The following is a 52,006-nucleotide window of genomic DNA, read 5'->3' on the forward strand; positions in this document are numbered from 1 at the left end:
GGAAGAGGCGCTGAAGCTGGAGCGAACCTGGGAAAGCCGGGGCGTCGCGGCGATGAGGCCGGTGGCACTCGATCTCTTCAAACTGGGGCTGAAGATTTACGGCACCTGCCAGCCGCATTTCCTGGCGGAGTTTTTGCTGGATGCCCTCGATCCCGCGCGGTCGCCGGGGGCGCCGGCCGCCGACGCCGGGTTTCAGGCCGCGGCGGTCGAGGCGATGAAGGAGACGATGGCGGCGCAGCTGCAGCGTGGCATTACCCACCTCGACGGCGAGGTCGCCAAGCAGATGAAGCTGCTGGACGGGATCCGCGCGGCCGACCGCCGGCTGGCGGAGTTGCAGGGCGGCTCGTCCGCCGGCTTGAGGGTGCCGTGACGGCGGATCAGCCGATCGGCTTGATCTCGTAGTTGCTGGAGATGCCCTCGATGTCGTGGTGGAACCAGAAGGCGTCCGGCGCGCGCTCGCGGATGAGATCCAGCACCACGGGGAGTTCCTCGTGGGTGATGACGGTGCGGACCAGGCGGATGCTTTCGGAGGAGAAACCGCCGGTGGCTTCCTGGATGGTGTAAGTGCGGTGAGGTGCGGCGTCGACGATGGCGCGGCCGAGGGTGGCCGGGTCCTTGCCGAAGGTGGTGAGGACGACGAGTTTGAACTTGCGGAAGAAGTTGTTGAGGGTCTCCGCCGAGGTGAAGATGTAGATGGCGGTGTACATCAGCGTGTTGATGACCGGCTCGATGTCGCCGCTTTTGAGGAAGGCGAGGATCAGGCCGTATGTGGTCGAGACCGCGGCGGCGGCGATGGCGACGTTGCCGACGGGCTTGAGGTACTTCATCGCGAACCAGGCGCCGAGGATGTCCTCGTCGCCGGTCGAGCCGCGCAGGCGCAGGGAGAGCGCCTTGGCGAGGCCGGCGAGGATGCCACCGAAGAGGACCAGCAGGATGCGTTCGTTCTGCGGTTCCGGGTTGGCGAACTCGAGGGCGGGCAGGAAGGCGAGCCCGGCGACGACGGCCCCGACGGTGAGCATGGTGCGGACCGCGAAGGTGCGGCTGATCTTGAAGAAGGCGAAGGCCGCCAGCACCGCTTGCGCCGCGATGTAGATGACGAGGAACAGGCGGGGGTCGCCGAAGAAGTAGCCGGTGGCCGCGGCGATGCCCTCGAAGCCGGTGAGGATGACTTCGGCGGGGAAGACGAAGTATTTCAGCGCGCAGGCATAGAGCAGGCCGGCACCGCAGACGCCGAGGCAGTCGAGGATCGGGCGGAGGCGTCGGAGGAAGGGAAATCGGGGCACGGCGGGATCGGATGGGCGCCCCAACAGAGCAGCGAAAAAGCCCTGGTCAAGGGGCACCGCGGCGCCGGGTGAAGCGCCGCCAGCTCAGCGCGAAGCCGGTCCAGATCAGGACCAGGGTGGCGGCGCAGGCGAGGGCGGAAACCGTTTGTCCGATCCAGCCGAGCGCCTCGCCGGTGTGCAGCCAGCGGACCCAGGTCCGCAGCTGGCGGCCGGTGGATTGCTGGTCGAAACCGGTGGCGGCGGTGATCTCGCGGGTGGCGAGGTCGACGGTGAATTCGCGGCGCAGGTCCGGGCGGCCGCGGTGGCCGTCGGTGACGAAGAGCTTGAGCTCGTTCTTTTCGGGGAAGGAAAACTGGATCTGCTGCCAGGCCAGCCGCTGTCCGGCGACGCGGGCGACGGCGGCGTCGATGCCTGCGGGCAGGGACTCCGGTCCTGCGGCCGGGGCCTCGCGGCCGGGGCCTTTGCCTTGAGGGCCGCCCTTGCCCTTGGCCCCGCCGGGCGGGCCGCCGCGTTCGGGCGGCTTTTCGCCCACGGCTTGGAAGAGCAACTTGTTCGCCCACGGGTAGGCGATGACCAGACCCGTGGAGACAGTGAGCAGCAAGGGCAGGGCGAACCACAGGCCGAGGACGTTGTGCCAGTTCCAGTCGCGGGCCCGGCCGCGGAGGTCGCGGCGGAAAGTGGTGATGGCGAGCAGGCCGCGCTTCGTCCAGCGCTTGGGGATCCAGAGGAAGAGGCCGCTGAGCAGGATGAAAAAGAACACCAGGGCGGCGGCGGAGGTGACCGACTTGCCGGTGTCGCGGGCCTTGCCGCTCATCGCGAGCCAGCGGTGGAATTCGGTGACCCACTTGAAAAAAGAACGGGTCTTCACCGCTCCCTCGCCGAGGACGGTGCCGGTGTAGGGGTCGAGGTGGACGGCCTTTTCGCGGCCGAATTGAAAGACGACGGGCGCCGTCGGCCCGGACTCGATCTGCACGCCGGTCGGCCGTGCGCCGGGCTGCGCCTCGCGCAGTTTCGCGTGGAGTCCGGACAGGGTGAGGCGGGGGCCGTTGGCCTCGACCCGGTAGCCGTCGGCGGCTTCGGTGATCTGGCGCTCGAAGGACAGCAGCAGGCCGCTGGCCGCCATCAGCAGGATGACGAGCCCGGCGGCGAGCCCGGCGACCAGGTGGGACCAGAACAGGATTTTCCGGATCAGTTTCATCGGGAGAAAGGCGGGACGGGACACGCGGATGCGAACACGTGCCCCGTCCCTGACTCTAGCAGCCTGGAAATCTCAGAGCTCGGCCCACTGGCGGAGCAGGTTGTGGTAGACGCCGGTGAGCTGGACGGTGCTCTGGTCGGCGGCGGGATTGCCGGCGAGTTCGCCGCCGATGCGCTGGATCGCGAGATCGAGGTCGAACAGCAGGGTGCGCTGCTCGTCGCTGCGGATCATGCTTTGCAGCCAGAAGAACGAACTGACGCGGGCGCCGCGGGTGACCGGGGTGACGTGGTGCAGGCTGGTCGACGGGTAGAGCACCATGTGGCCGGCGGGCAGCTTGACGCTCTGTACGCCGTAGGTGTCCTCGATGCACAGCTCGCCGCCGTCGTACTCGTCCGGTTCGGCGAAGAACAGGGTCGCGGAAAGGTCGGTGCGGATCCGTTCCGGGCGGCCGGGGAACTGGCGGATGGCGTTGTCGACGTGGGTCCCGAAGGACTGGCCGCCGGCATAGCGGTTGAAGAGCGGCGGGAAGACGGTCTTCGGCAAGGCGGCGGACAGGAACAGCGAGTTGCGGCCGAGCGCCCCGAGGATCATGTCGCCGACCTTGCGGGCGGCGGGCGAGTCCTCGGGCAACTGCATGTTGTCCTTGGCCTTGGCGGACTGGTGGCCGGCGGTGACCTTGCCGTCGGTCCATTCGGCGGCATCGAGGATGGCGCGGGCTTCCTTGACCTGGTCGGCGGTCAGGACGTCGGGGATGCGGATCAACATGGCGGTCAGAAGGTGAAGCGGGTGCTGAGGACGGCGGAGCGGCCCTGGCCGGGGATCGAGTGACCGCCGCCGACGCTCTGGATGTAGTCCTCGTCGAAGAGGTTGTAGACGTTGAGCTGGAGGCTGACGTTCTCGCTGACCTGGTAGCCGACCATCGCGTCGAAGAGCCAGTAGGACGGGGCCTGGCGGGCGTTGGTGTTATTGCTGAAGCGGCTGTCGACGAAGTTGACCCCGAAGCCCGCATCGACGCCGGCAGGGAAGGTGAAGACGTTCCACAGGCTGAGCGAGTGCTCGGGGGTGTTGCTCAGTTCCTTGCCGACCTCGGCCGGGTTCTTCGACTCGAGCACCTCGCTGTCGAGGTACGAGTAGCCGCCGGTGATCCGCCACCAGTCGGTGACCGTGCCGGCCACGCCGAGCTCGATGCCTTGGACGCGCTGCTCGCCGGCGAGGACGATGGTGTCGGTCGGGTCGGCCGGATCCTGGGTGCGGGCGTTGGTCTTGTCGGTGCGGAAGACCGCGGCGGACAGGAGCAGGCGCTCGTCGAGGATCTCCCACTTGGTGCCGAGCTCGAAGGTCTCGCTTTCCTCCGGGTCGGTGTTGACGTTCGCGGACGAGGTCGCCGAGTTGCTGAGCGACAGCCCTTCGGCCGAGGGGTTGAAGGAGGTCCCGTAGCCGAAGTAGACGCTGCCGTTTTCGCAGGGTTTCCAGGTGATGGCGCCGCGGTAGCTGAACATCGAGTCGTCACGGCCGAGGGCGGTGATGGCGCCGCTGGTGGCCTTGTTCAGGTAGTCGACATCGAAGTAGTCCCAGCGCAGACCGCCGCTGAACTGCCACTGCTCGTGGAGGTCCACGGTGTCGAAGAGATAGGCCGACACGCTGGTCGCGTCGGTCTTGGTGCCGGAGCCATCGCGGGCGATGATCGCGTAGTAGGGATCGTAGGGGTTCGGCGCGTAGAGGTTGGTGTCCGGCGCGGTGGCGGGGTTGTAGTCGGTGCGGCCGAAGTTGTCCGAGGTTTCGCGGGCGATCTCAATGCCGGTGACCACCTTGTGCTCGAAGCTGCCGGTGTTGAAGTCGATGTTGAGGTCGGTCTGGTTGGCGAGGATCGTGTCGATCTGGTCGCGGGTCTTCCAGTCGGTGCGGCGGATCGTGGTGCCGTACTGGTTGCCGGGAGTGCCCGGGTCCTCGTCTACGAAGCGCGGCGCGGTCACGCTCATGTCGGTGGTGGTGTAGCCGAGCCGCGTCAGGTTGCGCAGCCGCAGCGACTCGCTGAAATCGTGCTCGATCTCGCCGGTGATCAGGTGGGTCTCGTTCTTCAGGTAATCGCGGGAGACCAGGCCGTAGAAGTTGTCGTAGCTGACCGGCGCGATGCGGTCGACGAAGCCGGGGATGGCGAGGTTCGGCGAGGCGACCCAGGGCAACCCGTAGTCGGGGATGCCGTCGGAGCCCATGTAGAAGTAGCTGAAGGTCGCCCGGGTGTCGCTGCCGAGGCCGAAGGTGATCGACGGCGCGATCCCCCACCGTTCCTCGGTGGCGATGTTGCGGCCGGGGACGTCGGCATGGTGGTACATCCCGTTGATGCGGAACGCGGCGCCGTCGATGGCCTCGATCGGCTGGTTCACGTCGAAGGTGGCGCGGTGGTAGTCGTCGGTGCCGCCGCCGAGCATGAGCTCGTAGGACTTGTCGAGGTGGGGCGTCTTGCTGACCAGGTTGACCGAGCCGCCGGTCGAACCGCGGCCGGCATTGGTCGAGGCGGGGCCCTTGGCGATCTCCACCTGTTCAAGGTTGAAGGGGTCGCGGGTGTAGCCGCCGAAGTCGCGGACGCCGTCGACGAAGAGGTCGGTGCGCGAGTTGAAGCCGCGGATCGACAGGTTGTCGCCCGCCGGGACGCCGCCTTCACCGGCCTGCAAGCTGATGCCCGGGGTGTTGCGCAGGACGTCGCGCAGGGTCGTGGCGTTCTGCTCGCGGATGACCTCCTTGGGGACCACCGAAAGGGTCTGCGGGATGTCGCGGAGCGGTTGCTCGAACTTCGGCGAGGCGAGGCGCTCCGGCTTGTAGAGGGTGTCTTCCTCGGCATCGACCACCACCTCGGCGAGGTCGTCGACCGGTGCCTCCTCGTCGGCCGGCGGCGTCGGGGCGGCCTGCGTGCCGATCTGGGAAAGGGTCAAGAGGGTGCCGGTGAGCGCGAGGCTTTCGCGGTGGCCGGCGAGGGAACGAAGGGAGACAGGGGCAGTCGCTTTCATGAGAGAAAAATCGGGAGCAGGCGCAGCAGCGAGATGCCGTGGCGGGTTCCGTGTTGCGAATGAGTCTCAACAGCGAGAAGTGAAAACGCCAAGAAAAATCTCGGGAAAAGGTCGTCACAAACCCGACGACCACGGGTCGGCGCGGCTTCAGCGGGTCGGGCAGGGTAGGCCAGGGGCCTAACGGGCAACCAGTTGCAGGTAGGCCTCGATTTCTTCCGCCGGATTGTGGGCGCGCATCAGCGATTCGCCGATCAGGACGGCATTGGCGCCCGCGTCGAGGGCGCGCTGGGCGTCTTCGACGGTCCGCAGCCCCGACTCCGAGACCAGCAGCACCTCGTCACCGACCTCGTCGGCGAGTTGTTCGGTGGTGGCGAGATCGATCTCGAAGGTCTTCAGGTTGCGGTTGTTGATCCCGATCAGGTCGGCACCGAGCTCGATCGCGCGCTCCATTTCGGGGAGGTTGTGGACTTCCACCAGGACATCGAGCTGGAAGGTCTTCGCTTCCTCGTAGAGCCGCTTGAGGTTGTCGTCGTCGAGCGCCGCAACGATCAGCAGGATGGCATCGGCGCCGGCGACGATCGCCTCGTGGATTTGCACCGGATGAATGGTGAAGTCCTTGCGCAGCAGCGGGGCGTCGGAGAACTCCGAGATCTTGCTCAGGTAGCTGAGGGAACCCTGGAAGTACTTTTCATCGGTCAGGATCGACAGGCAGGAGGCGCCGCCGTCGAGGTAGCGCTTGGCCTGGCGGATCGGGTCGAAGTTCGGGTCGATCAGGCCGACGGAAGGCGATGCCTTTTTCACCTCCGCGATCACGCCGAGCTGGTCCGGGCCGCGATCGAGAGCGGCGCGGAAGCCGCGGAACTCGTTCCGTTGGAGCGCGGCGGCACGCAGCATGCCGGCGCGGGGCATCAGGGCTTCAACTTCCTCGCGTTTGGTGGCGATGATCTGGGCAAGCTTGTCGGACATGGCGGGTGCGGGAGGAAAAACCAAGGATCGCCGGGCGGGAAGCGGAAATCGGTCCCTGCTCAGCGCCGCCGGTAGCGGACCTGCCACAGCACCAGGCCGTGGGCGGGGGCGTTCATGCCCGCGGTCCGGCGGTCGCCACCGGCGAGCATTGCCCCGATCCCGTCCGCCGGGAGCCGGCCTTCGCCGAGCTGGACCAAGGTGCCGGTGATCGCCCGGCACATCTTGTAGAGGAAGCCGCTGCCTTCGATGACCACGGTCAGCTCCGGGCCGCGGCGGCGGACCTCGCAGCGGGTGAGCGTGCGGACCGGGTCCTTGAGGACGCCCGGCCGCTTCGAGGTGAAGGCGCGGAAATCATGCGTCCCGACGAAGAGGGCGGCGGCCGCGCGCATCGCCGCGACGTTCAGCGGGCGCGGCACGTGCCAGGCTTGGCCGCGGCGCAGTGGGTCCATCACCGGGTGGTTCCACACCGTGTAGCGGTACTGCTTGGAGATGGCGTCGAAGCGGGCGTTGAAAGCGGCCCGCACCCGGACCGCCGCGAGGACCCGGATGTCGTCGGGCAGGAGGGCATTGATCGCCAGCGCGAGGTGGCGGGGCGGCATCTTGAACTCGTCCCGCGGGGCTTCGAAATGCGCGACCAGGCCGCGGGCGTGCACCCCGGCGTCGGTGCGGCTCGACGCGACCAGCGGCGAAGCCCCGGGGAACAGCCTCCCGAGCGCGGCTTGCACCTGGTCCTCGACCCCGCGGCCGCTGCGCTGGCCCTGCCAGCCATGATAGGCGGCGCCGTCGAAGGCGAGGGTCAGCTTGAACTTGAGCGTGCTCACGTGCCGCCCTTCAAAGCACGGCGGCGGAGCGACCGGCGATGAAATTCATCGGGTTCGCGAAGGAGGATGGGCGGAAAGGAATCGTGGGAAAGCCTTCCGGCCTTTGCCGCCCATCGCGGGAGATTTTCGCGGAAAGATGAAACCGGCGCCCGTGGATCGCGACTGAAGGGGTGGAAAGGATCAGACGACGATGAAAACCCGAATCATGCTCCACCTGAAATGCCCCTGGCGGAATTGGCACGAAACCCGGTTCCATCTCGCGGGGATCGTCCGTGAGTTCGTGCCGCGCGGCTTCCAGTCATACGTGCATTGACCGCCCGGCTCAGCCGCCCAGGACCATGGCCGCGATACGGTCTTCGGCACGGCGGTTGGCGAGCGCTCGGGCCAGTTCCTGGCATTTCTTTTTCAACCCGGCATCGCCGAGCGCGCGCAGGATGGCTGCTTCCAGGTCGCCGATCCTCCGCGCCGGAAGGGCCGCCCCGGCGGCGACGAGACGCGCGGCGTAGTCGAACTGATCGTAGTCCAGGGGATGGACGACCGCGGGGATCCCGTGCCGGAGGCAGTGGTGAAGCACGCCCGACCCCGCGTGGTGAACGACGAGGTCGTAGCGGTGGAGGTGGTCCAGATAGGAGATGAAGGGATACTCGTCGAAGTTCTCCTCCTTCCGGCTCCGCGGGGCGCTTTCCTTGCCGTGGGAGAAGTGGAAAACGAGGTCCGGGTGCCGCCGGGCGATGGCGCGGATCGCCGCGGCCATGGTCGCCTTGGCATGGGGCAGGTGGGTGCCAATGGTCACCAGCACGTGCGGCCGACCGTCATCCCGGAAGGCCGGAGCCTCGCCGGTGAACGGCGGGGTGTAGAGGATCGGGCCGGTCAGGTGGAACTGCGGCGGGTAGCGGCGCGGGAACTCGATCTCCGGGCAGCCGAGCGCCAGGACGCACTGCGGCGAGTAGCAGGCCTCGCTGCCGTCGGGCCGGTAGATGTCCGTGAAGCCCATCGCGCCGAACTCGCGCCGGAAGAGCCAGCGCATCAGCCGCTTGAACCGCCGGGTCGCGGTGCGCATCACGGCATGCCGGGCATGCTGGTGCCAGCGTGTGGCTGGAAACTGCCCGCCGAAGTAGGCCGGCGGCCCGTCGGGGGTTTCAAAGACGCAGGGCGAGGAAAGGGTGGTCCACCACGGGATGCCGAGCGGGGTCGCGGCGAGCCCCGCCACCGGGACGACGTAGTCGGCGATCACCAGGTCGGGCCGCTCCGCGGCAAAGAGAACGTCCAGCTCCCGCTTCATCCCGGTCATCAGCCCGACATTCGCTTTCAATTGCCGCCACAGCTTCAGCGGGTGGTTTTTCACCCCGATACCGGGCTCGGCGATCTCCCAGACCCGGGCTTCGTGGTCCGCCATGATGGCGATTCCCTTCAAACCCGCCGCCGCCGCTGCTTTCACGCCGCCGGGGGTGCTCACCACGAGGACCTCGGCATCCGGGGCGAGCCGGCGGCCGATGCCGAGCAGCGGATGCAGGTGACCGCTGAAGGGAGGTCCCACCAGAATGATTTTCTTCATGGCGAACCGGGGGGCTGGCCGAGGATCCGCCGGCAGTAGTCGTCGAACAGGTGCAGGGTTTCCGGAGCGCGGAGGTAACCCATGTGGGATGACACGATGCGATGGTCCGGCCGAGGGTGGAAGAACCTCGAGATGAAGTCGCCGCGGCCTTGCACGAGGCAATGCGACGCCGTGGCAGGCAGCTGCCGCGAAACCGGGCCGTAGGCGAAGACATGGATGCGGCCCAGGATGCCGGGCGGCAGGTCGAGGTTGTTCAGCAGTTCCAGGCCGCAACTGCCGGCGAGCAGGATGACCCGTTCGTGTTTCGAAAAGCGGCGGGCCACCTCCTCGCGATGGCGCTGGCGGAATGCCGGCCTTCGCGAGCCGAGGTAGTGGCGGATGTTGTTGAAGCTCGCGGTGGCGAGGGAGAACTTCCCCGGGAAGGGAAAGCTCGGATGGTAGGGGAAATTGTGCGGCAGCCACATGTCGGACGGCAGCCAGCTGCGGGATTGGAAGTCCCGCTGGTCGCGCGACAAGCCGGTGCAGCCGCGCACGCTGTGCCCGGTGATGAAGGCGGCGATGGCCGTGCTCATACGGCGGAGAAGTCGTTGCTGTCGCGCACCCGGTAGTGCCGGGTGCGCCAGCGGATGGTGCGGCTCAACATGCCGTGCAGCAGGTGCAGCGGCTGCAGCAGTTCGGAAGCGATCGATAGCAGCGGGCGGTGCAGCCCGGCGCCGAAGAAGCGGCTTTGCACGAGGACCAGCACGCTCATGCGGACGAGGATCACCGCGGCCATGACCGCGGCGGCTTGCCACGAGGCGATGATCGCGGCGAGGAACCACAACCCGGCGAAGAGCAGCGGGGGAAGGCCGTGGAGCGCAAAGATCAAGCCTTGCACCGCGAGCGACTGGCGCCTCATCAGCAGCAAGGTGAACACGTACCAGCGGTGCATGTATTCCAGGTAATGCGCCAGGTTCCTGACCCCGGTGCGGACCCGGACCGGCGCCTTCGACTGGTGGATCGATCCCCCGTTTTTCAGAATCAGGGTGGCCAGCGCGAGATCGTCAGTGAGCTCGCGGAGGATCGGCCGGAAATGGCCGATGTGGTCCAGGCGCTCGCGGCGGAGCACGTAGCCCATGCCGTTCAGGGTGAAGGCTGGCAACAGCCGCGAGGTGCCGAGATAGGTGAAGGCCGAGTTGTTGTTCACGAACTGGCCGAGCAGGTCGGAGGCGAGCGTCCCGGACGACTCGTAGCTCGGCAGCCCGGTCGCCACGCTGTGGACGGAAGCCGCCGTCACCAGCGCCGCGGCGCTTTCCGGGCCGAGGGTGGTGTCGTCGTCGAGGACGCAGAAATAGGGTTCCGTCACCAGCGCGGTGGCCCGCTCCAGTTTCCAAAGCTTGGGATTGATGCCGTCGGGACAGGGGGGGCAGCCTTCGACCTGCAGCACGGCGTCCGGGTGCTCGCGGCGGAGTTTTTCCGCGACCCGCCAGGCTTCCGGATCGTCGTCATCGATCAACCACAGGAAGCGCTGGCCGGCGAGGGCGCCGAGGTTGATGGCCAGCCGCGATTCCAGCAAGGGGTCGCCGCTGAGGATGGGCTGGACGATGGCAAGCGTTCCGGCGGGGAGTTCGGTGGCATCGCTGTCGGGCAACGTACGGGCGTAGGAGACAGCGAGCAGGGCGCGCAGCAGCAGGGAGCCGAGATAGACGGCGGCGACGGTGAGCAGGGCGGTCATCATGCCGGTTCCTCCTTTTGCCAGCGGATGAAGCGGTCGACGCCTTCTTCCAGGCTCACGCTGGGCGGGCCGAGGACGCGCAGGCATTTGGCGACGTCGAAGGTCTTGCTGTAGCCGAGCACCCCGATGCCGAAGCGGGTGATGGGTGGCTCGGTCGTGGACCGGAAACCCTTGTAGAACCACTCGATCAGGGTCGCGATGACCAGGGCGCGGTCGCGCGAGATCCGGCGTGTGGGCGGGGGGATGTCGAGGCGCCGGAAGATGTCGGCGATGAAGGCCTGAATCTCCACCGGTTGGTTGTTGGTGAGGTTGATCTCGCCGTCCACCGCCGGGTCGATCGCTGCCCGCAGCAGGTAGTCGCACAGCGACTCGATGCAGATCAGGTCGCCGGTCGCCGGTGGTCCGGGACGGGAGATGGCGGCCATCCGGCCTTCGCGGGCGGCACGCAGGATGCGCGGGAACAAGACGGTGTCGCCGGCGCCGAAGACCGCCCGCGGCCTGAGAATGCACCAGCTTCCAGGGAAGCCGCGCACGACCTCCTCGCCTTCGGATTTCGTCCGCGCGTAGTGATTCACGTAGCCGGGGCCGATCGGGCTGTCCTCGGTCATGCCCTCCTGGTCGCACTCGCGGTAGAAGACGGAGCTGGAGGAGATGTAGATGAGTTTCGGGACGCCGCGGGCGACGCAGAAATCGCGGACGTGGCGGGTCGCCGTCACGTTCTGGAGGCGGAACTCCGCGAGGGATCCCCATGGCGATGAACGCGCGGCGGCGTGGATGACGACGTCAGGCGTCCAGTCGAGTTCGAGCGGGCGGGTGAGGTCGGCGCGGACGTAGCCGGGCAGCTCCGTGGCACGGCGGCCGAGGCCGCGGATTTCGAGGTCGTCGCGATCCGCGAAGCGACGGCAGAACGATCCGCCGACAAAGCCCGATGCGCCGGTGACGAGGATGCGGGTTTTCATGCCGGTCGGGAGATGCAGCGGATGCGCTTGGGTTTTTCGGCCGGAGGTGGGTCGATCCATGGCGAGAAATGGATGTCGGGTTTTGCAAGGTCCAGGCTGTCGGCCATCCGCGAGAGGGCGACGGCCATGGCTGTCTCGGCGATGTCGCCGGCCGGGCGGATCCTGACTTCCCAGCGGCGTCCATGTTGCTCGATCCGGTAGCGATCCGGCGGCGGTTCCATGGTGTAGATCGCCTGCCGCAGGGTGTCGGGGAAGACCGGCGCCAGCACGCCCCGGGGGTCGGGCAGCCACAGCACTTCCTCGGCGCGGCCCTCGATGCTGCTCAGGCAGAGATTGGCACTGCCGCAGGGACAAGGGGTCGGCGACAGGCGGAGAAGGTCGTCGACCTGGTAGCGGACGAACCACTGGGCCGTCCGCGAGAAGTCGGTGATGATCGCATGTAAGCGGTCCCGCGAATCGTCCAGCCACACCGGCTCGACGTGCAGCGAGTCCTCGTGGAGATGGATCCGGCCCTCCTTGCAGGTGCTGCCCAGCAGCCCTTCGGCGGCCTGATAGACCTGCGCGACGGGTTGACGGAAGACGGCTTCGATGAGCTGCCGGTCACGCGGATCGAGCACCTCCGCGACCGAGATGACCTGGCGCGGCTGCAGGCCGGTGGCGTGCTCGCTTTCCCGTCGCGCGATGGCGGCAAGCACGGTGGCCGGTGCGACGAGGACTTCGGGATCCAGCTCGGCAAGCCGCCGCATCAAGCCGTCGAAGGGCAGGGTGAGGTCGAAGTAGCTGAAGTGAACCCGCCGGCTCGACAGGGTGGAGTAGAGGTTGCTGCCGGCGCGCAGGAAGAAGGCGATCCGCAAGGGCCGGGCGAAGGGATTGAGGACTTGGCGGAGGGAAGCCGGGGACAGCATCCGGCCGAGCACCTGGCCGGCCCAGCGACAGCGATCCGCCTGCGAGACCAGGAAAACGTGGCGCGATCCCGAGGTTCCCGACGACAGCCCGACGGTGATGCCGCCGGCGAGCTGCGGCCGGAAATCGCGCTCTTGCTCGGCCCGTAGCGCGATGGCGCTGGCTTCCTGCAGGGTGATGCCGGAAGGATTCAGCTGGTCGAACCGGGCGAGGAACTCGCGCTTGGTTATCACCGGCAGGGAACTCAGTTCCGGTGGCATGCCGCGGTAGTAGGGCGAGCGGGTCACCAGCTTTCCGAGGAAGCACCGGAGCCGCGCTTGTTGCCGGGCCAGCAGCCGGACCCGGTCGCGGGTGTCCCGGAACCAGCGCGTCGCGGCGAAGTGCCACAGGACCAGAAGTCGATCATTCACGGAGGACGTGGGTGGTGCCGCCGAGCTGGTCCCAGGTCTGGGCGCAGTGCGACGGGATGATCCTCGGCGCTGTCGCCGCCGCTTGCAGTTGCACCAGCCTCCCGAAGGTGTCGTCGTAGTCCGTGGAGTCGTCGAACAGGCGGTAGGCGATCCGTGACGGCCGGCGGTCCTGGTCGAGGCCTTCGATTTTCCAGCAGGCATCGCCGACCAGGAACACCTCGCCCAGATGGCCGGCATGAAAGGCAAGGCCGAGTTGCGACGCGGTGTGTCCCGGCAAGTCGAGACCGAGCAGGCTGGCATCGCCAAGGAGATCGCGTCCGCTTTCAAAGGGGCGCCACCCGGTCGGCAGGGGCACGGCGGGCTGGTCCTCGGCGTGGCAAACTCGCGAGTCGAAGTCCGCCGGCAGGAGGTCGCGGAGGTAGGCCCGCTGCAAGCGCCCGAGACGGCCCGCCTTCTCCCGCAGGGAACGCTCCTTGCGGGTGGCGATGAAACGCGAGCGGGGAAAGTCCCGCAGGCCGGCGATGTGGTCGGCGTGGAAGTGCGAGATGATCACGATCCCGATGTCGTCCGCGCGAATGCCGCGGGCCTCGAGCTGTGCCAGCAACTCTTCCTCCGGAGGCAGCGACACCGGCGTGATGATCCTGTAGAGGCATTCGGGGAAGCGCCGGGTCGCCTCGTTGAAATGCCGCGAGTAGCCGGTGTCGTAGAGGATCAACCCGTGGCGCGGATGCTCGATCAACCCGACCAGCGCCGGGAAGTCGATCGCCCGCCTGCCGCCGCCGCGCAGTGCGATGCACTCCGGGTGCTGGCAATGACCGACCTTCAGCAGGTCGAATTTGACGGGGGGAAGGAACGGAGCGGTCATCTCAGTAGGTGAACACGATGCCGCCGATCGAGACGCCGGCGCCGGAGCCTAACAGCAATGCGGTGCGGCCGCGGGCGAGGCCGTGGCGATGGATGGCGAAATGGAGGGCGGTGGGCAGTGAAGCCCCGACCTGGTTGCCGAAGGTGCCGAAGACATCGACCATCCGTTCCGCGCCGATGCCGAGCAGCTTCGGCAGGTGATCCAGCGCCTGCCGGCTGGCCTGGTGCGGGATCAGCAGGGCCAGGTCGTCGCGCACGACACCCGCTTCATCCAGAAGTCCCTCGACGAACCGCGGCAGCTCGCGGGCGACCAGCGCGAACAAGGGGCGGCCGCGCATTTCGAAAAGCGCTCGGGCGTGGCCGTCATCGCCACGCCGGTGGAAGCGCGAGCCGCCGGAGCGGATGCGGCAGAGATCCGCGCCTTCCGGCAAGGTGATGCTGCGCGAGGCGAGCAGGCGGGAGGACTCGTCCGCGGCGGCGGGTCGCAGGACGACCGCCGCCGCCCCGTCGCCGAACAGGCCGTTCTCCCGCAGGTTCCTGAAGTCGGTGGTGAAGCTCGCGATGTCGGCGGAAGCGATCATCACGTGGCGGTAGCGGCCGCTTGCAATCGCGCAGGACATCAGGTCCAGCGCCTGCAGGAAGGACAGGCAGCTGGCGCCGATGTCGAGGGAAGCGACGCGGTGCGACCTGTCCCCCAGCTCGGCGAGCACCATCGCGGCATTGTAAGGCAGCGCCTGGTCCATGGTCGCGGAGGCGCAGACGAGGCAGTCGATGTCCTCCCAAGACAGCCCCGCATCAACGAGGGCCTCCCGGATGGCGGCGGCGGCGAGCTGGGAAGCGGTTTCGCGGGTCGCGACGTGGCGTTGGAGGACGCCGGTGACGCGGCGGCTTTCGCCGGCGGGCAGGTCGAGGCGGCGGTCCAGTTCGCCGGCTGTCAGGATGAACTCCGGCACCGCGACTCCCGTGCCCGCGATCGCGACACGGCGGACGGGGGAGGGGGCGGGAGAGATCATCGGTGGCGGGGGAGTACGGTCGGACGCGAGGCTAAGTCGGCGGCGCGAGACAACTCAAAGTGCAAATTCCGATGTTGGGATCGGGCGAATCGATGTTCCGCTTCATCCTGCCGGCCGGCGGGATCATCGCGTCCCCTCACCGGGGTGCGCGGGGCATTGATTCAGCCGGGATGTCTCGGAGAGAAACGCAAGCCGGTGACCGGCCAGGCCGTCGAGGCCGGGCGGCAGGGCATCGGGGCCCTGGAAAAGGCGGTCGAGGGCGTCGACAATGCCGTGGTCGCCGCCGCCGTGGCCGGCATAGCCTTCGTCGGCCGGTTTGTGGATCTCGACGGGCTCGATGGTCCCGTGTTCATGGTCGCGCAGCCACAGCTCGGGCGCGCCGGCCTCGTGATAGGGCAAGCCGCCCTTGAGCGAGGCTTTGGTGCCGTAAATCTCGATCGCCCGGCCGTAGTCGAAGGCGGTCATGGTGTGGGTCACGGTGATGCCGTTCTCCAGTTCGCAGGCGATCACCTGATGGTCGACGACGTCGTTGTCGCAGCGGTAGACGCAGCGGCCCCAGGGCGAGGTGCGGAGGAAGCCGAGGACGGTGTCGTCGTCCGCCTCGTCCGCGCCGTCCATGACCATGCCGAGCCAGCGGCGCTTGTCGCCGAGGTAGCGGTGGGCGTCGTAGAGGCAATCCTCGGCCACCGGGCAGCCGTCGCTGCAACGCGCCGGGGCACCTTCCGGCGCGTTCTCCCCGCGGAACCAACTACGGTCGCCGTAGCTGGAGATGGATGCCGCCGCCGAACCGCCGAGCCAGCAGATCAGGTCGGCGTCGTGGGAGCACTTCGCCACGATCATCGGCGTCGATCCGCGCGAGCTGCGCCAGTGTCCGCGGACGAAGGAGTGGGCCTGGTGGAAGGGTTCGACGCCCTCGTGGCTGCGCATCGAGATCACCCGGCCGAGGCGGCCGCTGTCGAGGACCTGTTTCACGGTAGAGTAGAAGGGCGTGTAGCGCAGTACGAAGCACAGCGCGACCCGCCGGCCGAGCTCGCGGGCCCGGCGGTCGATGGCCTCGCAGCGCTCCAGCGACTCCGCGGCCGGCTTTTCCAGCAGGACGTCGTAGCCGGCCTCCAGCGCCTGCATCACGTGGTCGAAATGCTGCGAGTCCTGGGTGGCGATCACCAGCACGTCGGCCAGCTTGCCGGCGGCGAACAGGGTCTCCGCCGAATCGAAGACCGCCACCGAGTCCCCCAGCGCGGCCACGGCTTCCCGCCTCACCGCCACCGGATCCGCCGCCGCCACGATGCGATAACGATCGCCGAACGATGCGGCGATCTTCGCATAGGTCCGGCCACGGGAACCGCAGCCGAGGACAGCAAGAGACAGGGGCTCGGGCATGGCCGGAGGCGTAGGCGGAAGAACGCCCGGCGTCGAGGCCGAGCTTCACAGAAGGAAGGTTCCCGGCCTGATTCCCGGCATCTGGTGTCGTGGCGCTTGGGGTGTCGCCCGAGCTGGAGCTTGAACCACGGGGTGGACCGGGTTGGCTTGTCCTCATGGGCATGACGATCCAGTGGAAGGCCCAGCGGCTCGACGAAGGGGAGGAACCGGATCTCCGGATCGCGGAGTGCCTGGTCGAGATCGAGGGTAGGATCGAAATCGACGGCCAGCCCGCGGGAGAACTGGCTGGATTCTACCTGTGGTCGGACGTCCCCGACCAGGCCTTCTTCGACCTGTGGGACCTCGACGGCGCGACTTACGGGGTCTTCGAGGAGATCATCGATCACGGACGAGACCGTTTTCGGGAACCGCTTCCGCGCCTTCTGGAAAGTGCGTCCGGAATCCTCGGCATCCATTACGTCGCCATGTCACCCCCGTTCCGCCGTCGCGGGTTGGGCAGCAAGCCATCGGCGAAATCGTCCAAGCGTGGGCTGACCCGCGCGTCGGAGCCGTGCTGCTCAACGCCGACCCGCTGCAGCACCGCCCGCGCGGCTACGACGACTTCGACGACGAAGTGCGAGACTTGCCGTGGAACGCCACTGCCGAGGACATGGCACGCCTGATGGACCACTTCCGCGGCTGGGGCATGCAGCGGCTGCCGCGGACGAAGTTCATGGTATCGGCCCCGGCCACCTTGGCCGCAAGCGTTGCCAGCGCATGGCCTCCCTGCCCGGTCCTCGACTACTAGAGCACCAGTGATTGCTTCCGGGTCCGTTCCACTGGCAAAAATGGTGATTGAGGCGGACCGGTATCCTCAGTCCGTTCCGCCTGCATTTTCCTTCATCCCCAACTCGTCCCGGATCACCGCTTCCATCGCCGCGACTTCCGCATCGGTCAGCTTCTCGAACTCCTCCAGCTTCCGCTTCGTTTTCGACAAGGTTCCGCCGTTCTGCCGGCACAGCTTCACGAACAAATCCGCGATCCGGTCCGGCAGTTCAACGATGTCGCGCATTTTCGCGCGGATATCGTCGTAGCTGGCCAGATACTGGAGCTCTGCCGGCAACTCGGCTTCGATGGTTTCGCGGATAAAATCGATCGTGATCCGGGTCAGCTCCGTGCAGTCGATGTAGCGGTAGAAGTCCGCGGTGTCGTTCGTCACGGTCATCCGTTGCCGCTCGTCCAGCGTGTATTCGACAAGCTGCATCAAGGGCTTCGAGAAGCTCTCCAAGGCCTGATCATACTCCCGCGGCCGGTTCAGGATCACCGCCGACACCGGCAGGATGATGCCCTTCGGGCCGAAGCTGTTCCTTGCCAGCACATGGTGCAGCAAGAAGCGATGGATGCGGCCGTTGCCGTCGCTGAACGGGTGGAGGAAATCGAAGGCGAACGATACGACGGCGGCGGCAACTAGAGTAGGGACCGGGGAAGTTGACGCTGTAATGTTCCCGACAAAGTGAAGCTGCCCGGCCGTGATGCCGCGGGCCATCTGGAGGAATTGATCCATCAACTCGTCGAGATCCTCCGGTTTCGGAGCGGCGAAATGGATCCGCTCGTGCCCGGGTCCGAGTGTTTCCCCGACATAGACCTGTTCGTTGATCGAGCTTCGCCAGCCCTCGTTCGCATACCTCGGATCGACGATGGCTTTTTGTAGTTCCACGAGCGCGTCCTTCTCGAGGAAGCTCCGGTGCCATGCCTGCTCCAACAGGCTGATGAACTTCTCCGCCCGCTTCTGATCCGGGGTTTCCCGTTCGATGTCGTGGCTGCTCTTGCTTTCCTTGGCGTAGAGGTAGCGCACCGCCCGCTGGAAAATCTCCGGCGGATATTCGCCCGCGATCTCCGCGCAACGGTTCCGCAACGCCCTTTCGTTCCACTCGCCCGTCCCTTTCCAGCGCACCATCGGGGCGAACTCCAACGACCCCAGGAGGTTCACGTTGATCCGCTGCCGTTTGACCTTCTTCACGGACCCGGTCACGTAGATCTCCTTGTCGAGAAGGTCCACATAGCCACCCATCTCCAGGTCCGGTAAATCCAGCCTCGTCCGGGTGAATTCCTCGTAAAGCCACCAGATCACCCGGGCATAGCGGCCGGTCGGTTTGCTCCGGACGTGGGCGGCCACTTCCACCGCCTCCAACTGGGGGAGCACCTTGCGAAGCAGTTCCAAGTGAAGGCCCTCCCGCTTGAGCCCGAATTCGAGGTGGGCAAACACGTCCTCCCCGAGATCCCGCGTCGCGGGAAGGTACTCGATTTCCCGCCCATCCTTCTCCATCAGCCGCCTCACCCCTTTGGCGAGCGCCCGGCTCTCTCGCCAGTAGGGCAGGGTCACCACGGCGAACCTCTCGGCCAGCCAAGCATAGCCAATTCGATTACTTTCGGGCGCTTCCACGCCATTTTGATTACGATTCTCTCAAAACAATTACAAATCGGGATTTTTCTTAAATTTCGATTATGAAAATCAACATCCCTATCAAAGACCACTTCTCCGGAATCCCCTCTCAAAACCATTACGAAACTCCCAGAACTGTTACCAATTGCCGCCCTGGCGAAAAAACGATTACAGGCGCCTCAACGTGGATCTGCTTCAAAGCCGAGAACGCAAGTCGCATTTCCGAGGTCTGCTGGCTCCGACGCGCAAGGTTCCGAAGCAGTGCAGGATGCTTTCGAGAACTAACGGAGAACTGTTCAAGAGGCCTAAGATCTAGCTCTCTCAGCGGCCCCGGCCTTTTTTCCTATTGGCGACCTTTGCCTTAGTTTTTCTCGCTTCGGTCTGCAACCGGGGACGCAAGTCCAAGGCATGGACATGCAGCCGAAGAGAGCCTCCAAGCTTTTCCACGATTCGGTCCGCCTCCTCACGAAGCAATGCGACAAGTTCTGAGAAGCCGATGCTTGACCCGTTGTCGGGGTGCTTCCACCGCTTGTCCTTGGCCAAAGTCACCATGAGGCAGCCCGACCGGCTGGTGTCAGCGGCCATGTATTTCGTGACAAGCTGGGACTCGATTGTGTCGCGCAGGTCTGTTGCCGGGCGTTCATCTGCGAGCTTGAGCTCGATGACAGCCTCATGGGACGAGACTGTCGACCTCAGCCGAATGTCCGTTTCCTTCTCGTCAGCGGTGGCGGCTTCTTGATCGACCGTATAAAGGCCGTTGGAACGGTTCCCAAGTTCGCGGGCGATCTCCCGTCGCATGACCTTCTCCTCAGCGATTCCAGCCCAAGCCTCGCGCGGCGATACATCGCGCAGCAGCAGGTCATCGAGGTCGTCCAACCGGTCGAGCATGACCGAGAACATCGCTTCATTTGTGGAGGGTGGAGCCTCGCCGGACTTTTCGAGCGCGATAGCCTGAGCATCATTCAAAGTGACGGCGTCGAGCTCTTCCGCCCAGTGCTCCTCTGCCACCGCGAGGATACGGTCCTTAAAGTGCTCGCAAAGCGGATCGGCTGCCATTTCCAACTTGGCCGCCCAACCATCCTCGCCGTTGGCCCGGAGCAAAACGTTCACGATCGCATTCCGCGCGTGTTCGGCATGGTCGCGCGCGTCAGGGGTGTACGAGTCTTCGTGCCTGACATCGTCTTGAGGGCGAACATGACGATATGAGAGACGTAGCAGTCGAAGAAGAATCGAGGGAGTGAACTGCGGGTCCGCTAGATTGACGCCATCATGTCGATCGCCGAACACATCGCCAATCCAGGCCACCGCCTTACTTCGAGGTGCCGGAGCAACAATGCCGATTTTCGCTTCGAGCGCATTCACGCCAGCGCTGGCATCAAGGCGTATGAGTGCGTGCAGCCAAATATGGGCGCGAGGTGATGGAATCCTTTTGCCGAGCTGCTGTTTAGCGACAGTGCAAAGGTTTGCACGAATTGCGGAATTGCCGTGCTTCATGAGGATCCCGACAACCCGTCCGAGGCGCTGCGCCGCTCCATTCTCGTTATCCTTCTTACGGACCCGGCTGCCACTTGCATTGAGCCACGCAACTAATCGCGGCACAAAGACTGCCGCGACTGCTTCAGACGTGTTTCCAATGCTCTGCAACAGCATCGAATGCCATTGTGCAGGCGCGTTACTCTGAAGATCATGACTCAGCTCTTGGCCGAGCACTGAGTCCACGGCTGTCGGATGCTCCATCACGAGACCCTCTAGCCACTTTGGAAGCTCGTTGAGTTCAATCACAGCAAAGCGCGCTGCGAGCTTTGCTTCTTCGTCCGTCAGCTTGGTCGCCCATTGGGGATCTTCCGCTTCCGCATAGATGGCCGCAAGGCCGAGCTGCCAGCGTACCAGGTAGGTGTTCTTCTCATCGTCCGGCCTCTCGCTTACAAGGGTGGGGCGGTCGTTGCGCCACTGACCCATCAAGGTCAACCTCAACCGATCGGCGGTCACCTTTCCAAAATAGGCCTCTATGAAACGACGGTTCCAACCCGAGGCGCGACTCTCGTCACCGGCATTGCTCATCGCACGCCATAGGTTCCAAGCCGTGTTTCCGCTCCGCTCGGGAGAGAAAGCAATTTCTGGCCGCTCTGCTACCTCGCGCCAAAACGTTACCCAGCTTGCATGATTCTTGGCCTCCCGCCGTTCCTCTTGGTTCTTGCGCTTTTCGGCTTCCACCTCCCAGCGCATACGCTTCTTAGTTCGCAGCGAAGATTTCAAACGATCGTCGATTACGGCGATCAGCTCAGGCAGATCTCCAACAAGGACTTTCAGCCCGATGGTGTGACTGCGCCATTCTTCCCAACTGGGCGCTAGCCGCAACGCCGCCTGCAAGAGCATGGCGCGATCTGCTGCGGGGCGGTCGCTGTCAGCGAGCGCAGTCTTGATCCAGTTCCCATCGCGATCCGAATTGATCTCCACTGCGCCTTGAATGGTCGTCTCGGCGAAGCGATCCCGCGGGTCGTCAATGATACGGACCGATTGGATCAGAGCATCCTCAGCCCAAAATAGCTGCTCATTATGATCGGCTGGGAGGTCCTTGACCAAAGCTTTGAGCTGCGAAATCGCCTCTTCATTGCCGCTTTCTCGATGGGGCAGCCGGAGAGAAAGCGCGCTTGCCCGCAACCAGCCCGCAGTCGCGCGATTCTTGAGGCCGCTAACGCAGGTAGCTGCAAGAGCATTGGCCAAATGAGGACGATCTGAAACGATATGCGGCCATTCGCCCCTCCAGCGCAGCCCCGCAGACGCCAACTCATACAAGCCATCTCGCAGAAGTTCCAAAGTCGGAGCATCAAAATCGGCCTCAGCGATTAGCCGCGGCAGGTGCCACCCCAAGTCTCCAATGCTGCGCTTGCTTTCCTTAATGCGCGCCAAGAGTAGGCATAGGCTCGTTACCCTTAGATGCTCCGGAAAGAGCCGAAGTACGACACCACGTGAGAGATCGTCAGGCCAGTTACGCGCGTCGTTCGCAATCTCGGAGATGATCAGGTCGAGACGCGAGTCGCCGAGAGCAGCCAATGCATCGATGGCAAGAATCCGCTCGGTGCGGGAGGCTTCGGTGTCGATGGCAACCGCATTGGCAATGTCCGAACACTCCGCAATCCCGCCGGTATCGATGAGTTGGAGCAGCATCTTGCGAATTTCAGGATTCTCGACGCCCTGTCCCCAAAGGCGTTTGATCTCTTCTGCCAGCTCCGGCGAGGCAAAGCGATGGATCTGTATATGAGGCACGTCCAGACCCCGCCACCCACCTTGGCCGAATCGTTCGACATAAGCACGAAGAGCTTGGTTTCTTTGAGAGGGCGTCAACGTTTCGGGATCGCCCTCAACGAGAAGAACGGCAGGTTCATGGTCTCGCAGCGTTTCAAAGATCATTGCATCCGCGAGCGCCAGCCATCCGGCAATAGGCCGCTTTGAAGGGCGAACGATCGTCTTGCCTCTCGTTTGTGCAAAAATGAGCCGCCTGAGTGCACTCGCAGTCATGCCGCGATCCCGGAGAAATTTGATACGCTCCGCCGTGAGATACTCCGCAACCGAGCGATGGTGGAATCGCACTCGCCCGTAGGAGGCGATCCCAAATAGGGGTCGCTCAAGCAATGCCTTGCACTCGTTGGCGCTCCAGTCGGGAAGAACGACCGCGGGATCGAGGGCGACAATCTCGCCGCCGACATCGGACTCGGCACTGTGGCGGATCGTGAGACGACGGGTGAGCATCATCGCCAGAGCCAGACGACTTGCTCCCTCGATGGCTCTATCGACCGATAGCTCGGCGGCTTCAGCCCTTTCCTCGCGCGGCTTGAGTTTGACGTAAATGTTGGTGGCGACTTGCTCCTTGTGAGTGCGGATGCGCTTGAAATCACGCCAATCGGCGCAGAGTTCGATGAGGTCTTGTGGTCGCCGGGCGAACTCTTGGGCGTTTCGCCGACGCAAGTCTTCTACTAGAGCTTTCGGATCACCGACCCCTTGGTCACGAGCGAACTCCTCGATTTGCCGATCCGACAATGGCATGAGGGCCACGGTGCGCCAGTCGGCAGGTTCGTCCTCCTTCTCGTTCGCTGGCTTGTTGGCCCTGTTGCCCATCGCGACTCGAGCGAACGTGTCGCCGTTGGCTTCGATTTCCGGCAGAGGAGGAACGGGCAGTAAGCGACGCACAAGCTGTTCATCGAATGGAACAGGACGTGTCGTGATGACGATACGGATTCGCCCGAGCTGTCCGGCAACGCTCTTGCTCAAGCGGTTTAACGCGAGGTCGAACTTCCCACGGCTGAGTTTCAGCTCGTCGATTGAATCGAGGAAGAAGGTGGCGACATCCGATTGCGACGTAAGCCATGCGTCCAACCGAACCTCCTCGTCATGACTGAGCATCGTGCGCAGGTCGCTTGTTGCCAGAGTCGCCAGTTCGAGAAAGAAGGCAGGCTCTCCAAGGCCCCAAAGTCGTTGGCATTGAGTTCGGCACTCGTAAGTCTTGCCTGCTCCTGCTTCCGAGATGATGAGGACGCGCTTTGAGCTAAGCAGGTCTTGCCATCCTGAACCTCTCGACCATCCCAGTTCCGCCAAGAAGGCCTGTTGATCCGCATCCTCCAGCTTCCCTTCGGGGATATCTTGGAACGTTCTTTCAATTCCCATAGCTTTTCCGCGTTCTGGTTTTCTGGGGATCTTGATAGGTGCAATAAGCTTTCTTCGATTACCCCAGCGGAGCCAGCAGCGCGGACAGCGTGCTTTCATCCGGCGCGGCGGCTCTTGCGGCATCGCTGAGGAGGGAGTCGGCGAGCTGGCTTTTCTTCGCCTGGAGCTGGTGGATGCGCTCCTCGACAGTGCCTTGGCAGATGAGCTTGTGGACAAAGACCGGCTGGGTCTGGCCGATGCGGTAGGCGCGGTCGGTGGCCTGGGCCTCGGCGGCGGGGTTCCACCAGGGGTCGTAGTGGATGACGGTGTCGGCGGCGGTGAGGTTGAGGCCGGTGCCGCCGGCCTTGAGGGAGATGAGGAAGACGGGGAAGTTGCCGGTTTGGAATCTTTCGACCAGCTCGCCGCGGTTCTTCGAGGCGCCGGTGAGCATCAAGTATGGGACTTTTCGTAACTGGAGCAGCTGCTCGATGATTTCCAGCATCGAGGTGAACTGCGAGAAGATGAGGATGCGGCGGCCTTCCTCGATCAGGGTGTCGAGCAGGTCGGCAAGGTAGTCGAGCTTGGCGGAGCCGGCGGCCTGGGCCTCGAGCTTGGACTCGCCCTCGAACTTGAGCAGCTTCGGCTCGCAACAGATCTGGCGGAGCTTGAGAAGGGCCTCGAGGAAGACCATGCGCGAGCCCTCGAGGCCCTTGATGGCGATCGACTGGCGGACCCGCTTGTCCATGGTGGCGCGGACGGTTTCGTAGAGGTCCTTCTGGCCGGTGTTGAGCTCGACCGGGTGGACGAGGATGGTCTTGGGCGGCAGTTCCTTGGCAACCTCGGTCTTGTTGCGGCGCAGGATGAGCGGGGCGACGCGGGCCTTGAGGGCGAGGCGGCGGTCCTCGTCGCCGTCCTTCTCGATCGGGTTGCGGAAGCGGCGGTTGAACTCCTCCTGGCCGCCGAGGAAGCCGGGCATCAGGAACTTCATCAGGCTCCACAGCTCGCCGAGGTGGTTTTCGACCGGGGTGCCGGAGAGGCAGAGGCGGTGGCGGGCGTCGAGCTGGCAGACGGCCTGGGCGACCTTGGCGGCGGGGTTCTTGATGTACTGCGCCTCGTCGAGGACGACGAGGTGGAAGCGGTGCTCCTTGAGCTTGTCGATGTCGCGCTGGACCAGGGCGAAGGAGGTGAGGACGAGGTCGGCGTAGGGAACGGAGCGGAAGTATTTCCGGCGCTGCGGGCCGTCGAGCATCAGGATCCGCAGCGAGGGGGCGAACTTGTTGGCCTCGGCGCGCCAGTTCGGGACCACGCTGGTGGGGGCGATGACCAGGGTCGGCTTGCCCTCGGAGCGGCCGCTGTCCTTCTCCGCGAGGATGTGGGTGATGGTCTGGAGGGTTTTGCCGAGGCCCATGTCGTCGGCGAGGATGCCGTGCAGCTCGTGGCGGGCGAGGAACTGCATCCAGCGGAAGCCGGCCATCTGGTATTCGCGAAGCTCGGCCTGGATGCCGGCGGGCCGGGGGAGCTGTTCGATCCCGGAGAAGCTGGTGAGCTTGGTGGCGAGCTCGGCGAGGCGTTCGGGCGGCTGGATGCCGAGTTCCTCCGAGGTGGCGATGGCGGCGGCGTCGAGCGGGTGGAGCTTGAGCTTGCCGCCCTTGAAGCGCCGCGGGTCGATGAGGGCGGCGAATTGCTTGAGGATGCGGCGGATGCGGTCGGCTGGCAGGCGCAGCGCGCGGCCGTCGTCGAGGTGGTGGAGGAAATGACCGTCGGCGGGAAATTCCAGCGTCGTCTCCATCGCGCCGCGGTCGAGGAGTTCGGCGAGGATCGGCAACAGGTCGAGGCGGCTGCCGGCCACCTCGAAGCCGACGGAAAGGTGGAACCAGCCGCTGCCGTCGTCCTCGAGCAGGTAGGTGAATCCGTCGGGGTCGAGGTCGATCAGCTCGTGCCCGACCTTCTCGTCGAAGGTGACGGTCCAGCCGGCGGCTTCCAACAGCGGGCCGCCGGTGGCGCGCAGCCACGGCCAGAATTCGGCGACCGTACCGTGGCCGGGGTTGGGGAACCACAAGAATTGAGGATTGTGGATTGCCGATTGACGATTGGACTTTTGAAGGGCGAGCAGGAAGCGGTACTGGGCGTGGCTGCTGAGGCTGGCCAGGCCGGTTTGCTGGAGCAGCTGGATGGCATTCATCTCCGCGGCGACATCGCGGCGCAGGACGACCGGGCCGCTGGCCGTTTCGAGGCGGTATTCGCGCGGGCCGGCGGTGCCGCCGAGGGGGATGCGGCAATCGCCATAAACGGCGACGGGCCGGGCGACCACCCAGTCGCCGAGGTCGGGGATCTTGAGGGCCTGGAGGAGGAGGCGGACGACCTTGGACTCCGTCGGCTCGCGGACGATGTCGAGGTGGAAGGCCGGGGTGAGCTCGAGGTGGGGCGTGTCCTCGGGCAAGGCGGCGGGTGTCAGCACCGGGACCGCGGGGCTGCTGCTGCGGACGGGCTTGCCCTCGAGGAGGCGCGGCAGGTTGCGGGCCTTGGCGGCTTCCTCGAGCAGGGCCGCGGCATGCGGGCAGAAGGCGCGGGTCTCGCAACCGCAGCTGCTTTCGAAATCCCAGTCGCCGCCGCTGTGCCACAGGACCACCTCGCAGTGCTCGCCGGTGACCTCGGCGCGGAGGGTGAAGTTCTCCTCGTCGGCCCATTCGCCGTGGAGTTCGCGGACCTTCGGGCGCAGGCGGCGGCCGGCCTGCAGGCAATCGTCATCGAACCGCTCCTGCCAGAGCGATTCGGCGAAGAAGCCGCGGATGTCGGGTGCCGTGTCCAAAGGGGTGGGGAGGATGAACAAGCGACGGGCGGAGTCGAGGGCAAGTCGCCGCTGGCAAGGACCGGCCGCGGCTGCCATAAGGCGGGCGTGCCCGGGCTTGAGACCAGCTGGTTCGACGACGCGCCGAAGCGCCGCCGCTATCTGGCGGGGATTTCCGGCGGGGCGGACTCGGTGGCGCTGTTGGAGATGCTGAAGCTCCACGGCTTCAGGGACGTGATCGTTTGCCACCTGGACCATGGCCTGCGCGGCCGGGCGGCGGCCGCGGACGCGAAGTTCGTGGCGAAACTCGCGGCGGCGGCGGGCTACCAGTGCGAGTCGGGCAAGGTGGATCTCGGTCCGCGGATGGAGAGCGTCTCGATGGAAACCGCGGCGCGCGAGGCGCGGCACCGGTTCTTTGCGGCATGTTCCCGCAAGCACCGCTGCCCGCGGGTCTTGCTGGCGCATCATGCCGACGATCAGGCCGAGACGCTTTTGTGGAACCTGCTGCGGGGAAGCCGCGGCCTGGCCGGGATGCGGGCGAGCCAGACGATCGGGTGCGACGGGCGGCGAATCGAGTTCATGCGGCCGCTGCTTTCACTCCGGCGCCAGGAACTGCGCGACTGGCTGGCGGCGCGGAAGATCGCCTGGCGCGAGGACGCCAGCAATGCGCTCCCGGTCGCGGTGCGGAACCGCTTGCGCAACGAGGCCTTGCCGCTGTTGGCGGAGATCGCGCGGCGCGACGTCACCGAATCGCTGCTGAGGGCGGCGGAGGCGTCGGCAGATCAGCGTGCGATCGAACGCTGGGCGGTGGCCCAGGCAGGCGTGCGGGACCCGCAGGGAAGGTTGCACGTGCCGAAACTGCGAAGCCTTCCCCCGGAACTGCAGGCCGCCTGCGTCCACGACTACCTGATGGACGCCGGCGTGACCGGACTTTCGCGGGACTTGATCGGGCGCTGCACGCTCCTGCTGGCGGACGGATCTCCGCCGGCGGTGAACCTTCCGGGCGGCAAGTGCCTGAGGCGCAAGGCGGGGCGGATGTTCGTGGTCGGCGCGTGAGTCCCTCAGGAGCCCGGCGGGTCGGTCGGCCGGCTGGGCGGCGCGTAGATCGGCTTCGGCAGGGACCCGGTGCCGGCGTCACCCTTGGACTGCTGGTCGAGGATGGCGCGGGCGATGGTGGCGGCCATGCGCTCGCGGTAGTTCGGGTCGGCGCAGAGTTTCGCCTCGGCGGCGTTGCTGAGGTAGCCGACTTCGACCAGCACCGACGGGATGTCGGGATTGCGGGTCAGCCGCAGGCGGCGGCGGACCATGCCGCGGTTGCCGGATTCGGCGGGGGAAACGGATTCCATGTTGCGCTGGATGCGGGTCGCCAGGCCGTGGCTGTCGACGCGCCAGTAGTAGGTCTCCGGGCCGCGGATGCCCGAGCCGCTGGAATTGTAGTGGAGGCTGACCAGGATCGTGCCGTCCTTGCCGCTGACGCGATCGACCCGGTCGTCGAGGTCGATGAAGGTGTCATCGCCGCGCAGCAACACGGTGCGGACCTTGCCGCCAAGCTGGCGCTTGAGGCGCTTGGCGGTGTCGAGCGCCAGCAGCTTTTCGGTCTGGCCGTGGGCCGAGGCGCCGGCGTCCTTGCCGCCGTGGCCGGCATCGATGATCACCGTGGTGAAGCCCTTCGGGCCCGGGCGGTGGCCCCATTCGTCGGCCTTCCACGACGCGACCTGGCCGGGGGTCGGGGCGCCGCAGGAGAGGAGCAGGAAGACGAGGGGGAACGTGGCAAGCACCAGCTTCATGGCGCGCAACATCGGGTCAAAGCCCCGCCGATGCCACGAAAAAGGCGGACCTCCGCGAGGAGATCCGCCTGGGAAAGGTTGCCGGTGATTACCAGCGGCGGCCACCGCCACCGCCGCCACCGCGACGGTCGTCGCCGTAGCCACCACCACCACCGCGGCGGTCACCACCGTAGCCACCGCCGCCCCGGCGATCGCCACCGCCGCGACGGTCACCGCCGCCGCCGAAGGACGGGCGTTCCTCGCGCGGGCGCGCTTCGTTGACCGTCAGGTTGCGGCCGCCGAAGTCCTGGCCGTCGAGGCCCTTGATCGCGGCATCCATGGCTTCCTTGCTGTCCATGGTGACGAAGGCAAAGCCGCGCGGGCGGCCGGTTTCGCGATCCATGACCAAGTGCACGTCGGTGACGCCGCCGAACTGGCCGAAGGCTTCGCGCAATTCTTCTTCGCCGGCGGAGAAGGGGAGATTCCCCACATACATTTTGCTCATTCTAATCAGGTGGCCCGAACTACTACTGCTTCTTCTTCGACTGTCCCCGAGAACCGGGTTTCAAATCACCACCGAATGATTCCACTCACCTGATGACCCTCCATGCCTTGAATCTTCCAGGCGGCGAGCGCGGGGTGACCATGAGGCCAAGGGGGGTTCCCGCAAGCTTCGAATTTGAAAAATATTGCTTCGTGTTTCCACGCATTTTGCGGCGCTGCATGGAAAAGAATGGCTAACGAAGTGCTTGGTTCATTGACCTCGTTCACCGCCCGGGCTATCGGTGTCCGCCCTCCGGGGCGCCTTTCCCTATGAAATCACGCATTTCCCTCGAGCGGGTGGACTGGATCAACACCATCTTCCTCGGGATCATTACCTTGCTGGCCCTGACCGCGGCCCCCGTCTTCCTGATCAAGAACGGCATGCCTGCATTCCTTGGCGGAATGTTCGCCTTTTACTGCATCGCGACCGGCATGAGCATCACGCTCGGTTACCACCGGCTGTTCTCCCACCTGTCGTTCAAGGCGAAGTGGCCGGTCAAACTTTTCACTCTCGTTTTCGGGGCCTGTGCCTTCGAAAACTCGGCGCTCAACTGGGTCTCCGACCACCGCCGCCATCACAAGCACACGGATCACGACGACGATCCCTATGACATTTCCAAGGGTTTCTTCTGGGCCCACATCGGCTGGATCCTCTTCAAGCAGCTGCCCGAGCCGCCGCTCGACAACGTCAACGACCTCCGCAAGGACAAGCTGGTGATGTGGCAGCACCGCTGGGACAAGGTCATCGCCCTGCTGGTCGGCCTCGTGCTCCCGTCGGTCCTCGGCTACTTCTTTGCCGGCGGTGCCACCGGTGCCCTCGGCGGCTTCCTGATCGCCGGCGTGCTGCGCGTCTTCTGTGTCCAGCAGTGCACCTTCTTCATCAACTCGCTCTGCCACACCATCGGCCGCCAGCCCTACTCGACCCGCTGCAGCGCACGTGACAGCTTCGTGATGTCGCTCTTCACCTTCGGCGAGGGCTACCACAACTATCACCACGAGTTCCAACACGACTACCGCAACGGCGTGAAGCCTTGGAACTTCGACCCGACCAAGTGGGCGATCTGGGCGCTTTCCAAGCTGGGTCTTGCCAGCGACCTGCGCCGCGTGCCGGAAACCAAGGTGTTGCTCGCCGAGATGGCTGAAGCCCGCCGCCGCGCCAACCTCGAGTTGGCCCGCCTGCAGGAAGCCGGCGACCATCCGCTCCGCGACAAGGCCCTGGAGGCGATGAACGCGCTGATCGAGCGCCTCAGCACCAACTACCACGACCTCGAGAAGGCCATGGCTGATCGCGTCGAGCTGTCCCGCAAGGCGCTGCGCAACTGGAGCCGCGAGACCCGCGAGATGCTCGATCACCTCGCCGAGATCCGCCGCGGTCGACGGGTTCCCGCCTGATCCCCGCCTCCCGATTTTCAAAAAGCCGCCCGGTCCCGCCGGGCGGCTTTTTTTGTCTTCGGCTCACCTCGCCCTTGCGAAGTGCCCGCCAGGAGCGATGGGAAAGAATGGCTGAAACCTTCCACGCATGGGCCGCCGCTGAGCGCGGCAAAGTTCTCACTCCCTTCGACTACCAGCCGGGGGACCTGGGCCCGGAGCAGGTCCAGATCCGGGTGGAGACCTGCGGGATCTGCCACTCCGACCTGTCGATGATCGACAACGAATGGGGAAATGCGGTGTATCCGCTGGTCGCCGGCCACGAGGCGATCGGGGTGGTTGAGGCGGCCGGCGAGCACGCCAAGGGCGTCAAGGTCGGCGACCGCGTCGGCCTCGGCTGGTTCGCGGGCTCCTGCATGAGCTGCCGGCCCTGCCTTTCCGGTCGTCACAATCTTTGCGCGGACGCCGAACAGACGATCGTCGGCCGCCACGGGGGCTTTGCCGACCGCGTGCGCTGCCACTGGAGCTGGGCGATCCGCTTGCCGGAAGGCATCGACGCGTCAAAGGCGGGCCCCTTGTTTTGCGGCGGGATCACGGTGTTCGGGCCGATCGCCGATTTCGGGGTCAAACCGACGGATCGCGTGGGGGTGATCGGCATCGGTGGTCTCGGCCACCTGGCGCTGCAGTTCCTCAACAAGTGGGGCTGTCACGTCACCGCCTTCACCTCGAGTGATTCCAAGGCGGACGAGGCGAAGGCGCTGGGTGCCCACGCGGTGCTGAACTCCCGCGACAGTGCCGCCATGAAATCGGCGGCAGGCAGCTTCGACTTCATCCTTTCCACGGTGAACGTGCCGCTCGACTGGAACAGCTACCTCGGGCTGCTCGCGCCCGATGGCCGGCTGCACTTCGTTGGCGCGGTGCTCGAGCCGGTCCAGGTGCCGGCCTTCGCGCTGATCGGTGGCCGCAAGCGCATCAGCGGATCGCCGCTGGGATCGATCGCCACGGTGAAGGACATGCTCGATTTCTGCGCGCGGCATGCGATCGCCCCGCAGACCGAAACCTTCGCGATGGGCGAGATCAATGATGCCCTGGAACACCTGAGGGCCGGCAAGGCCCGCTACCGGGTGGTGCTTGAGAATCGCTGAGCATCCGGAGCTTCCGCCGTGGACGAATCGGGCAGATTCACCTCCGCTCGCCAGTTGCATTTTGCAATTGCGGTGATCGTGAAGTAGCATTTTGCACGAACCTGGCCACCTCACTTCTCCGCTCCGCTGTTCTAACACCATGACTGTCAGTCGGCCGGGGATCGGGGTTCGGGAAGGCACGGTGACTGTTAAACGAAGCCCCGGAACACATGGACATTCTCATTGTAGACGACGACAAGTCGATCCGGACGACGACGGCCTTGGCTTTGGAGAGCGAGGGGCACTACGTCGAAATGGCCGAGGACGGAGACTCCGCTCTGAAACGGATCAAGGAAGAGGACTTCGAGCTGGTTTTCCTCGATCTGCGGCTGGGGGATCAGGACGGTCTGACCGTGCTGCAGGACATCCTGAAGCTGCGGCCGCGGCAGCTGGTGACCATTTTTACCGCCCACGCCTCGGTCTCGACCGCGGTGAAGGCGACCCAGCTCGGGGCCTTCGACTACCTTGAGAAGCCCTTCACGCCGGACCAGCTGCGGGCGATCCTCGCGAAGGCCAAAAAGGCGCTGCAGACCCGCGACGAGGTCGTCCGGCTTGAGGAAACGGTGCAGGAACTGAAGGCCGAGGCCCGCCACGGGTCCCCGCCGATGCGCTTCGTTTCGTCGGACGACCGCACCAATGCCGAGCTGGAGACCTTGTTCCGCGCCGCGGCGTCGCCAGCCTCGGTGCTGATTCTCGGGGAGAGCGGCACCGGCAAAAGCGTGATCGCCCGCGAGGTCCATGACCGCAGCCACCTCCGCGACAAACCTTTCGTGACCGTCAGCTGCCCCAGCCTGTCGAAGGAGCTGCTGGAGAGCGTGCTGTTCGGCCACGTGAAGGGGTCGTTCACCGGCGCGATCAAGGACACCTGGGGCAAGGTCCATGCGGCGGACGGCGGTACCCTTTTCCTCGACGAGATCGGTGAGCTGCCGATGGAGATCCAGCCGAAGCTGCTGCGCTTGCTGCAGGAACGGGAGTATGAGCGGCTCGGCGAGAACAAGGTGCGCCCGTGCAACGTCCGGATCATCGCGGCGACCAACCGCGACCTGGTGGCCGGGGTGGCCGCGAACACCTTCCGCGAGGATCTCTACTACCGTCTCAACGTCATCAGCATCACGGTTCCGCCGCTGCGCGAGCGGCGTGCCGACCTGCTGGCCTTCGCCAACGACTACCTGGAGTTCTTCAGCGGCCAGATGGGCCGGAAGCTCAACGGCTTCTCGGAGAGCGGTCGCCAGGCCCTGATCCGCCACGGTTGGCCGGGCAACCTCCGCGAGCTGCGCAATGCCATCGAAAGGGCCGCGATCCTGGCCCGTGGCAATCAGATCGAGGACGTCGATCTGCCGACGCCCGCCGCCTCGGAAAGCCCGACGGGTGCGCCGTCCGGTCCGGTGATCGGCGGGGAGTACAGCATGGAGGACATCGAGCATTTCCATCTTCGCGAGGTGCTCCGCTGGGCGCCGACCTTGCAGGATGCGGCCGCCATCCTCGGAATCGACAAGGCGACGCTCTATCGCAAGCGCAAGCGGCTCGGCATCGACTGAAACCCGAATCCATGCTCCGCACCCGATTGTTCTACGGTCTGCTGACCCTGATCCTCCTGCTGTGGGGGGTCGGGGCGGCCGCGCTTTTGCTGGTCCATGACTCGAATGTGAGGTCCGAGGAGCGCCTCCGGGAAAACTATCCGGCGATCAAGACCGCTCGCGGGATGCGCACGGTCACCTCGACCGTCAACACCCACTACCTGCCGGCCCTCGCGGCGGCACCGGACGACGGGGAGGTCGACCGGAGTCTCTACGACGAGCAGCACGCGGAGCTGCTGGAGCGCCTCAACAGCCTGCGCTCCGCCCGGCAGGGGGATGCACAGTGGGCCGACGTGGTGGGCCGCCTCGACCTCGCACTGAAAGCCTACTTCCAAGGATACGACCGGTTTTTTGGCGGCGAGCAGGTGACCCGCGATGAACGCGCCGGCTTGCTCGAGTACCTCAGCAGCCAGACCCAGCGGATCACCGAGTTGTCGGAGGGAGTGATCTCGCTGGCCGAGAACAAGATGCTCGTGAGCACCCGGGTCTTGTCCGAGGAAAGCGCCAAGAACACGATTTTCGTGGCGACCCTGGTGATGCTCGGGACATCCATCGCGGTGCTGATCTACTTCCAGCTGGTGCGCCATCTGGTGGATCCGGTGATCGGCCTGAAGCGCTCGATCGAGGAGATCCGCAAGGGCAACTTCGAACTCTCCCTGCCGGAGTCCAGTCCGGACAGCGAGTTCCGGGCGGTGACCTCCGCCTTCAACGACATGGCCGCGGAGCTTCACCTGCGGCGCGGCGAGACCGATGAGCGGCTGATGCGCACCAACCTGGTCAACCGGGCGATTCTCGAGGCGATCCCGTCGCCGGTCTTCGTGCTCGGCGAGGACGGCCGCATCCTGCAGGTCAACCCGGCGGCCGAGGCCTTGACCGAGAACCTGGGGGTGTCCAACCGCCTGCCGGCGAAGATCCAGCGCATCCTCGACGAAACGGTGGAGGCCGGGAGCAACCACCTGCCGGAGGATCCGCGGGAGGCCTTGTTGTTCCGGGTCAACGAGCGCGAATACTACTACCTGCCGCGCATCTTCCGCTTCACCTCCGACGACGGGATCCACTCCGGCCGCGCCGTGCTGCTTCACAATGTCACCCGCATCCGCTGGCTGGATGACATGAAGACCAACCTCATTTCGACCGTCAGCCATGAGATCAAAACCCCGCTGACCGGGATCCGGATGGTCCTCCACCTGCTCCTGGAAGAGCGCTCGGGAGCACTGACGGATGTCCAGAAGACCATGGTCAATTCGGCCAGTTCCGACTGCGAGCGCCTGCTGGTGACGCTGAACACGCTGCTGGACTTGTCCCGTGCCGAAAGCGGCACGACCCACCTCGACCGCCAGCCGACCTCGATGGCCGAGGTCGTGGCGCGCGTCGAGCGCCTGTTCCTGCCGAAGACGACGGAGAAGAATCTCAGCTTCCGCTTCGACATCGCCGACAACCTGCCCGACGTCCACGCCGATCCCCTGCGGCTCGACGAGGTGATGAACAACCTGGTGTCGAATGCCTTCAAGCACAGTCCGGAGGGCGGGACGATCATCCTCAAGGTGGCCCGGGCCGGGGAGGGCTTCGTGCGGGCATCGGTGATTGACGAAGGTCCCGGCGTGCCCGAGGCGTCCCAGAGCAGGGTTTTCGAGCGCTTCTTCCGCGCCCCGGGCCAGGAGACGGACGGGGTCGGGCTCGGCCTGTTCATTTCACGTGAAATCATGAGAGCCCACGAAGGCCGGATCGGCCTGCTCGACCGGGCCGACAACAAGACGGAGTTTTATATTGATGTGCCCCTCGCCTGACCACGGGGTTGATGATGCCCGGGACCGATACAAGGTGCTTGTCGTTGATGACGAGCCGACCTTGCGTCTGGGATTTTCGTACGCCCTGGCGGACCATGAAACTGACACGGCATCGGGCGGTCAGGAGGCCTTGAACAAATTGGAGCAAGGGGACTACGACATCGTCGTCCTCGACCTGCGGATGCCGGAAGTCGATGGACTGCAGGTGATCGAGGCCCTGCGCGGCAGGGGCGATGATCTGCCGGTGGTCCTGTGCAGCGCGGCGGTCACGCCGGCGGCTGCCCTGCGGGCGATCGGCGGCAAGGTGGTGGATTTCCTGCTCAAGCCGGTGTGCCCGGCGGAACTGCGGGGCGTGATCGAGTACGTGCTCCAGCCGTCCGGCGACCCACTCTCCCTGGCGATGCGGGAAGCCCGCACGGGCCGGCTGGACGAGGCCTTGGCTTACCTCGACGACGGGCCGGCGGACTGTCCGCGGATCGCAACGTGGCGGCACATCCTCGGCGCGCTCCGTTCTGCTGAGCCCGACCGGAAAGCCGCCGCCGCGGCGAAGCTGGAGATCGAGGGCTTGAAGCACCTCTCCTTTCGCCTGCCGGAAGACTGACCGGAAAAGCCGATCGGGTACGCGAAAGCAGGGATCCGGTGGAACCGGATCCCTGTCGGGAAGATTTCAATCTCAAGCACGGGTGACGCCCGCGGCACGCAAGTCCTCAGGACTTGTAACGCAGACGCTTCTTGTGGCGGTTCTGCTTCATGCGCTTCTTGCGCTTGTGCTTGTTGATTTTCGTCTTACGGCGTTTCTTGAGCGAGCCCATGGTTTGCTTGGGGTTACGGTTTGCTAGGAAAGTTCAGGGGACGATCTTGTTGAGCGGATACTCGATGATGCCTTCGGCACCGAGTTCCTTGAGCGTCGGGATGATGTCGCGGACGACCTTCTCGCCGATCACCGTTTCCACCGCGACCCAGCCATCCTCGGAGAGCTTGGAGACCGTCGGCCGGCGCATGGCGGGCAGGAGTTCGAGGAGAGCCGGAAGCTTGTCCTCGGGAAGGTTCATCTTCAAGCCCACCTTGTCGCGGGCTTCCAATGCGGCCTTCAGGAGAAGCGTCAGCCGCTCCATCTTTTGTTTTTTCCAAGGATCGGCCGCCGCCGCCTTGGACGCGTAGAAATGGGGGAACGAGGTCAACAGGGTGTCGACGATCCGCAGCTTGTTGGCGCGGATCGAGGAGCCGGTTTCGGTCACGTCGACGATGGCGTCGACGAGGTCCGGGACCTTCACTTCGGTGGCGCCCCAGGAGAATTCAACCTCGGCCTGGATGCCCTTCGACTCCAGGTAGCGCTTGGTGATGGCGACGCCCTCGGTGGCGATGCGCTTGCCCTGGAGGTCTTCCGGTTTGCGGATCGCGGAATCCTCGGGGACGACCAGCACCCAATGGGTCGGGCGCGGGGTGGCGCGGGAGTAGGGAAGCTCGGCGAGGTCGACCAGGTTGTCGGCGAATTCGCTGGCCCAATCGAGTCCGGTGATCCCGCAGTCGATGAAGCCCTGGTCGATGTAGCGGGCGACTTCCTGGGCGCGGATCAGGTAGAGATCGAGCTCGGAGTCGTTCGACGCCGGGCGCAGGCCGCGGGAGGACACGTACACCTCGTAACCGGCCTTCTCGAGAAGATCGATCGTCGGGCCCTCCAGGCTTCCCTTGGGAATGGCCAGTTTCAGGGTGTTTTCGGTGCTTTCTGCCATCGGGCGGGCGGCGGGGATAGCGGCGGGACGGCGCGGAGGCAAGGGAAGTTTTTAGAACGATGTCGCGACGGAAAGGGTCCGGCGGCTTGCACCGCCGGACCCAGGGTCGCCACAACACGGGAAGATCACTCGGCTTCCTCGACGCGGAAGAAGCCTTTGGTGCCTGCCGGGATGGTCACCGTGGTCGTCGTCTGGCCGGCCGTGCCGGGGACGGGGGTGCCGGTCAGCGGCAGCCACTCGGACACCAGGTCGGGCGACGTGGTGACGATGTAGTCGGTGCCGGCGTCCGACGACCAGGTCAGTTCCAGCGTGCCGGCGTCCAGATCGAGCACATGGTTGAGCAGGCGGGGGCCGTCGCCGGCAGCGGTCAGCGGTGTCAGCGTCCAGTTGACGATGTCGTGGTATTCCGACAGGCCGCCGGTGCGGGCGGAGAAGCCGGCGTAAGCCTTGCCCTCCTCGTCGAGCACGCCGCTCAGGTCGACCGCGAGGTCGGTGATGACCGGGGTGCCGCCGACGGACACATCCAGCTGTCCGGCCGCATACTCGACGCGGACGTGGTAGGGATCGGTGTAGGTGGACGAGGTGCCCATGTAGAGGCCGCCCTTGTTCAGGCCGAGGGCCACCAGGTCGACTTCAGCGAGCCGTGTGCCGTTGAGCCACACCTGGACGGTGGCGAAGCTGGCGTCGGTGGCGTTCTTGTAGGAATCCATCACCACGCTCAGCGAGTTGCTGTTGAAATACAGCTGGCCGCCGGGGCTGGCGACACTGCCTTCAGGGGCGTTGTGGATGGTGAAGGCGAGACCGTCGGCGCCGTTGATGTAGCCGGGATGGGTGATCTGCGGTTCGAACTCCGTGACGAAGCCGGAGGCGAGGGGCACCGGACTGAAGTACCAGGCGCTGCCCTGGACCCCGTTGGTGAAGCTGGTCAGGCGCAGCCGCTTGTGGTCGCCGGACAGCGGGAACTGGAGCGAGTCGTTGATGATCTTCGCGTTGCCGACGAGCGAGATGTCGTCCGCGATGTCGAAGTCGGGGTAATTGATGATTCCGGAAGCATTGTCGAGCACATGGACGAAGATCGTCGAGATGCTGACCCCGCCGCCCGGGGCCACGGCGGTCAGCGTGTAGGTGGTGTCAGCGGTGGGATTGACCTCCACGGACCCGCCGGTGGCAGTGAAGGTGCCGACCGCGGGGTCGAGGGTCACGGTGCCGTCGTTGGTGCCGATGACATTCCAGCTCAGGGTGATCGGGTCTCCGGGGAGGCTGAGCTTCGCGGTCGAGGCGAAGCTGAGGACCGCCGGCTTGAGCGAGGCGCCCGGGAAGGGGATGCTCGGTGTCGGGGTGTTGCGGAAGGTCGGGGTGTTGTAGGTGATCGAGGTGACGTTTTCGATCAGTTCCCAGGTCGCGCCGCCGTCATTGCTGCCCTCCATGATCCACTTGACCGGATCGCGGTCGGGGAAGTCGTTGCCGGTGACGAACGAGTAGGCGTCGAAGGTAACCGGCGACGCCCCGAAGTCGAAGATGACCGGGGACAGGTTGGCACTCAGCCACTTGGTCGGGGCCGGAGTGGTCGGAGGGAGGTTGTTGTAGTCGTGCTCGTCGATCAGCTTCTGCACGCCTTCGGCGGCGTCCGGGGCGTTGGAGCCGCCGGGATTGGTCACGGCGACCGGAACGACCTCGATACCGTCGTTGGTGAACTTGAAGTCCTCCAACTGGATGGTGGTGCCGCCGGTGCGCAACTGAATCGGCGTGTAGCGCACCTGCTGGTAGCTGAGGTCGCCGCCCGCGACCGAGCGGACCGTGGTGCTGGCGGTGGTGTCGGTGCCGGCGCTTGATGCCGTCAGGGTGAAGACCGTGTCGGTGCCGGACGGGACCGGGTCCACGAGGATGTAGGCGCCTTCGTTGGCGTCCGTGACGTCGATCGGCGTGCCGCCGGGGTAGTCGAGTGTCACGGTGTCGGCCAGCGCGGTGTAGGCGAAGAACTCCATGGCCGAGCCGTCGCTGACGATCACGCTCTGCTCGAGGTTGTAGAACTCGAAGTTGTTGATCACCGGGGGCGGGGCCGCCGGCAGCTCGAAGTTCGTCGAGCTGGCGGTCACCTTGCGGGTCGGGCTGGCGGGGAAGCGGTTCACCACGTCCAGTACTTCCCAGGTGGCGCCACCGTCGGAGCTGCCCTCGATCCGCCAGCTCACCGGGTCGCGCTCGGGCGCGTCACCGCCGGTGATGTAGTTGTAGGAGTCGATCGAGGTGGGTCCGGCGAAGGTGAAGACGAGCGTGGTGCCGGGCGTGTAGTCATAGTTGAGCCACTTGGTGTTGATGTCGCCGTCCGAGACGAAGGGCGGGGCTTCGCCAGGAGGATGGTTGGTGGAGCTCGAGGTTACCGTGGCGGAGAGGGGGTCGACCTGTGCACCTTCATAGAAGAACTGGAATTCGGAGATCTGCATCAGCTTGCTGCCGGTCGTGGCAACCGCCTGTCCGCGGTTGGACACCGGGAAGAACCGGTAGGCTGAATAGGTGAAGGTGGTCCCGGCCGCGTGGAGTTCGCCGGCGAGCAACGAGGTTGCCGCCAGGGCCCAGAGCCGGGTGTTGCGGGACATTCGGGGAATGTGAGTCTTTTTCACGTCGTATACAGGTGGTGGGTCGGTGCCGCCACTCCGTCCGGAGCGGGAGCGAGGCCCGCCGTAATCACGACTCATGCCACAAAAAAGGCCCCCGAATCGGGCCGGTTTGCTGTATTTTGCAAACCCGGTATTCCGCGCTGCATAATGACGGATTGGGTGGACCCGTTTAGTCGGGGGCGCGAAATCGCGCGATTTCGGCGAATATTTTTTTAGATGCTAAACCGGTTTGGGTTCCATGGATGAGTGCTCCGCGATCGGGTGGCGGTTTGCCACGAAAACAATTCATCCATCGCGGGTGCGCGGCCGGCGGGGGTTTCTCCACGGCGGCCGCGCCGTGATCCGGTGACCGGCCGCCACGGCAAAGTGCCATTTCCCGTTCTTCGGCCGGGCCTCCGGAAGTCCCTGAAAACGCGTCATTTTCGGCTTGCCAACGGGGGATCGGGACCTAGCTTCGCGGCCCCGTTTCACCTTTCAGAATGCTGGCGAGCAGTTGGAGCCCCGTGGCCCGCCAGCCCTTCCACCGGGGCAATTGTCGGAAGGAAAAGCGAAACCAAACCAACCTAACCCCAACCCCGTAAACAACATGAGCACCCAAGTGCTTGAACCAACCAACCAGGAACTGGCCGATCTGATCGATTCCAAGTTCCGCGAGGTCCGCGAAGGGACCATCGTCAAGGGCACGATCATCGAGATCCGCCCGCAAGTCGTCCTCGTCGATATCGGCTACAAGTCCGAGGGCGCCATCCCGTCGAACGAATTCGAAGACGAAGAAATCGAAGTCGGTGATGAAGTCGAAGTTCTCCTCGAGAAGCTCGAGAACGACGAAGGCATGGTCGTCCTGTCCAAGGAGAAGGCCGCCCACAAGCAGAACTGGGACAAGATCGTCAAGGTGTTCCTCGACGGCGGTCTCGTCCGCGGCAAGGTCAAGTCGGTCGTCAAGGGCGGTCTCACCGTCAACGTCGGCGTCGAGGCCTTCCTGCCCGGCTCCCAGGTCGACATCATCCCGCCGAAGGATCTCAACGAGTACGTCGGCAACGTTTACGAGTTCAAGATCGTCAAGGTCAACGACGAGCGGAAGAACATCGTGCTTTCCCGCCGCGAGGTCATCGAGGCCGAGCGCGCCGAGCTGCGCCAGCAGTTCCTGGGCACCGTCAAGGTCGGCGACAAGGTCACCGGCGCCGTCAAGAACATCACCGACTTCGGTGCCTTCGTCGACCTCCAGGGCATGGACGGCCTGCTCCACATCACCGACATGTCGTGGGGCCGCATCAACCACCCTTCGGAAATGCTCATGATCGGACAGTCGGTCGAGGTGATCATCCTCGACGTCGACCGCGAGAAGGAGCGCGTCTCCCTCGGCCTCAAGCAGATGTCCGACAATCCCTGGGAAGACATCGAGCGCAAGTTCGCGATCGGTTCCAACGTCCGCGGCAAGGTCACCAAGCTCCTGCCCTACGGCGCGTTCATCGAACTCGAGCGCGGCGTCGAAGGCCTCGTTCACGTTTCGGAACTCTCCTGGGTCAAGCGCATCACCCGCCCGAGCGACGTGCTCGAACTCGATCAGGAAATCGAAGCGGTCGTGCTCGGCATCAGCATCGAGGAGCAGAAGATCTCCCTCGGCGTCCGCCAGCTCGAGCCCAACCCGTGGGACGAAATCGAACACCGCTACCCGATCGGCGCGACCATCAAGGGCCCGGTCCGCAACCTCACCGCCTACGGCGCCTTCGTTGAACTCGAGGAAGGCATCGACGGCATGGTCCACGTCTCGGACATGTCCTGGACCCGCAAGATCAACCACCCCTCCGAGGTTCTCAAGAAGAACGACGAGGTGGAGGCGATCGTGCTCTCCATCGACAAGGGCAACCAGCGCGTTTCCCTCGGCCTCAAGCAGCTTGAGGACGATCCGTGGAGCCACATCGACGACCGCTTCAAGGTCGGCGACCTGGTCAAGGGCACCGTGGCCAAGATCGCGTCCTTCGGCGCTTTCATCAGCCTCGACGGCGACATCGACGGCCTCATCCACATCTCGCAGCTCAGCGAGGATCACGTGGAGAAGGTCAAGGACGTCATCAAGGTCGGCGACGAAGTCGAAGCCCGCGTCATCAAGGTCGACAAGGTCGAGCGCCGCATCGGTCTCTCGATCAAGGCGGTCAACTACAGCGAAGCGGACCTGAAGAAGGAAAGCGCCAGCTTCGAAAGCCTGCGCCCGTCGTCCGAAATGGTCGGCCTCGAGCAGGCCTTCAACCTCGCCGCCGCCGCGGCCGAGGAGTGGAGCCCGTCCGACGAAGATTGATCTTCGGAAGCATCACCAGGGCCGGAGCGGGAAACCGCTCCGGCCTTTTTGTTTTCCGCCGTCGGGGCCGGATGGTTTAGCGGAATCGCGTGACGATTGGTCCACGGCTTTCGGCTTGTGGCCGTTCCCGCCGCGAACTACGAACCCGACGATGCACGGAGTGTCGATGGACGGCGGAGTCCTCGGGCATGGAACCCAATTCCCGGCGGAGCACCTGTTTCCCATGGTGTACGATGAGCTGCGGCGTCTGGCGGCCACCCGGATGATGGGCGAGTCGCCCGGACAGACCCTGCAACCGACGGCGCTGGTCCACGAGGCGTGGCTGCGGCTCGAGGGCGGCGGCCACGACTGGGACAACCGGGCGCACTTTTTCGGCGCCGCGGCGCGGGCCATGCGGTGCATCCTGGTGGACCGGGCGCGCCGCAAGTCGGCGTCCAAGCGGCAGGCGGGTGAGCTCTTTGCGGCACATCCCGCGGCCGGCCAGGACGATCACATTCTGCTGATTCACGAAAGCCTCGCCCGGCTGGAGGAAGAGGATCCGGAAGCCGCGGAAGTCGTGCTGTTGAAGTTCTTCAGCGGGATCGGCAGCAAGGAAATCTCCCGGATGACCGGCCGCAGCGTGCGCTCGGTGGAGCGGATCTGGACGCTCGCGAAAGCCCGGCTTTACCAGATCATCCGCGAGGAGACCCAGCCATGAGAACCCCGGCCGGACCGCGCGATCCTCGCCTTGATCCCAAGGAACTCGAAGGAGCGGTCTTCGAAACCGCGCTGGGACTGGAGGACCCGCAGTTGAGGGAGGCATTTCTCGGCCGCTGGTTTGCAGGCGACGCGGCCGGGCTCGAAGCCATGCGGGCGTTGCTGCGGGCCTCGGTGGATTCCGCGTCGTTTTTCGTCGAGGCCAAGGAATGCCGGATCTCCGCCGCCCGCGACGCGGTGGACGGGATCGGGCTGGAGGATGAGGAAGAATTGCCACGGTCGGTCGAGGGCCCGGGATCGCGGATCGGGCGCTACCGCCTGACCGCCCGCATCGGCGAGGGCGGATGCGGGGTAGTCTACGAGGCGGAACAGGAGGAGCCGGTCCGCCGCAAGGTGGCGCTGAAGATCATCCGCCTCGGCATGGACACCGAGGGGGTGATCGCCCGCTTCGGGGTTGAGCGCCAGGCGCTCGCGCTGATGGATCACCGCAACATCGCCCGGGTGCTCGATGCCGGTGCCACGGAAACCGGCCGGCCATACTTCGTGATGGAGTTGGTGGCCGGCGAGCGGATCACCTCGTTTTGCGATGCCAGGCAGCTCGATCTGGAAGGGCGTCTGGCCTTGTTCATCCAGGTTTGCCACGCCATCCAGCACGCCCACCAGAAGGGCATCGTTCACCGCGACATCAAGCCGTCGAACATCCTCGTCCAATCGATCGACGGCGAGGCGGTGCCGAAGGTGATCGATTTCGGCATCGCCAAGGCGACCGGCGCCGATCGCCATGGCTGGACGAGAATCACCGAGTGCGACCAGATCATCGGGACGCCGGCCTACATGAGCCCGGAGCAAGTGGATCTGCGCGGCATCGACATCGACACCCGCAGCGACATCTACAGCCTCGGGGTGGTGCTCTACGAACTGTTGGCGGGCTTGCCGCCCTTCGACGACGAGGCCCTTTCAAAAGCCGGCATTTCGGAAATGCGCCGGACCTTGTTGGAAGACGAGCCGCGGCGGCCCTCCCAGCGAAGTTCCGGCCCGGCGGCCTCGCAACTTCAAGGGGACCTGGACGCCATCGTGATGAAGGCGATGGAGAAGGACCGCAACCGCCGCTACCAGACGGCGAACAGCCTGGCGATGGATGTCCAGCGCTACCTCGACAACGAGCCCGTGCTCGCCCGCCGCCCGGGCCGGCTCTACCTGATGGAAAAATTCATCCGCCGCAACCGGGCGGCCTGCGTGGCCGGCGCCGCGGTGGCGCTGTCGCTGCTGGGCGGTCTGGGATCATCGACCTGGCTCTATTTCCGCGAGCGCACGGCGCTGGCGGAGCAGGTGCGGCTGGGGCGCGAGGCGGAGCTCGCCCGCGCCGAGGAGGACCGCCTGCGCAACCAGGCGCAGGCCCGCGTGAGCATTTCGCAGGTGGCCGGGCTGCTCAACCGCGGGCGTTCCGGCGGATCGCTGCCGGCGGATCACGACTTCGGCGGCGTGGCGGTGCTGCTGAACCAGGGCAAGGCGGAGGCCGCCGATGCCTTGCTTCAGGCCAACCCGCTGGAATCGATCGAGCCCTCGCCGGACGCCGCCCGGGTGTTCCGCACGCTCGGCCACTGGAACGCGATGCGCGGCCGCTGGGAGCAGGCGCTGCAATGTTTCCGGAGCCTGGACCAGGCGAACCGCTACGAGAATCCGGACGGGATCATGGAAGGCACCGACCCGATGTGCCTCGCCGTCCTGCTGGCGGAGTTCGGGCCGCCGGGGGAGTACGAGGACTTTCGCCGCGAAATGCTCGACCGGCACCTGCCGGCAAACAGCGCGCTGGCGGCTGAACACGTGCTCAAGATCAGCCTGCTCCGGCCGCTGGAGGAAAAGGACGTGGAACGGCTCGGCCAGGCCGCGGAGATGTGCGCTTCGGGAGTTCGGAGCGACTACTCGGGACGCGATTCCTTTCCGCAATGGGATGCCTTGGCGCTGGCCACCTACCACTACCGTGCCGGTAATTTCGCCAAGGCCCTCGAGTGGACCGAACGTTGCCTATCGTTCTCCGGCGGCCGCGGCGACCGTGAATGCTCGGTGAATTGCCTGCAGGCAATGGTCCACCATGCGTCGGGGGAACGCGGGATGGCGGCGGAACACCTGGGCGTCGCGCGGTCGCTGATGCCGCCGCCGGCCGGTCCTCGCGCGGAAAAGGCCGACCTGAAGCTCGAGGTTTGGCTCGATTGGTCGGTGTCGAGGATCCTCCTGCGGGAGGCCGAGGCGGTTTGCGGTGGGGTCCAGGCCGCGAGCCGGGAGTGACGGCCGGCCCCTGAAAAAAATCCGCGGCTATTTTGGCGGACATCCGGGTGGGGGTGCGCATGGGGGGATTGCAACGGTGGTCCGGGAATCCGGGCCCAACCCAAATCCATCTATGAATCCAAAGAAACTGTCAGCTCCGGCTCTTGGCGGCATCGCCGTCCTCGCCGTCACCCTCATCGATCCGCTTTCCGGCCAGTCCGTCTGGACGGGCGGCGTGGACAGCGCCTGGAACAATGCCGACAACTGGAATCCCGCCGGCGTGCCGGGCACGGCCACCGACGTGGTGGTCGATTCCAGCGCCAGCCATCAGGTCGACATCCCGGTTGGCAACTGGAGCCGGCAAGGAGCCGGGACCACCACCATCAGCGGCACGGGGGTGATCAATCTTCAGACCGGTTCGGCGCGCTTCCTGAACTGGGGGACCTTCACCGTGGCCGCTGGCGGCGCCTTCAATCACACCGGTGAATACTTCCTGGTGGGCAACGGTGGCCTCGGATCCTTCGTGCAAAGCGGCGGCACCGTCACCAGCAACCACAGTCGCGGCTTCTTCCTCTCCGACAACAACGCGAGCCAGCTGGGGACGACCTACACGCTCACCGGCGGTGTGCTGACCGTGAATTCGCAGGCGACCTACAATGCCGGCAACCTGGTCGACCGTCGCCTTCGCAGCGTCTGGTTCGGCAAGGGCGGCGAGGGCGCGGTCGATGCCTCCGTCACCGGCGACCTGTTCACCGTCAACGGCGGGACGGCGAATTTCACCCGGATCCACGCCACCAGCACCTCGGATGTGCTGGTTTCCCGCAACTCCGGCATCGCGGTGGAAAGCGGCACCGCCACCTTCCGCAACTACGTCGAGTTCCGCGTCGGCTACGGCATGGGCGGCACCGACAATTCCGGCACCAACCCCGCCGGCCCCAACAACAGCCACGTCACGGTCTCCGGCGGCCTGATGAATGTGGCCGGCGGCACGCCGATGGTCCTCGGCTACGCCGACAACGGTTCGCTTTTAGTTTCGGGCGGCACCCTGGCGCTCAGCGGGGAGATCCGCCTGGGCGGCCCGCTGGCGGGCTCCGGATTCGTGGTCCAGACCGGCGGCGTCATCACCGCCACCGACGTCGCGTTCATCGCCGGCTTCTATGATTTCGGCGGCGGCTTCCTGCGACTGGCGGGAGACCGCACCTCGATCCTCGAGGAGGACTGGTTCTCCACCTTCACTGCGCCGGACACGGTCGTCGCGGACTACGATCCGGTGACGGACCGCACCACCATCCATGTCACCGGTGAATCCCTCCCCGCGTCGACCTACGCCGTGTGGTCCGCGGAGAACGCCAACGGCGGGGATTTCGACGCCGACAACGACGGCGACGGCGTGCCGAATGGCGCGGAGTACTTCTTCGGCGAACTCGGTGCCGGCTTCACCGCCAATCCCGCGGTCGCCGGCGGCGAAATCACCTGGCCCCGCGATCCCGCGGTCACCGACGCGGCCTTCGTGGTGGAAACCTCGACCAGCCTCGGGCAAGGGGAATGGTCGGAGGTCCTGGAAGAGGATCTCGATCTCTCCCAGCCCGACGCGATTTCCTACACCCTGCCGACGCCGGGTGGCGGCAGCCCGAAGCTTTTCGTGCGCTTGCGGGTGACTTCCCAGGCGGTGGCTTCCGAGTGAGCAATCCGGGCAGCGACCCGGGGATCCATCCATGTTCCGATCCACGCCGGTGCCTGCCGGCGTGGATCGTTTGCGTTCCGGGGACGGGCGGACGTCCTGAAACCTGCATTTGACAAATCCCCGGCTGGTCCGACTCTCACGGCGGATCCGAGGTGATCCGCGATCCTTCCCGATGAGCACCAACGAAGAACGGCTCTGTCCGTCCGCACTGATCCCCTGGGTCTTTGCGTTGGTGGCCTTGTTGGGATGCAACGCCTTGGCCCCGTATCCCAGCCTGACGAGAAAGGCCCGGGACCTCGAGGGCAGCGCCCTGACCCAGGTGTCGGGAGAGGCGCCGAGTGCGGGGAATGTCACCAGCCCGGTGGTGTTTCTCGCCCCCGATCCATCCGATCGGGTCGACCTGACGATTCCGGCGTCCGTGCTGTTGGGCGTCGATGCCCACGATGACCGGGCGGTGGAGACGTTCCGTCCGGGTGCAGCCCGTGGCCGCGCCCCGCCGGTGTTTGAGGTGATTTGAGTGCGCCCCGCGGCGCGGTGGAATGATTCGCCTCCGGCGGATCGGACTCACCGGGACTGCGACGGGTGCTTCCGTGGATCCCGCCGGCTGTGCGGGACATTCGCGCGGCATGGCCACCCGTTGGCCGGCGGCGTTTCCCGTTCAAGAACCTCATTCAATCCGATGTCCCGCCGCGACTCCTGTGTCCCGGAGGCATCCAACTTCATCCGTCTTTCCATGATCTCCTGGTCCTTTCCGAAACTCCTCGGCAACAAGAACGAACGCGAACTCGGCCGCATCCGGCCGGTGGTTCACCGCATCAACGAAATCGAGGGCGCCTTGCAGCGCGAACCCGTCGAGAAGCTCCGCGAACTCACCGCGGGCTGGCAATCCCACCTGGCCCGCTATCATCCGCTCGACGCCCCTCCGCGGTCCCAGCTTGAGGGCATGGACGGTGCGGCCCTTCAGGTGGCGGCCGATGCGGTGCAGGCGCGGCTGGGGGACCTGCGCAGGGAATTCCCGTCGCTACCGGCGGACGTGGCCCCGACCGTCGCGGCGATCGAATCCGCCAAGGCCGCCTTCCACCACGTCGAGGAGCAATTCGCGGCCTCGCGGGCGAAGTATTTGCAGCAGATCCTTCCCGAGGCCTACGCCGTCGTGAAAAACGGCGCCCGTCGCCTTTGCGGCAGCGAGGTCATGGTCAGCGGCCAGCCGATGACCTGGAACATGGTCCACTTCGACGTCCAGTTGATCGGTGGCATCGCCCTGCACCGCGGCCTGATCGCGGAAATGCAGACCGGTGAGGGCAAGACGCTGGTGGCGACCTTGCCCGTCTACCTCAATGCCCTGACCGGCCTCGGCGTCCACGTCGTGACCGTCAACGACTACCTGGCGAAGCGCGACTCGGAGTGGATGGGCGCCTTGTTCCGCTTCCTCGGTCTCAGCGTCGGCTGCCTGCAAAACCAGATGCAGGCCCCGCAGCGCCGCCAGGCTTATGCCTGCGACATCACTTACGGAACCAACTCGGAGTTCGGCTTCGACTACCTGCGCGACAACGGCATGGCCACCAGCCGCAACGAGCAGGTGCAGCGCGGCCATTATCTCGCGATCCTCGACGAGGTGGACTCGATCCTGATCGATGACGCTCGCACGCCGCTGATCATCACCGGCGCCTCGGGGAGTTCGTCGCATCCCTTCGAGCACCACAAGCCGCGGGTCGAGCAGCTGGTGAAGCGCCAGACGGAGCTCTGTAACCGGATCGCCGCCGAAGCGAAGCGCCTGCTGGATGCCGGCGACAAGGCCGCCGCCGGACTGATGTTGCTGAAGTTGAAGCTCGGCCAGCCGCGCCACCGCCAGTTCCTGCGGATGATGGAGAACCCCGAGCTGCGCCGCTTGCTGGAGCGGACCGAGCTCGACTACCAGAAGCAAGCCTTCCAGAAGGACATCTACAAGGTGAAGGAGGAGCTGTTTTTCGCCATCGACGAGAAGCTCCGCGCCGCCGATCTGATGGAAAAAGGCCGCAAGTTCCTTTCCCCGCAGGATCCCGAATCCTTCACGCTGCCCGACGTCGGCCCGCGTCTGGCGGAGATCGATGCCGACACCACGCTGTCCCCGGAGCAGAAATCCGCCGCCAGGCAGGAGCTCCAGGAATTGCGAGCCGAACGCGCCGCCGCGGTCCACGGCATCTCGCAATTGCTCAAGGCCTACTGCCTCCACGAGCGCGACGTTCATTACGTCGTCCGCGACGGCAAGGTCACCATCATCGACGAAAGCACCGGCCGCGAGATGGAAGGCCGGCGCTGGTCGGATGGCTTGCATCAGGCGGTCGAGGCCAAGGAAGGGGTGGAGATCGAGGCGGAAACCCGGACCTTCGCCACCATCACCCTGCAGAACTACTTCCGCCTCTACGAAAAGCTGGCGGGCATGACCGGTACCGCCGAGACCGAGGCGGCCGAGTTTCACGACATCTACAAGCTCGATGTCCTGCCGGTCCCGACCAATGCCCCGAACTTGCGGATCGACAGCAACGACCAGATCTTCAAGACCCGCCGCGAGAAGTATCACGCGGTGATCGCCACCATCTCCAAGGCGCATGCCGCCGGCCAGCCGGTCTTGGTCGGCACCGCGTCGGTCGAGGCCTCGGAGACGCTTTCGCGGATGTTGAAGCGCGCCGGGATCCGGCACGCGGTGCTGAACGCGAAGTTCCACGAACAGGAGGCGGCGATCGTCGCCCTGGCCGGCCAACGCGGGGCGGTGACGGTTTCGACCAACATGGCGGGACGCGGCACCGACATCAAGCTGGGTGAAGGCGTGGCGGAGCTCGGCGGGCTGTTCGTCATCGGCACCGAACGCCATCCGTCGCGGCGGGTCGACCGCCAGCTGCGCGGCCGGTGCTCGCGCCAGGGCGACCCGGGGAAGTCGCAGTTCTTCCTCTCGCTCGAGGACGATCTGATGCGCAACCACGCCGCGCCCGCCCAGATGGCGGCGATGATCGAGTCGGCGGCAAGGGCGTCGGGCAAGGTGCCGTCGCTCGGCAAGCTGGTCCAGTCCGCCCAGCAGCGGGTCGAGCAACAGGATTACAAGGGGCGCAAGCGGGTTCTCGACTTCGACGACGTGATGAACCTGCAGCGTGAGATCGTCTACGGCCATCGCAACGACGTGCTGACCACCGAGGACACCCGCAAGCTGGCGCATGAGGCCATTTCGGAAGGCGTTGCCGCCGCCGTGCTCGACCTCCTGGCCGACGGCGATCCGCGGAATCCCGACCTCGCGGCGGTGCAGCGGTGGGCGGTCGCCAGCCTGGCCCTCGAGCTCGATCCGGAAGACCTGCGCAATGCCGACGGCGAGGCCATGGCCGCCTGGATCGCGGCAAAGGCCGTCGCCGCCTACGATCGACGGATCGCCGCCGTGCCCCCGGAATTCCTCGAGCGCGAGGAGCGCCGCGCCCTGTTGTTCGCCATCGATGCCGGATGGCAAGAGCACCTCGGTGAAATGGACGAACTGAGGGAAGGCGTTTACCTCCGCTCGCAGGGCCAGAAGGATCCGCTGGTCGAGTACAAGAACGAGGCTTTCGGCTTGTTCCACACGTTGATGGCCTCGGTCAACCGGGCCGCGACGGCCCACCTGTTCCGGTCCGCGGTGGCGCTCGAGGGTCATTTCGGCGGAAGCCCGGTGGCGGCCGGTTGACCGGTTCACCGCCTCAGGGGCCGGGGCGGCGGCCGCTGGCACGCGTCGTGCGTGCTGCAAATGCACCGCTCCGGCCTTGCGCCGGGTCCCGCCGTCCGCTAACCCCTCCCCGCCATGCCCGTCGCTACACCAGCCCAATACCGTGCCATGCTCGATGCCGCTCAAAAAGGCGGCTACGCTTACCCGGCGATCAACGTCACCTCGATCACCACGATCAACGGGGCGCTGCGTGCCTTCGCCGAGGCCAAGTCCGACGGCATCATCCAGGTTTCCACCGGTGGCGGCGAGTTCGCCTCCGGCACCAGCGTCAAGGACGCCGCCTTCGGCGCCATCGTGCTCGCCGAGGCCTGCCACCTCCTTGCCGAGAAATACGACATCCTCGTCGCCCTTCACACCGACCACTGCCATCCGGCCAAGGTCGAGGGCTTCCTCAAGCCGCTTTTGCAGGCCTCCCGCGAGCGCATCGCCGCCGGCAAGGGCCCGCTGTTCCAGAGCCATATGTTCGACGGGTCGGTCGTCGACCTGAAGGAGAACCTCGAGATCTCCAAGGAACTGCTCAAGGAGTGCGCCGAGCTCGACATCATCCTCGAGGTCGAAGCCGGCTGCGTCGGCGGCGAGGAAGACGGCCACGACACCTCCGGCCTGCCCGCCGACAAGCTCTACACGACGCCCGACGACATGGTGCAGGTCTACGAGGCGCTCAGCCCGATCGGCCGTTTCCTCTTCGCCGCCACCTTCGGCAATGTCCACGGCTCCTACAAGCCCGGCGCGGTCAAGCTGAAGCCGTCCATCCTGCGCGACGGCCAGAAGGCGGTCATGGACAAGCACGGCGCCGCAGCCGAGATGGACCTCGTCTTCCACGGCGGTTCCGGCACCTCGGAAAGCGACCTGCGCGAGACCCTCGACTACGGCGTGGTGAAGATGAACATCGACACCGACACCCAGTATGCCTTCACCCGTCCGATCGTGACGCACATCTGCCAAAACATCGAAGGCGTGCTCAAGATCGACAACGAGGTCGGCGACAAGAAGACCTACGACCCGCGCTCCTACCTGAAGAAGGCCGAGGCCGGCCTCTGCGAGCGCATGAAGGAAGCCTGCAACGATCTGCTTTCCGCTGGGAAGACGATCTTCGGCACGGTCTGAATTCCGTTCTTTCATGAGGCGGACCCGTCACCCGGGTCCGCCTTTTTTCTTTCCCAAGGGTGGCAGGAATCGCTTGGCTGCCGCTTCGTTCGCCATGCCTGACCCCAAGCCCAAGCAAGAACATCCGCTCGCCAACATCCTGATCAACGTGCTGATCCCGGTGATGGCACTGGATCACCTCAGCAAGGATCCGGAGCGGCTCGGGAGCGCGGCGAAGTTTTGGCACATCGGGCCGCTCTGGGCGATGACGGTTGCCCTGGCGCTGCCGCTTGGCTACGGGCTCTGGCACTTCGCCAAGACCCGCAAGGTGAACTTCTTCTCCGGGGTCGGGCTGGTTTCAATCCTCCTGACCGGCGGACTCACCTTCTACCTCTGGAATGCCGATGGAACGGTGAAGCCAAACGCGGGCCTGTTGGTCGGGCTCAAGGAGGCGATGATCCCCTTGATGCTTGGGATCGCGGTTCTGGGGTCGCTGCGATTCGGCACGCCTCTGCTCCGGGTGTTCCTCTACAATGACACCCTGTTCGACGTTCCAAAGATCGAGGCGAAGATCGCGGAGCGCTCGGAGGAAAGCGGCTACAAGCGTCTGATCGACAGCGCCACCAAGCTCTTCGCCGCGTCGTTCTTCATCAGCGCCCCGCTGAACATCGGTCTGGCGCTCTGGTTGTTCCGGAATTTCGACGCCTCGGCGGCCGACGCGACGGAGAAGTACAACAAGATCATCAGCACCATGACCTGGTCTGGCCTGCTGGTGATCGGGCTCCCGCTTCTTGGGATCATTTTCGTCCTCTTCACCCGCTTGATCAAAGGCCTGAGGGACCTGACGGGGCTTGAAGAGAAGGACGTGCTGCTGCCGCGCTGAGCGGTGACTTCCGCCCGGCAAAAAGGCCCGCAGGTAGCGGGCCTCTTGGAAAGGTTCAGTGGTGGCTGCCGGAACTCAGTCGACCAGGTTGTCGATCCGCTGGGCGAGTTCCACGTCGGCATCCGTGACACCGCCGGCATCGTGGGTGGTGAGGTTGAGCGTCACCTTGGTGTAGGAGATGCGGATGTCGGGGTGATGCTGCGCTTCATCGGCGATCTCGGCGACGCTGTTGACGAAGTCGATGGCGTCCATGAATTCCTCGAACTCGATGACGCGGACCATCGCTTTCTTTTCAAATTCCCACTCGGGGCATTTCTTCAGGGCGGCGTTCAGATCGTCGTCTTCGAGTAGGTCGGACATGGGAATTCAGGGGACGTTGCGGGGCGAGATTGGGTACACCGATTCTCCCTTGGCAAGCGAGTTTGACAGTGAATTTTCATCGCGCCTCCGGTTTGCGGTCGGGCGACTTCGGGTGTATGCGAATCGGGATGAGATTCCTGGCGACGGCGGTGGTGGCTTCGACTGTCTTTTTCACCTCGTGCGTGCCCTCGACGCCGGAGGCCCGCATCGCGGCCCAGCCCGCGCTCTACCAGAGCTTGCCGGCGAAACACCAGGAGTTGGTTCGCCAGGGCCGGATCGACAAAGGCATGGGCACCGATGCCGTCTACCTCGCCTGGGGGCGACCAAGCCGCGAGTATGAAGGCAGTGAAGGCGGTCACGCCAGTTTGCGCTGGGACTATGCCGGCACGACGCCGGTTTACACCACCAACTTTTACGGCGGCTATTATGGCTACGGCCGGTACGGCCGCCACTCCGCCTACGGCATTGGTCTCGGCCCTGGAGTCACCTACGTTCCCTACCGCCGAGCCAGCGTGTTGTT

At 65.4% G+C, this 52,006-nt stretch carries 40 protein-coding genes and 1 pseudogene; 18 read left to right on the forward strand and 23 right to left on the reverse strand.

What is annotated here, in order from left to right:
* Positions 1 to 370 (forward strand): annotated as a pseudogene (locus IG178_RS17460) (hypothetical protein); the annotation flags it as partial.
* 7 nt (positions 371 to 377) lie between these two features.
* Here IG178_RS17460 and IG178_RS17465 read toward each other — a convergent pair.
* From IG178_RS17465 to truA, 6 genes are all read right to left on the reverse strand, one after another.
* A complete protein-coding gene (locus tag IG178_RS17465) occupies positions 378 to 1,283 on the reverse strand; it encodes a YitT family protein (RefSeq protein WP_343226003.1) in 906 nt (301 codons plus the stop codon).
* A 46-nt stretch (positions 1,284 to 1,329) separates the two neighbouring features.
* Positions 1,330 to 2,481 (reverse strand): PepSY-associated TM helix domain-containing protein, encoded by a 1,152-nt coding sequence (locus IG178_RS17470; protein ID WP_193213864.1) that lies wholly within the window; start codon positions 2,479 to 2,481, stop codon positions 1,330 to 1,332.
* A gap of 72 nt (positions 2,482 to 2,553) precedes the next feature.
* Positions 2,554 to 3,246, reverse strand: coding sequence for a Fe2+-dependent dioxygenase (locus tag IG178_RS17475; RefSeq protein WP_193213865.1), 693 nt, complete (start codon positions 3,244 to 3,246; stop codon positions 2,554 to 2,556).
* A gap of 5 nt (positions 3,247 to 3,251) precedes the next feature.
* The gene (locus IG178_RS17480) at positions 3,252 to 5,486 is read right to left on the reverse strand and encodes a TonB-dependent receptor (RefSeq protein ID WP_193213866.1); all 2,235 of its coding nucleotides are present in this window, start codon (positions 5,484 to 5,486) and stop codon (positions 3,252 to 3,254) included.
* A 177-nt stretch (positions 5,487 to 5,663) separates the two neighbouring features.
* Positions 5,664 to 6,452 (reverse strand): indole-3-glycerol phosphate synthase TrpC, encoded by a 789-nt coding sequence (gene trpC, locus IG178_RS17485; RefSeq protein WP_193213867.1) that lies wholly within the window; start codon positions 6,450 to 6,452, stop codon positions 5,664 to 5,666.
* A 59-nt stretch (positions 6,453 to 6,511) separates the two neighbouring features.
* A complete protein-coding gene (truA, locus tag IG178_RS17490) occupies positions 6,512 to 7,273 on the reverse strand; it encodes a tRNA pseudouridine(38-40) synthase TruA (RefSeq protein ID WP_193213868.1) in 762 nt (253 codons plus the stop codon).
* A 190-nt stretch (positions 7,274 to 7,463) separates the two neighbouring features.
* On the opposite strand from truA, the gene IG178_RS25965 reads away from it, so the two are divergent.
* On the forward strand, positions 7,464 to 7,586 hold the full coding sequence (locus IG178_RS25965) for a hypothetical protein (RefSeq protein ID WP_255518987.1): 123 nt from the start codon (positions 7,464 to 7,466) through the stop codon (positions 7,584 to 7,586).
* A 9-nt stretch (positions 7,587 to 7,595) separates the two neighbouring features.
* Here IG178_RS25965 and IG178_RS17500 read toward each other — a convergent pair whose 3' ends face one another.
* The 8 genes from IG178_RS17500 to IG178_RS17535 form a co-directional block, all read right to left on the reverse strand.
* Complete coding sequence (locus IG178_RS17500; RefSeq protein ID WP_193213870.1) at positions 7,596 to 8,828, reverse strand: glycosyltransferase; 1,233 nt, start codon at positions 8,826 to 8,828, stop codon at positions 7,596 to 7,598.
* Positions 8,825 to 9,400 (reverse strand): hypothetical protein, encoded by a 576-nt coding sequence (locus IG178_RS17505; protein ID WP_193213871.1) that lies wholly within the window; start codon positions 9,398 to 9,400, stop codon positions 8,825 to 8,827. Before IG178_RS17505 ends, IG178_RS17500 begins: the two co-directional genes overlap by 4 nt.
* Entirely contained in the window at positions 9,397 to 10,545 is a 1,149-nt protein-coding gene (locus IG178_RS17510) for a glycosyltransferase family 2 protein (protein ID WP_193213872.1), read from the reverse strand. Before IG178_RS17510 ends, IG178_RS17505 begins: the two co-directional genes overlap by 4 nt.
* Positions 10,542 to 11,501 carry an NAD-dependent epimerase/dehydratase family protein gene (locus IG178_RS17515; RefSeq protein ID WP_193213873.1) on the reverse strand — a complete coding sequence of 320 codons (960 nt, stop codon included), beginning with the start codon at positions 11,499 to 11,501 and terminating at the stop codon, positions 10,542 to 10,544. Before IG178_RS17515 ends, IG178_RS17510 begins: the two co-directional genes overlap by 4 nt.
* Positions 11,498 to 12,814 (reverse strand): F390 synthetase-related protein, encoded by a 1,317-nt coding sequence (locus tag IG178_RS17520; protein ID WP_193213874.1) that lies wholly within the window; start codon positions 12,812 to 12,814, stop codon positions 11,498 to 11,500. The genes IG178_RS17515 and IG178_RS17520 overlap by 4 nt, the downstream gene beginning before the upstream one ends.
* Positions 12,807 to 13,679: an MBL fold metallo-hydrolase gene (locus IG178_RS17525; RefSeq protein ID WP_193213875.1), complete on the reverse strand. Its 873-nt coding sequence runs from the start codon at positions 13,677 to 13,679 to the stop codon at positions 12,807 to 12,809. Before IG178_RS17525 ends, IG178_RS17520 begins: the two co-directional genes overlap by 8 nt.
* A gap of 1 nt (position 13,680) precedes the next feature.
* A complete protein-coding gene (locus tag IG178_RS17530) occupies positions 13,681 to 14,691 on the reverse strand; it encodes a 3-oxoacyl-[acyl-carrier-protein] synthase III C-terminal domain-containing protein (protein WP_226895542.1) in 1,011 nt (336 codons plus the stop codon).
* A gap of 123 nt (positions 14,692 to 14,814) precedes the next feature.
* Positions 14,815 to 16,071: a Gfo/Idh/MocA family protein gene (locus IG178_RS17535; protein WP_193213876.1), complete on the reverse strand. Its 1,257-nt coding sequence runs from the start codon at positions 16,069 to 16,071 to the stop codon at positions 14,815 to 14,817.
* Positions 16,072 to 16,621: 550 nt separating this feature from the next.
* Here IG178_RS17535 and IG178_RS17540 point away from each other — a divergent pair.
* A complete protein-coding gene (locus tag IG178_RS17540; protein ID WP_193213877.1) occupies positions 16,622 to 16,858 on the forward strand; it encodes a hypothetical protein in 237 nt (78 codons plus the stop codon).
* A gap of 66 nt (positions 16,859 to 16,924) precedes the next feature.
* Here IG178_RS17540 and IG178_RS17545 read toward each other — a convergent pair whose 3' ends face one another.
* The 3 genes from IG178_RS17545 to IG178_RS17555 all read right to left on the reverse strand — a co-directional run bounded on the left by IG178_RS17545 (position 16,925) and on the right by IG178_RS17555 (position 26,021).
* Positions 16,925 to 18,436 (reverse strand): Fic family protein, encoded by a 1,512-nt coding sequence (locus IG178_RS17545; protein WP_343226004.1) that lies wholly within the window; start codon positions 18,434 to 18,436, stop codon positions 16,925 to 16,927.
* Between the two features lie 378 nt (positions 18,437 to 18,814).
* Positions 18,815 to 23,278 carry an NACHT domain-containing antiphage protein HyoA gene (gene hyoA / locus IG178_RS17550; RefSeq protein WP_226895543.1) on the reverse strand — a complete coding sequence of 1,488 codons (4,464 nt, stop codon included), beginning with the start codon at positions 23,276 to 23,278 and terminating at the stop codon, positions 18,815 to 18,817.
* Positions 23,214 to 26,021 (reverse strand): DEAD/DEAH box helicase, encoded by a 2,808-nt coding sequence (locus tag IG178_RS17555; RefSeq protein ID WP_226895544.1) that lies wholly within the window; start codon positions 26,019 to 26,021, stop codon positions 23,214 to 23,216. The genes hyoA and IG178_RS17555 overlap by 65 nt, the downstream gene beginning before the upstream one ends.
* 9 nt (positions 26,022 to 26,030) lie before the next feature.
* Between IG178_RS17555 and tilS the strand changes: the two genes are divergently transcribed.
* Positions 26,031 to 26,978 (forward strand): tRNA lysidine(34) synthetase TilS, encoded by a 948-nt coding sequence (tilS, locus tag IG178_RS17560; protein ID WP_343226005.1) that lies wholly within the window; start codon positions 26,031 to 26,033, stop codon positions 26,976 to 26,978.
* Positions 26,979 to 26,983: 5 nt separating this feature from the next.
* On the opposite strand, the gene IG178_RS17565 is transcribed toward tilS, so the two are convergent.
* Both IG178_RS17565 and IG178_RS17570 read right to left on the reverse strand, forming a co-directional pair.
* Positions 26,984 to 27,709 carry an N-acetylmuramoyl-L-alanine amidase family protein gene (locus IG178_RS17565; RefSeq protein WP_193213881.1) on the reverse strand — a complete coding sequence of 242 codons (726 nt, stop codon included), beginning with the start codon at positions 27,707 to 27,709 and terminating at the stop codon, positions 26,984 to 26,986.
* Between the two features lie 88 nt (positions 27,710 to 27,797).
* On the reverse strand, positions 27,798 to 28,193 hold the full coding sequence (locus IG178_RS17570; RefSeq protein WP_193213882.1) for an RNA recognition motif domain-containing protein: 396 nt from the start codon (positions 28,191 to 28,193) through the stop codon (positions 27,798 to 27,800).
* A 308-nt stretch (positions 28,194 to 28,501) separates the two neighbouring features.
* Here IG178_RS17570 and IG178_RS17575 point away from each other — a divergent pair, with 308 nt between their 5' ends.
* From IG178_RS17575 to IG178_RS17595, 5 genes are all read left to right on the forward strand, one after another.
* Entirely contained in the window at positions 28,502 to 29,623 is a 1,122-nt protein-coding gene (locus IG178_RS17575) for an acyl-CoA desaturase (protein ID WP_193213883.1), read from the forward strand.
* Positions 29,624 to 29,730: 107 nt separating this feature from the next.
* Complete coding sequence (gene ahr, locus IG178_RS17580) at positions 29,731 to 30,744, forward strand: NADPH-dependent aldehyde reductase Ahr (RefSeq protein WP_193213884.1); 1,014 nt, start codon at positions 29,731 to 29,733, stop codon at positions 30,742 to 30,744.
* 209 nt (positions 30,745 to 30,953) lie between these two features.
* A complete protein-coding gene (locus IG178_RS17585) occupies positions 30,954 to 32,321 on the forward strand; it encodes a sigma-54-dependent transcriptional regulator (RefSeq protein WP_193213885.1) in 1,368 nt (455 codons plus the stop codon).
* Positions 32,322 to 32,332: 11 nt separating this feature from the next.
* Entirely contained in the window at positions 32,333 to 34,147 is a 1,815-nt protein-coding gene (locus IG178_RS17590; protein WP_193213886.1) for an ATP-binding protein, read from the forward strand.
* 34 nt (positions 34,148 to 34,181) lie between these two features.
* Positions 34,182 to 34,748, forward strand: a complete 567-nt coding sequence (locus IG178_RS17595; RefSeq protein WP_193213887.1) for a response regulator — start codon at positions 34,182 to 34,184, stop codon at positions 34,746 to 34,748.
* Between the two features lie 106 nt (positions 34,749 to 34,854).
* On the opposite strand, the gene IG178_RS17600 is transcribed toward IG178_RS17595, so the two are convergent.
* The 3 genes from IG178_RS17600 to IG178_RS17610 all read right to left on the reverse strand — a co-directional run bounded on the left by IG178_RS17600 (position 34,855) and on the right by IG178_RS17610 (position 38,474).
* Positions 34,855 to 34,959, reverse strand: a complete 105-nt coding sequence (locus tag IG178_RS17600) for an AURKAIP1/COX24 domain-containing protein (protein WP_169454664.1) — start codon at positions 34,957 to 34,959, stop codon at positions 34,855 to 34,857.
* 33 nt (positions 34,960 to 34,992) lie between these two features.
* Positions 34,993 to 35,880: an ATP phosphoribosyltransferase gene (hisG, locus tag IG178_RS17605; RefSeq protein ID WP_193213888.1), complete on the reverse strand. Its 888-nt coding sequence runs from the start codon at positions 35,878 to 35,880 to the stop codon at positions 34,993 to 34,995.
* A gap of 125 nt (positions 35,881 to 36,005) precedes the next feature.
* On the reverse strand, positions 36,006 to 38,474 hold the full coding sequence (locus IG178_RS17610; RefSeq protein ID WP_193213889.1) for a lectin-like domain-containing protein: 2,469 nt from the start codon (positions 38,472 to 38,474) through the stop codon (positions 36,006 to 36,008).
* A gap of 607 nt (positions 38,475 to 39,081) precedes the next feature.
* Between IG178_RS17610 and rpsA the strand changes: the two genes are divergently transcribed.
* From rpsA to IG178_RS17650, 8 genes are all read left to right on the forward strand, one after another.
* Positions 39,082 to 40,791: a 30S ribosomal protein S1 gene (rpsA, locus tag IG178_RS17615; RefSeq protein ID WP_193213890.1), complete on the forward strand. Its 1,710-nt coding sequence runs from the start codon at positions 39,082 to 39,084 to the stop codon at positions 40,789 to 40,791.
* A 151-nt stretch (positions 40,792 to 40,942) separates the two neighbouring features.
* On the forward strand, positions 40,943 to 41,488 hold the full coding sequence (locus tag IG178_RS17620) for an ECF-type sigma factor (RefSeq protein WP_193213891.1): 546 nt from the start codon (positions 40,943 to 40,945) through the stop codon (positions 41,486 to 41,488).
* Positions 41,485 to 43,773, forward strand: coding sequence for a serine/threonine protein kinase (locus IG178_RS17625; protein WP_193213892.1), 2,289 nt, complete (start codon positions 41,485 to 41,487; stop codon positions 43,771 to 43,773). Before IG178_RS17620 ends, IG178_RS17625 begins: the two co-directional genes overlap by 4 nt.
* 112 nt (positions 43,774 to 43,885) lie before the next feature.
* Positions 43,886 to 45,436 carry an autotransporter outer membrane beta-barrel domain-containing protein gene (locus IG178_RS17630; protein ID WP_193213893.1) on the forward strand — a complete coding sequence of 517 codons (1,551 nt, stop codon included), beginning with the start codon at positions 43,886 to 43,888 and terminating at the stop codon, positions 45,434 to 45,436.
* A gap of 172 nt (positions 45,437 to 45,608) precedes the next feature.
* Positions 45,609 to 45,953: a hypothetical protein gene (locus IG178_RS17635; RefSeq protein WP_193213894.1), complete on the forward strand. Its 345-nt coding sequence runs from the start codon at positions 45,609 to 45,611 to the stop codon at positions 45,951 to 45,953.
* A gap of 216 nt (positions 45,954 to 46,169) precedes the next feature.
* Positions 46,170 to 49,118 (forward strand): preprotein translocase subunit SecA, encoded by a 2,949-nt coding sequence (gene secA, locus IG178_RS17640; protein WP_193213902.1) that lies wholly within the window; start codon positions 46,170 to 46,172, stop codon positions 49,116 to 49,118.
* 114 nt (positions 49,119 to 49,232) lie between these two features.
* Positions 49,233 to 50,264: a class II fructose-bisphosphate aldolase gene (gene fbaA / locus IG178_RS17645; RefSeq protein ID WP_193213895.1), complete on the forward strand. Its 1,032-nt coding sequence runs from the start codon at positions 49,233 to 49,235 to the stop codon at positions 50,262 to 50,264.
* A gap of 94 nt (positions 50,265 to 50,358) precedes the next feature.
* The gene (locus IG178_RS17650; RefSeq protein WP_193213896.1) at positions 50,359 to 51,126 is read left to right on the forward strand and encodes a VC0807 family protein; all 768 of its coding nucleotides are present in this window, start codon (positions 50,359 to 50,361) and stop codon (positions 51,124 to 51,126) included.
* Between the two features lie 75 nt (positions 51,127 to 51,201).
* Here IG178_RS17650 and IG178_RS17655 read toward each other — a convergent pair whose 3' ends face one another.
* Entirely contained in the window at positions 51,202 to 51,486 is a 285-nt protein-coding gene (locus IG178_RS17655; RefSeq protein WP_193213897.1) for a 4a-hydroxytetrahydrobiopterin dehydratase, read from the reverse strand.
* Positions 51,487 to 51,614: 128 nt separating this feature from the next.
* On the opposite strand from IG178_RS17655, the gene IG178_RS17660 reads away from it, so the two are divergent.
* On the forward strand, positions 51,615 to 52,006 hold a 392-nt coding region (locus IG178_RS17660; protein WP_193213898.1), incomplete at its 3' end, for a hypothetical protein.

This window comes from Neoluteolibacter marinus (assembly GCF_014904755.1).
Taxonomy (GTDB): Bacteria; Verrucomicrobiota; Verrucomicrobiia; order Verrucomicrobiales; family Akkermansiaceae; genus Haloferula; species Haloferula marina.

Excerpts from the sequence above, each read along its gene's own strand:
- IG178_RS17610 (WP_193213889.1), bottom strand. The coding sequence starts at position 38,474 with ATGTCCCGCAACACCCGGCTCTGGGCCCTGGCGGCAACCTCGTTGCTC.
- IG178_RS17650 (WP_193213896.1), top strand. The coding sequence starts at position 50,359 with ATGCCTGACCCCAAGCCCAAGCAAGAACATCCGCTCGCCAACATCCTG.
- IG178_RS17655 (WP_193213897.1), bottom strand. The coding sequence starts at position 51,486 with ATGTCCGACCTACTCGAAGACGACGATCTGAACGCCGCCCTGAAGAAA.
- IG178_RS25965 (WP_255518987.1), top strand. The coding sequence starts at position 7,464 with ATGAAAACCCGAATCATGCTCCACCTGAAATGCCCCTGGCGGAATTGG.
- IG178_RS17480 (WP_193213866.1), bottom strand. The coding sequence starts at position 5,486 with ATGAAAGCGACTGCCCCTGTCTCCCTTCGTTCCCTCGCCGGCCACCGC.
- IG178_RS17630 (WP_193213893.1), top strand. The coding sequence starts at position 43,886 with ATGAATCCAAAGAAACTGTCAGCTCCGGCTCTTGGCGGCATCGCCGTC.
- ahr (WP_193213884.1), top strand. The coding sequence starts at position 29,731 with ATGGCTGAAACCTTCCACGCATGGGCCGCCGCTGAGCGCGGCAAAGTT.
- IG178_RS17590 (WP_193213886.1), top strand. The coding sequence starts at position 32,333 with ATGCTCCGCACCCGATTGTTCTACGGTCTGCTGACCCTGATCCTCCTG.
- trpC (WP_193213867.1), bottom strand. The coding sequence starts at position 6,452 with ATGTCCGACAAGCTTGCCCAGATCATCGCCACCAAACGCGAGGAAGTT.
- IG178_RS17555 (WP_226895544.1), bottom strand. The coding sequence starts at position 26,021 with ATGGCAGCCGCGGCCGGTCCTTGCCAGCGGCGACTTGCCCTCGACTCC.
- IG178_RS17565 (WP_193213881.1), bottom strand. The coding sequence starts at position 27,709 with ATGAAGCTGGTGCTTGCCACGTTCCCCCTCGTCTTCCTGCTCCTCTCC.
- IG178_RS17620 (WP_193213891.1), top strand. The coding sequence starts at position 40,943 with ATGCACGGAGTGTCGATGGACGGCGGAGTCCTCGGGCATGGAACCCAA.
- IG178_RS17600 (WP_169454664.1), bottom strand. The coding sequence starts at position 34,959 with ATGGGCTCGCTCAAGAAACGCCGTAAGACGAAAATCAACAAGCACAAG.
- rpsA (WP_193213890.1), top strand. The coding sequence starts at position 39,082 with ATGAGCACCCAAGTGCTTGAACCAACCAACCAGGAACTGGCCGATCTG.
- IG178_RS17510 (WP_193213872.1), bottom strand. The coding sequence starts at position 10,545 with ATGATGACCGCCCTGCTCACCGTCGCCGCCGTCTATCTCGGCTCCCTG.
- IG178_RS17585 (WP_193213885.1), top strand. The coding sequence starts at position 30,954 with ATGGACATTCTCATTGTAGACGACGACAAGTCGATCCGGACGACGACG.
- IG178_RS17570 (WP_193213882.1), bottom strand. The coding sequence starts at position 28,193 with ATGAGCAAAATGTATGTGGGGAATCTCCCCTTCTCCGCCGGCGAAGAA.
- IG178_RS17500 (WP_193213870.1), bottom strand. The coding sequence starts at position 8,828 with ATGAAGAAAATCATTCTGGTGGGACCTCCCTTCAGCGGTCACCTGCAT.
- hisG (WP_193213888.1), bottom strand. The coding sequence starts at position 35,880 with ATGGCAGAAAGCACCGAAAACACCCTGAAACTGGCCATTCCCAAGGGA.
- IG178_RS17535 (WP_193213876.1), bottom strand. The coding sequence starts at position 16,071 with ATGCCCGAGCCCCTGTCTCTTGCTGTCCTCGGCTGCGGTTCCCGTGGC.
- IG178_RS17515 (WP_193213873.1), bottom strand. The coding sequence starts at position 11,501 with ATGAAAACCCGCATCCTCGTCACCGGCGCATCGGGCTTTGTCGGCGGA.
- fbaA (WP_193213895.1), top strand. The coding sequence starts at position 49,233 with ATGCCCGTCGCTACACCAGCCCAATACCGTGCCATGCTCGATGCCGCT.
- IG178_RS17635 (WP_193213894.1), top strand. The coding sequence starts at position 45,609 with ATGAGCACCAACGAAGAACGGCTCTGTCCGTCCGCACTGATCCCCTGG.
- IG178_RS17505 (WP_193213871.1), bottom strand. The coding sequence starts at position 9,400 with ATGAGCACGGCCATCGCCGCCTTCATCACCGGGCACAGCGTGCGCGGC.
- IG178_RS17625 (WP_193213892.1), top strand. The coding sequence starts at position 41,485 with ATGAGAACCCCGGCCGGACCGCGCGATCCTCGCCTTGATCCCAAGGAA.
- IG178_RS17475 (WP_193213865.1), bottom strand. The coding sequence starts at position 3,246 with ATGTTGATCCGCATCCCCGACGTCCTGACCGCCGACCAGGTCAAGGAA.
- IG178_RS17470 (WP_193213864.1), bottom strand. The coding sequence starts at position 2,481 with ATGAAACTGATCCGGAAAATCCTGTTCTGGTCCCACCTGGTCGCCGGG.
- IG178_RS17575 (WP_193213883.1), top strand. The coding sequence starts at position 28,502 with ATGAAATCACGCATTTCCCTCGAGCGGGTGGACTGGATCAACACCATC.
- secA (WP_193213902.1), top strand. The coding sequence starts at position 46,170 with ATGATCTCCTGGTCCTTTCCGAAACTCCTCGGCAACAAGAACGAACGC.
- IG178_RS17525 (WP_193213875.1), bottom strand. The coding sequence starts at position 13,679 with ATGACCGCTCCGTTCCTTCCCCCCGTCAAATTCGACCTGCTGAAGGTC.
- hyoA (WP_226895543.1), bottom strand. The coding sequence starts at position 23,278 with ATGCCGCAAGAGCCGCCGCGCCGGATGAAAGCACGCTGTCCGCGCTGC.
- IG178_RS17530 (WP_226895542.1), bottom strand. The coding sequence starts at position 14,691 with ATGATCTCTCCCGCCCCCTCCCCCGTCCGCCGTGTCGCGATCGCGGGC.